General features: G+C 33.6%; 22 protein-coding genes and 4 tRNA genes. 12 read left to right on the top strand and 14 right to left on the bottom strand.

Going from position 1 to position 46158, the window contains the following annotated elements:
• Positions 1-499: 499 nt before the first annotated feature.
• The 4 genes from ACKJXD_RS10705 to ACKJXD_RS10690 form a co-directional block, all read right to left on the bottom strand.
• Positions 500-3334 (bottom strand): filamentous hemagglutinin N-terminal domain-containing protein, encoded by a 2835-nt coding sequence (locus tag ACKJXD_RS10705; RefSeq protein WP_430876276.1) that lies wholly within the window; start codon positions 3332-3334, stop codon positions 500-502.
• A gap of 643 nt (positions 3335-3977) precedes the next feature.
• Positions 3978-6767: a filamentous hemagglutinin N-terminal domain-containing protein gene (locus ACKJXD_RS10700; protein ID WP_430876275.1), complete on the bottom strand. Its 2790-nt coding sequence runs from the start codon at positions 6765-6767 to the stop codon at positions 3978-3980.
• Positions 6768-7834: 1067 nt separating this feature from the next.
• On the bottom strand, positions 7835-10849 hold the full coding sequence (locus ACKJXD_RS10695) for a filamentous hemagglutinin N-terminal domain-containing protein (RefSeq protein WP_430876274.1): 3015 nt from the start codon (positions 10847-10849) through the stop codon (positions 7835-7837).
• A 779-nt stretch (positions 10850-11628) separates the two neighbouring features.
• Positions 11629-13320, bottom strand: coding sequence for a ShlB/FhaC/HecB family hemolysin secretion/activation protein (locus tag ACKJXD_RS10690; protein ID WP_220215709.1), 1692 nt, complete (start codon positions 13318-13320; stop codon positions 11629-11631).
• A gap of 198 nt (positions 13321-13518) precedes the next feature.
• Between ACKJXD_RS10690 and ACKJXD_RS10685 the strand changes: the two genes are divergently transcribed.
• Both ACKJXD_RS10685 and pabB read left to right on the top strand, forming a co-directional pair.
• Positions 13519-14088 (top strand): anthranilate synthase component II, encoded by a 570-nt coding sequence (locus tag ACKJXD_RS10685; protein ID WP_220215710.1) that lies wholly within the window; start codon positions 13519-13521, stop codon positions 14086-14088.
• A gap of 7 nt (positions 14089-14095) precedes the next feature.
• The gene (gene pabB / locus ACKJXD_RS10680) at positions 14096-15853 is read left to right on the top strand and encodes an aminodeoxychorismate synthase component I (RefSeq protein WP_430876273.1); all 1758 of its coding nucleotides are present in this window, start codon (positions 14096-14098) and stop codon (positions 15851-15853) included.
• A gap of 43 nt (positions 15854-15896) precedes the next feature.
• Here pabB and ACKJXD_RS10675 read toward each other — a convergent pair whose 3' ends face one another.
• From ACKJXD_RS10675 to ACKJXD_RS10665, 3 genes are read right to left on the bottom strand one after another with little or no spacing between them, the layout of a single operon-like run.
• Positions 15897-16478 (bottom strand): ABC-type transport auxiliary lipoprotein family protein, encoded by a 582-nt coding sequence (locus ACKJXD_RS10675; RefSeq protein WP_220215712.1) that lies wholly within the window; start codon positions 16476-16478, stop codon positions 15897-15899.
• Positions 16478-18115, bottom strand: a complete 1638-nt coding sequence (gene pqiB, locus ACKJXD_RS10670) for an intermembrane transport protein PqiB (RefSeq protein ID WP_294828760.1) — start codon at positions 18113-18115, stop codon at positions 16478-16480. Before pqiB ends, ACKJXD_RS10675 begins: the two co-directional genes overlap by 1 nt.
• A gap of 15 nt (positions 18116-18130) precedes the next feature.
• Positions 18131-19381, bottom strand: a complete 1251-nt coding sequence (locus ACKJXD_RS10665) for a PqiA/YebS family transporter subunit (protein ID WP_220215714.1) — start codon at positions 19379-19381, stop codon at positions 18131-18133.
• 551 nt (positions 19382-19932) lie between these two features.
• On the opposite strand from ACKJXD_RS10665, the gene recA reads away from it, so the two are divergent.
• From recA to ACKJXD_RS10625, 8 genes are all read left to right on the top strand, one after another.
• Positions 19933-20973: a recombinase RecA gene (gene recA / locus ACKJXD_RS10660; RefSeq protein WP_220215715.1), complete on the top strand. Its 1041-nt coding sequence runs from the start codon at positions 19933-19935 to the stop codon at positions 20971-20973.
• Complete coding sequence (locus ACKJXD_RS10655) at positions 20973-21473, top strand: regulatory protein RecX (protein WP_220215716.1); 501 nt, start codon at positions 20973-20975, stop codon at positions 21471-21473. Before recA ends, ACKJXD_RS10655 begins: the two co-directional genes overlap by 1 nt.
• A 205-nt stretch (positions 21474-21678) precedes the next feature.
• Positions 21679-24312 (top strand): alanine--tRNA ligase, encoded by a 2634-nt coding sequence (gene alaS, locus ACKJXD_RS10650; RefSeq protein WP_220215717.1) that lies wholly within the window; start codon positions 21679-21681, stop codon positions 24310-24312.
• A gap of 131 nt (positions 24313-24443) precedes the next feature.
• The gene (gene csrA / locus ACKJXD_RS10645; protein ID WP_065559044.1) at positions 24444-24644 is read left to right on the top strand and encodes a carbon storage regulator CsrA; all 201 of its coding nucleotides are present in this window, start codon (positions 24444-24446) and stop codon (positions 24642-24644) included.
• A gap of 129 nt (positions 24645-24773) precedes the next feature.
• A tRNA-Ser gene (locus ACKJXD_RS10640) sits at positions 24774-24866 on the top strand.
• Between the two features lie 20 nt (positions 24867-24886).
• Positions 24887-24963, top strand: a tRNA-Arg gene (locus ACKJXD_RS10635).
• Between the two features lie 21 nt (positions 24964-24984).
• Positions 24985-25061: transfer RNA gene (locus tag ACKJXD_RS10630), tRNA-Arg, on the top strand.
• Positions 25062-25078: 17 nt separating this feature from the next.
• A tRNA-Arg gene (locus tag ACKJXD_RS10625) sits at positions 25079-25155 on the top strand.
• A 263-nt stretch (positions 25156-25418) separates the two neighbouring features.
• Here the strand turns inward: ACKJXD_RS10625 and ACKJXD_RS10620 are convergent.
• Positions 25419-25691 carry a DUF4190 domain-containing protein gene (locus tag ACKJXD_RS10620; protein ID WP_430876272.1) on the bottom strand — a complete coding sequence of 91 codons (273 nt, stop codon included), beginning with the start codon at positions 25689-25691 and terminating at the stop codon, positions 25419-25421.
• Between the two features lie 595 nt (positions 25692-26286).
• Here ACKJXD_RS10620 and serS point away from each other — a divergent pair.
• Together serS and rarD are read left to right on the top strand one after the other, a co-directional pair.
• Positions 26287-27579: a serine--tRNA ligase gene (gene serS, locus ACKJXD_RS10615; RefSeq protein WP_220215719.1), complete on the top strand. Its 1293-nt coding sequence runs from the start codon at positions 26287-26289 to the stop codon at positions 27577-27579.
• A gap of 68 nt (positions 27580-27647) precedes the next feature.
• Positions 27648-28544 carry an EamA family transporter RarD gene (rarD, locus tag ACKJXD_RS10610; RefSeq protein WP_294828571.1) on the top strand — a complete coding sequence of 299 codons (897 nt, stop codon included), beginning with the start codon at positions 27648-27650 and terminating at the stop codon, positions 28542-28544.
• A 48-nt stretch (positions 28545-28592) separates the two neighbouring features.
• Here rarD and pflA read toward each other — a convergent pair whose 3' ends face one another.
• From pflA to ACKJXD_RS10580, 6 genes are all read right to left on the bottom strand, one after another.
• Positions 28593-29369, bottom strand: coding sequence for a pyruvate formate lyase 1-activating protein (gene pflA / locus ACKJXD_RS10605; protein ID WP_220215721.1), 777 nt, complete (start codon positions 29367-29369; stop codon positions 28593-28595).
• 160 nt (positions 29370-29529) lie between these two features.
• A complete protein-coding gene (locus tag ACKJXD_RS10600; RefSeq protein WP_430876271.1) occupies positions 29530-30561 on the bottom strand; it encodes a TerC/Alx family metal homeostasis membrane protein in 1032 nt (343 codons plus the stop codon).
• Positions 30562-31231: 670 nt separating this feature from the next.
• On the bottom strand, positions 31232-33514 hold the full coding sequence (gene pflB / locus ACKJXD_RS10595) for a formate C-acetyltransferase (RefSeq protein WP_220215723.1): 2283 nt from the start codon (positions 33512-33514) through the stop codon (positions 31232-31234).
• 69 nt (positions 33515-33583) lie between these two features.
• Entirely contained in the window at positions 33584-34432 is an 849-nt protein-coding gene (gene focA / locus ACKJXD_RS10590) for a formate transporter FocA (RefSeq protein WP_220215724.1), read from the bottom strand.
• Between the two features lie 380 nt (positions 34433-34812).
• The gene (locus ACKJXD_RS10585) at positions 34813-44691 is read right to left on the bottom strand and encodes an SdrD B-like domain-containing protein (RefSeq protein ID WP_430876270.1); all 9879 of its coding nucleotides are present in this window, start codon (positions 44689-44691) and stop codon (positions 34813-34815) included.
• A partial coding sequence (locus ACKJXD_RS10580) for a hypothetical protein (protein WP_430876269.1) occupies positions 44691-46158 on the bottom strand: 1468 nt, incomplete at its 5' end. The genes ACKJXD_RS10585 and ACKJXD_RS10580, both read right to left, overlap by 1 nt.

Genomic DNA, 46158 nt, shown 5'->3' with positions numbered 1-46158 from the left:
ATCTTTTTGTTGATAGCCGTAATTATTCATATCAAGGATTAAACATTAAATTATGTACAGCACATTTTCCAAAATAAATTCAGAATCAGATAATACATTTAAAAATTTAAAACCAATTTAACTAAAACGGCTACGACAGGGTTAGCACTTTTAAAAAACACACAAATTACTTACATAGCGATAAAAACCTTTATTAAGTTATCGATAAAAAATAAAGTTTTTATATAGTTTAGATAACTTAATGTTTATATATTAAACTTTTAATTTTCATTTAGTCAAAGAATTTTGCCCAACGAATTGTAAGTAAAATTTTGTTTTCAAAATGATAAAAATCGAAGACTTGTATTGATATCTTTTAGTAAGATGGATTAGAGGTGAGAAATGAATGTAGATAACATGCAAAATAATTGAATCTTAATAACCTGGTTTATCAAACGATAAATAACGTTTGGTAAACCAGGTGAGTAATTTTTACAATTATACCATGCTGTCATTCATTTTATTGATTAACGAAAATACCATTGATCACGCCAATGTTGTTAATATAGGCTAATTTAGATTCAATATATTTTGCATTAATTATTCCATGGCTATCGTTGGTTAATGTCCTAGCTGTTAACTTGATATAATCATCTGAAGTTATTTTTCCTTCGTTATAGATGAGGTTAGCAAGTATACTGATTGAATTATTGACAGATAGCGTTCCATAATTTTTAAAATTATAATCAATATTTAAATCAATGGTTTCTGATGCTATCCAACCAAACCAATCATTGTGAAAGTTTCTACTGGTTAACTGTATTTTATTTTTAGCCAGTAACTGACCATTATTGTATAAACTACTTACATTTAATTTGAAATCATTATTGGCTTTTACGAAATTTCGGTTATCAATATTTCCACCTTTAATTTCGATTTGGTTAGCATTGATTTCGCCTTTCCAATCATTTTTAAAGTTATCAGTTTTTATTGCCAATTTTTCTGATGCCAAAATTTTCCCTTGGTTATAGCCGTCTTTCACCTTAATCACCGATGAATTTGATGCATTAATTTCATTGTAATTATCCAACTTATTGATATCCATAGAAATTAAATCGGCTTTGATTTCACCTTTCCAGTCATTTTTAACTTCATTGCCTTTTAAAATAATCTGTTTATTGGCAAATAATTTTCCTTGATTATAAAACTGGTTATTGCTATTTACTGACAGTAATTGACCCGCTTTGAGTTCATTATGATTTTCAAAATTACGCGTATTTATATCCACCTCATCAGATTTGATAAGACCTTGCCAACTATTTACAAAGGTATTGTTCACTACAGATAAAGTCTGATTAACTAAAAGTTGACCATAATTATAAACATTATTATTCAAAATATTTAAATTATCAGCATTGATGACACCATAATTAGTGATAGTAGAATCCGATTTCGTTTTGTTGATATTCATATAATTACTGGCTAATTTGCCATTCCAATCATTTTTAAAATCTTTAATAGATAAATTGAAATTGTTATTTAGCGTAATTTGACCTTGGTTATACATATAATCTTGTAATACCATTGATCCATTATCCGCCTTTATCTGTCCAGAATTCTCAAATTGATTAGCTTGAATATCAACTAATTGATTAGCATTTATTTTTGCTCGCCAAGTATTCACAACTTTTCCAACTTCTCCTTCCCCTAAGAATACTGAGTCACTACTGATTGTGCCATCATTGATGATGTTCTTTGCAACTATTGAAACTTTGTCCTCAGCTTTGATCAATCCCGTATCGCTATTAGTAATGTTGGTTCCTTTTAACAACAATTGCTCATCAGAGAGTAATTTATTGATATTATTTAAATTTTCTATCGAAATCACTAGGTTTTCAGCAGAATTAACTTCGCCATAATTTTCAAAATTTTTCCCATTCAAGTTAATATTTTTAGCGTTAATAATCCCTTGCCAATCATTTTTAATATTATCGCTTTTTAGGGTAATTTGTTTGCCTGCCGTTAAGTTGCCATTATTTTCTGCAGTTGAAGCATTAAAGGTGACATTTTCATAGGCTCTCATTTTACCCACATTTTTTGCTTTCTTAGCATTAATCACAATGTTATTTGCTTTTACATCACCTGACCAAATACTAATAAACTCATCACTATTTGTTGAAAGAGAATTTTTTGCAGACAGTTTTCCTTCATTGGTAATTAACGTGTGGGATTGAAGATTAAGGTCATTTTTGGCTGTGATTGTGCCTAAATTTTTAATTTCAGATTGACTCTTTAGGACAGTTCCTTCTGAGGACTGCATCGTTCCTTTATTAATAATTTTGCCATCAGCAGAAAGATTCAATGTACCGGCACTCGCCATCAGTTTCCCATCATTTCGTACCCCTACACCATTTTCTGTACCGACCATTTTAATTTTACCTGCATACATTCCCCCTAGCGCAGAAACGTCCAATCCAAACTCAGGCAAATCAACTTGATTATTAAATCCTTGCTTTTCAATTTTACTCAAATCAGCACTTACTTTAGCTTGTCCGGTGATAACATTAATTTCGTTATTTGCCCATAATTCTGCATTAACATTGACACTACGTGCAATTAAATCGGTGTAGTCTTGCCCTGAGTTTTTTAAACCATAGCCATTAATTTCAATACGCCCGCCATCAACTTGGTAACTCTGTAATTTGCCATTATCCATAATGGGTTTACCCGTCGTTAGTGTGACTCTATCAGCATTAATAAAACCGCAACCATTACAGGTTATACCGGCAGGATTGGCGATAATAACCTGCGCTTTTTGACCTGCAACTTCAATATAACCATTTAACTGACTAATATTGGGAGAATTAACTTCATTTAAAATCACTTTTGCACGATTTTGTAATAATTTATTACTATTAATATCGCCTGCTAATTGGGTACTGGTTCTTCCTGTAGCGTTATTGAGTATGACGCCATTTTTGGATACATCAAATTGGTTATATTTATTGTGAGAGACACCACTATTACTTGGCGCTGCAATATCAATTTGTGTTACACCATTTTGCAAGTTGTGTACATTAGGACGCTGTGATTGGCTAGCAGCTTGATCAACAACGATATTATTAGCATAACTGACGTTAACTACACTTACCAAACCTAATGCAATATAAGATATAAAGACTAAGGGTTTTAATCTGCAAAACTGAACGTGGTGGATTGGATTCGGGCTAACATGAACTGTTTTGATTTGTTTAGCATTGTCGGTTATGACTTGATGCGATTTAGTTATATCTGATACAACAACAAACAATCCACGGACTTTATTGAAAATGATGCGATAAAAATTCTTATTCATAGTATTTACACCTTTCACCTATTATTTTGTTAAAACGTAAAAAATAGAATCATCATATTAAACAAATGATTATTTCAAAAAAATCTACAAAATAGTTAAATACGGTAATACAAATAATATTCAGAAGTTAATGCAACAAAAAGGAAATCGATATGATGATAAATTGTATGAAAACAGACTATTTATTTACTAATTAACCATCATCATCGGTAGAACAGAAAGAAACAGATACACCAAATTAACATTATTTGGATAATTTGATTTGCGTATAATAAACACTAAATTTGTATTTAGTCAAAGTTTTATTTGTGCATCTGTCATTTACATTTCTTTGTTAATTTAAACAATTTTTATGCTAACTAAAAATTTTAGATAACAAGATTTTCTAATTTATTAGTTTATCGCTTAAATTATTTTCCGCTTTATTAAATATAACCATATTATTCATATCGTTGCCACAATTAAGCCAGTTTTAAAAATTTTTACGTTTTTTTGGGGGATTAAAGTGAATAAGAAGGGATTTGAGAAGTAGACAAAGATCAAAAGATTAATTTTTAAGATCCTAGCTTACCTATTGATGATATATTTCAGTAAACTAGGATCTTATCTTTAAAACTAAACCGAATTAAGTGATCAAATTAATCTATTCATCTTTTACATTAGTAGACTTTCCATTAATTAGACCATGATTAATGATTTTATCAGGTAAATTGTCAGTAATAATTTCAGCTTTAATCACACCATGCCAATCATTGACAAAACGATTACCCGATAATTTAATCTCTCTTTTTGAAGTTACATTGCCTTGGTTGTAAGTATTATTAGCATTAATAGTTAACTGATCACCTGCTTCAACTTCACCAAAGTTTTCCATATTTGTTATAACATTTAGATCGATATTTTCAGCTTTAATTGAGCCAAACCAATCATTTTTTAGGTTGTGACTGACTACTTTTACTTGTTTGTTAGCCACTAATTCACCATTATTATAAAAATCATTCAGGTTAATATTCATTATATCATCCGCAATTAATTTATTACGGTTATCAAATTTATTACCTGTGATTTCAATGCTATTTGAATTTATTTCACCAAGCCAATCATTTTTGAAATTGTCGCTATTGATTAATAATTTGCCTTTAGTTAAGAGTTTAGCTTGATTGTAAGCGTTTTTAACATTGATATTCAGCTCAGAATTAGCGATAACTTGATTGTAATTGTCAAATTTTTCGCCTAACAACGCGATATTATTGGCTTGTACTTCGCCTTTCCAATCATTTTTGAAGTTGTCACTCGTTATAGATAAATCATTTTTTGCCAATAATTTACCTTGGTTGTAAACATTCTTAACATCAATATTGAGCAAGTCATTGGCATTCATTTCGTTATAATTAATAAATTCACCCGTTTCGTTAACTTGATCATTGTTGTTTTTAATGTTTACTAGATTTATTTGATCAGCATTAACCCTACCGTTCCAATCGTTTTTAAATGAGTCAAAAGATAGATTAATTTTGAAACTTGGTGTTTCTGAACTTTTAGAATGTGGTGAAGGTTCGGGTGAAATTGATGATAAAATACCTTGATTATAAAGTATCCCATTTACAGCGATATCGATGGATTGTACACCATTAACAGCGCCATAATTTCTAAAATTATTGCCTTTTAAATCAACGATTTTCGATTGCATTGTGCCATTCCAATGATTAAAGACATCATCACTAATAATATTCATATTTTCTATTGATGCTAACACACCGTTATTAGATAAAATTTTAGATTTTATGGATAATTCTTTTTGCGATTGAATCAGACCTGTTGAATGATTTTGAATGTTCTGACTTTCTAGCGTTAATTTATTATCTGATGTTAACGTATTAATATTATTTATATTTCCAACTTTAATCGTCAAGTTGTCAGTTGCGTTAATTTCTTTATAATTTTCTAAATTTGTTCCTTCAAGTTCAATATTTTTTGACTGAATCACACCAAACCAATCATTTTTGATTTGATCACTCGATACAGTAATACTTTCTCCTGCTGATAAATTCCCAGCATTTTCAACACTTGATGCTTTAATTTTCACACTTTCAGCCGCATTAATTTTACCCACATTTTTGGTTTGCGCTGCGTTTAATGTAATATTATTAGCACTCACATTCCCTGTCCAGGTACTCAGAAATTCCTCACTTTCTGCGCTAAGATTATTGCCTGCTAATAATCTATTTTCGTTGGCTACCAATTTTTCAGCTTTTAGATTAATGTCTTCTTTAGCATTAACGATGCCATAATTTTTTACTTCTGTTTTTCCCGTTAAAATGACATTTTTTTGACTAATGACTGTGCCATGATTTTCTATATTGTCACTCTTCAATAAGGTGTCTGTCGCAGAATTAAGATTACCACTTACGGTATTTAAAATTTTGCCATTTGTTGATATATCTATCGTTCCCGCACTGGCCATGAGTATCCCATTATTACGAACACCTACCCCTGCTTCAGTACCCACCATCTTAATTTTTCCAGCATACATTCCACCTAATGCTGAAACATCCAGTGCAAATTCAGGTTGTTCGGTATTGGTGGCTGAGGCGACTTTTTCAATCTTTGTCAGATCTGCACTCACCTTCGCTTTACCTGTCACAATATTAATTTCTTTATTCGCCCATAACTTGGCATTGACATTTACACTGCGTGCGATTAAATCAGTATAATCTTGCCCTGAATTTTTTAATCCATCCCCTGTAATGGCTATCTGACCCTTTTCTACTTGATAACCAGTCAATTTTCCATCTTCAATTATCGGTTTACCGGTGGTTAAGGTTGCCCGGTCTGCATTGATAAAACCACAACCATTACAGGTTATGCCTGCCGGGTTGGCGATGACAACTTGGGCTTTTTGACCCGCCACCTCGATGTAACCATTTAATTGGCTGATATTTTGCGAATTCACTTCGTTTAATATGACTTTGGCACTATTTTGTAGTGATGCATTACCATTAATATTACCCGCTAATTGAGTTTGGCTACCATCAGGAGAGTTATTTAAAATCACACCATTTTTTGATACGTCAAATTGCGTATATTTATTATGTGATACGCCATTACTGCTTGGTGCTGCGATATCAATTTGTGTTGCGCCGTTTGGTAAACCTTGAACTGTTGGACGTTGAGTTTGATTGGCATTTTGATCGACAACGATATTATTTGCGTAGCTTGTATCAATAATACTAACCATACCTAACGCAATATATGACAAGAAAACCAACGATTTTAATGTGTGAGGCTGAACTTGACGAGTTACATTTTTTTCTGCCATTTTAGTTCTTTGGTTATTATTTACCACGACTTGATGTGATTTAACAATTTCAGATACCACAACAGATAATCCACGAACTTTATTAAAAATAATGCGATAAAAATTTTTATTCATAGTATTTTTCACCTTGTATCTATTTGCTAACGTTTTAAAACAAAAGCATATTTAGTTATTAAAAAATTGATTAAATTAAATAAAATGATTAGAACAAAAAATTAATATCAGCTTCTAAACAAAAAAAGAGATACTAATGGGTTACTACAACTTGAAAAAAATAAATTAATTCTATTATTCAGTTAATTATGGAGATTTTCTATTAACCATATTTAGATTAATAGTTTTTGCGATCGATAATTTTATTTCTTAGGAATTAGCTGTTTATTCACTAACTCGGTATTCAAAAATTAAAACGAGTAAGAACGGTATATAAAATGGCTGATTTAAATCAATCAACGAAACAGTTATGTTATTTACAAAATTTTTCATTTTTACTAAATATTGACATTTATCAATTGCTGGAAAAACTAAAAACAAATCAATTATCATCAGGATAAAATATTGAAAATAACGTTTATTTCATTGGTAGAAATGTAAGATGATGATTCAATTTCTAGGCAAAATGTAAATAATGTAAGGCTCACTATATAAACATTAATTTTTCAATTGGTCAAAGACTTTATCAAAGTTTTTTATATATTATTGAAAGTATTTAATTCAATTTTAATTTAAATCAAAAAAAATGATGTTTTATAAAATAAAAAATGAGATGAAAATAAAATTTATGTCTGTTTTATAAATTTACAATTTTCTACCAAAGCGTATTCTTCCACTTCACGGCGGCTAAAAACAGTAAGCATTTTTGAATAATATTCCAAAGAATAAAAAAGATATTTCAACTTGTTATTGGTAAATTTAAAAGTAATACAATAAGTTGAGCATGATGAGTCTGACAAAACATAACTGAATCGATGTTATTCAGTTTTGTATGATAAAAGTGATCATCAAGATCGAGAATAATATATTGAATCAATGAAGGATGAGCGAGTTAAATACTCTATTTTGTTTTGGAACGATAACTTTCTGAATATAGGAATTTAAAGACCCTAGCTAACTTGTATATATAAAGTATAAGAACTAGGGTCTGAATTATTTTAATTGGATAACGATTTTAATACGATGAATTACAATTGATTTTCATCATTAATAATTCCTTTTATTGATCCATAATTTTCAATATTAGTCACTTTCGTTTTAATGTAATTTGCATTCATTACGGCTTTCCAATCATTTCTAAAATAATCAGCGTATAACCAGATGTGCATATCAGAATCAACTCGTCCGTAATTATAAAATTTCTTTGTCACAATATTCATTAAATTACTTGTTTCAAATTTTCCATAATTCGATAACTGAGTTGAAAGAATATCTAGGTTTTCAGCTTTAATTACACCATACCAATCATTTTTAAAATTGGTGCCGCCTATTTCTAGATTTCCAAATGTAAATAAGGATTTGTTATTGTAAAAATCACTAACATTGATAGTAATATATCGATTAGCTTTTATTTCGTTCATGTTGTGCATTTTTCCACCGGCGATATCCAGTTTATCGGCATCAACATGAGCTGCCCAATCATTTTTAAAGTCTGCACTATATATACCAATATGATTATTTGATGTAAACCTACCTTGATTGTAGATGTTGCTAACAATGATTTGTAGATCATTAGTCGCATTAAAGGTACTATGATTGTCCAGTTTATCAGCAAATATTGTCACTAAATCAGCTTTGACAATACTTTCATTTCCTTCATTCGAAAAATATGAAGTATTAATATCTAAATTTTCATCAGATAATAACTTAAATTTATTATATAACTGTTTCACCCCAATATTTAGGGAATCTTGAGCAGTTATTAAACCTTTATTTTCTAATGTTGTACCGGATAGATCAATTTTGTCAGCGCTTATTGAAGCATTCATCTCATTTTTTAGTTTGTCACCCTGAATGCTTAATTCATGTTTCGCCAATATCTTCCCTTGGTTATAAAAATCCTTAGATTTAATTTTAATTTGATCTTTTGACTGTATCGAACCAAAGTTAGAAAAACTTTCATTGACGATCTGTTGGTCGAAATCAATTAAATTAGCGTTGATTGTTCCTTGCCAATCATTTTTAAAATTCTTATTCTGATTTACTTTTAGAGTTTTTATTGCATCAAATTGACCATTATTGTAAAAATCATTACTTTCAACGATTATTTTACTGGATGAGTATACCGAACCTTTATTTTCAAAATAATCATTATTGGCATATAATTCACCGACTTTTATTTTGCCAAAAGCGGTATTAATAAAGTCACTACCCAATTCATAAAAATAGCCTACATCGATAAGACCTTCGTTAACACTTTTATGTGGATTTATTAACTTGAAATAATCAGCTATTATTTTGCCATTGATGCCATTGTTATAGTTTATTTCAGCAGATATATCCAATGCGCCAGTTAAAATTGTACCATCAGAATCGAAATTTTGTGTTATAACTTCCGCATGATAAGCGTTTATTATTCCGTCTTTTTTGTTAGAAAATTCTATACTATTAATCCTGATTTCGTTTCTTCCCACTAATTCATTAAGATTCGTGATACTTTTAACATTCATAGTTAATCTATTGTCGGCAACAAGTTGACCATAATTGACAAATTCGTCACCAAAAATTTTGATATTATTTGATTCAATTTTGCCTTTCCAATCATTTTTGAATTTTCTACTGTTTATAGTGACTTCTTTTTTAGCAGCTAATTTTTTATTATTTTCAAACTGATTTGCGAGCAGATTAATTGTGTCATTTACGTTAATATTGCCTGTATTTTTTGCTATATTCGCATCAATTTTTAGATTTTGCGCTTTTATATTTGCTGAATAACTATTATCAAACTCTTTACTCGTTGTTGTAATCTGTTTACCCGAAGATATTAATCCTTGGTTACCAACCCAACTTTCTGCATTAAGCGTGATATCACCTTGCGCATTTAATCTATCAACATTTTTTATTTCTGCTTTACTGGATAATACAATGTTTTTTGAACTTTCAATTGTTGAATGGTTTTCAATTCCACCATAAGTCGTTTTGAATTCAAGGTTTTGCGCTGAACTGATATAACCAGCATTAATTACTTTGCCATCGTTGGTTACAGTTAATGTTCCTGCATTTGCCAATAACGTACCATTATTTCGTACACCAACGCCATGTTCTGTCCCAACCATTCTAATTTTATCCGCATACATGCCCCCTAATCTTGAGACATCTATGCCAAACTCGGGTTGTCCAACGTTATTATCAATGCCTTGTTTATCGATATGTTTTAAATCAGCGCTAACTTTTGCTTTACCCGTGATAACATTGATTTCCTTATTTGCCCATAATTTAGCATTGATATTGACACTTCGAGCGATCAGATCGCTATAATCTTGTCCAGTATTATTTAGACCATTACCTGTAATTTGAATTTGACCTTTTTCGACTAAATAACCTTCTAGATTACCATTTGTTACAATCGGTTTACCGGTTGTTAACGTCGCTCTATCAGCATTGATAAACCCACAACCATCACAGGTGATCCCGGCTGGATTGGCGATGATCACCTGTGCTTTTTGCCCAGCGACTTCTATGTAACCATTCAATTGACTGATATTATTAGAATTAACTTCATTTAAAATAACTTTTGCACTGTTTTGTAATAATGGATTACCATTTACAATTCCCGCTAGCTGTGTATTTGTGCCACCGGTAGCATTATTAAGAATCACACCCTTTTTTGATACATCAAATTGAGTATATTTATTATGAGACACGCCGTTTTTACTCGGTGCAGTAATATTTATTTGTGTTGTACCATTCTGCAACTCTTTAACGATAGGACGTTGATTTTGATTAGCCGACTGATCAACCACAATACTTTTTGCATAGCTTGTACCAACAATACTTATCATACCTAATGCAACATAGGATAAAAATACAAGTGGTTTTAATGTGCTAAATTTTGTATTGTTATCTAAATTTTGGTTAATATCAGCTTTTTTAGCTTTTCGATTGCAACTTGTTGTCGCTTGATGTGATTTTACAATTTCAGATACCACAACGAACAATCCACGAGTTTTATTAAAAACAATGCGATAAAAATTTTTATTCATAGTATGTCTCACCTTTCATATACCCACTCTTTTTTATTCAAAAAGGATCGGAATTTCTCTCAAAAACCAGTCATTTCATAAAAAATCAATTTACTCAATAACTAGAACATAAATTAATACTACAGGTTTACAAATTTTCTAATATCAATTAGTTACTACAATCAAATAATGACTACTGAACTATTAACAAATAGTTAATATTTTTTGGAACATTGTTGCATGAAACTTAGCCCGTATTTATCTATGATAGTTTCCATAAATTAATGCTAGCTAACTTACTTAAAATATGATTAAACAAACAGGAATAATTCAAGTTTTAAAAAGGTAATTTAATAGAATCTCACGACCAACTCGTAAAATTAAATATAGCTATTAATTTGTTGACTGAATCAACAAAATAGAAACCTTTTTAATATTAACTTTCTCATAAACGTTATGACTTTACCGCTATTAATAAATACTAAAAAAACAACAACGAATTTACCAATATTGATAGAATTATCAGCACTTTATAAAGCAATGATAAAAATAACTTCCATACGGTTTAGATAACATAACTTATATATAATAATCTTTAAATAAACTTTCAGTCAAAGGTTTATTCAAAATATCTTCATTACATTTTTAAGCGTGATTAATTTTTCAGAGAATAATTAAAATAGTGAATTGATTATATTGAATATTTATTGTGATTTGTTTGATATGGTTATTATTACTTTAATATTGCCTTTTTAAAACAATATTAAAGTAATAATTTATTTTGTATTAAAAGATAAAATTTAATAAGTCCAATTAAAGTAGAATCCTAGCGTTAGGTGATTAGTGTCAAACTTTTTGGGTTTATAGATAGGCACGCCAGCAAACATGTCATAATAAATACCAAATTGACGTCCTCTTACACCAACAACGGAACCAATTAACCTTTTACCTGATAATTTTTCTGAATTCCCGCCAGAAACACCGCCGGTATCTATTCCTAAATACCATTGTTGATTAATCGGGGCAATCCATGTAAGTTCATTTCGTACATACCATCCATTATCAGCACTCAACATTTCTTCACCATCAAACCCTCGCACAGTCCAACGGCTACCTATAGAAAAGCGATCTGGAGGAGTTAATTTATTACGTCTGGTCATTTGTCCATTATAATCAAAACTATAACCAAAGTTTTGGTTGGCTAATTTAAAAGGAACATATACAGAAAGATTAACTTTGAAAATATCTGTTAAAGCACTACCAATTTTCGCATATTCTTCTGGTGCCTCTTGGGCGCCAAACCAGCGCACACCTTTTTGATACCAAGCGCCAGCATAAAGTACTATATTGTCAATATAGTGACTATGCTGTAACCCCAATTGCCAGTTACTGGTTTTGCGATGTTGAATCTCTATTTCAATATCATTTAAATAGTTACTTGATTCTCGCATGTTAACGCCATAACTCAGTATCGTTTTTTGAGATTCATTGCGATGTAAAACTCGGCTAAGTTGTAAATTATAATATTTGCTTCGTCCTTTATATTCATAATCTACAATTCCCGAAATCTTTTGGTGATAAGTGTTACCATATATCGATGCATCTAAAAGCCAATAGCCATAGGGTACTGAATAAGAAAAAATATAATTTTTAGAACCGTATTTACTTCTTCCTTCCAGATCATGTCCGCCTGAAACATAAAAACTATCACTAAGACCTAAAGGATTATCGAGATAAAATGTCAGCCCACCTTGATTTCGTCCGGTATCTTTTGTACCCGAGTTATCGAATGATAAGCCTAATCGCCAATATTTAGATTGTTTACGTTTAATAATTATATTGCTTTCACCTTGACCAGAACCGGGTACCAATTCAATTTGAGCGCTTGCAGTTGGAATTCGTTGTAGGTTTTCAAGACCTTGCTCTATAGCACGGAGATTTAATAGATCGCCTCTTTTTAAAGGCATTGTGGTCATTAAACTTGCATACTGATCACTATCAGATGTATAAATAATATCTTGTACAGTCCCTTTGAGTAATAATAATTTAAATATGCCTGTGTTTAAATCTTGTTGAGGAGCGAGAACTCGTGTTGTTATATAACCATAGCCAATTAATTGATTTTGTAATTCCGTCATAAGTAAATTGAGTCCCTTCCCTCCTAAACAACGCCCCTCTGCTTGCTTAGCTAAAGAATTAAGTGGGATAGTAAAGGGTAGATTATCTCTTTCTAATAACTCAACATGTTGAATAGGAAAACAAAATTGTTCTTCTGGAAAATCGATAGTTTTTACATTTTTTATTGGGGATGACAAACTTACTTTTGGCGCTCTAGAAGATAAAGCTTCTTCTGTTGCTTTTTGCCTTTCTTGTTGGTAAATAAGCTGCTGATTACTTATTTTTTGTTCTTCCGGCGTAGGTAATTGTCTTGCACTCGTATTGGAGGAAATGATAAAGCTTACAATTATAATTGATAACGTTCTGATTTTCATCGTTTTTTTCCATTACTAATTTTTGGCTCGCCGTTATGTTAATTCGATTATCTAAATAAGTCCATTAAAAATTCATTAACAAACAAAAATTTAAGAAAATTAACATTTAAAAACATTTTCTTATTATAAGAAGATATATTAGGATATATCTCTTAATAGGATTTTAAAGTTATGTTATAGAAAGAAACAGGCAATATTTTGATAGTATTAATTGATAATTATGACTCTTTTACTTTTAATATTTACGATTATCTATGTCGAGCAGGTGCCAACGTTAAAGTTATCAAAAATGATGAATTAACCATTGAAGAACTAAAAAAAATCAACTTTTCTAAACTTGTCATTTCACCTGGTCCAGGCACCCCTGATAATGCAGGTATTTCACTGACAGCATTGCACGAATTTATTAATCGTTGTCCAATTTTAGGCATCTGTTTGGGGCATCAAGCTATAGCTCAATATTTTGGGTATTCCATTATTAAAGCCCCAATACCTATGCATGGTAAAATGGATGATATCACTCATGATGGTAGCGGACTTTTTTATGGTATTAAAAATCCCTTGTCAGTAGTACGTTATCATTCATTAATCGCTTGCGATAATGTAATATCACACCAATCACCATTGATGGTAACTGCTCGAAATAAACAAGGATTAATTATGGGACTACGCCATAAAGAATTACCTATCGAATCAGTTCAATTTCATCCTGAAGCGATCAAAACCGAATGCGGTTTACAAATAATTCAAAATTTTGTTTCTAAATAGGAATTTCATGAAAGTTTATATTGATTTTGAAGGGCAACATAAGTGTTTTAGTAATCCCATTAAAATTTTCAAATCTACAAATATTGAGTCTATAAAACAACAATTAGACGAAATAGAAAAATTAGTTCACCAAGGCTATTATGCAGTTGGTTATCTTGCCTATGAATGTGCCAGTGCTTTTACTTCGTCAAATAAAACCCAATCTCTTGATCAGCAAAATACAGATTTGCCTTTACTACTTTTTGGTATTTTCAATAATTTCACTCTGACCGACGTACCAAATACAAATAATTTTGTACCCAAACCATCTGATTTAAATTACGATACTTCTCTAGAAGAATATCATAAAAAGATCGATTATATTCGGTCTCAGATTGAACTTGGTAATACGTATCAAACTAATTATACTATTCGAATAAATGCATCTTTTAATGAAAATCCCATTGATTATTACTTTTTCCTTCAGAAAAATAATCAAGCAAATTATTGCGCATATTTAGAATATAATGACAATTATATTCTATCCATATCACCTGAATTATTTTTTAAAATAGACAATTCAACGATAACGACAAAACCGATGAAAGGGACTGTCGCTCGAGGATTAACAACACAACAAGATCAAGAGCAATTAAAACGACTCTTGTCTGAAAAAAATCTAGCTGAAAATATGATGATTGTGGATTTGCTACGCAATGATTTAAGTCGAATTTCAAAATCTGGCTCTGTCACTGTGCCAAAATTGTTTACAACAGAAAAATATCCAACGTTGTGGCAACTAACCTCAACAATTGAAGGGCAATTACAAAAAGACGTGAGTCTATATCAGATCTTTCAAGCACTATTTCCTTGCGGTTCAATTACCGGTGCTCCTAAAACGAGTACGATGCAAATCATTTCTGATATTGAAAATTCGCCACGCGGTGTCTATTGTGGAACAATTGGTTATATCCAACCATTTATGGAAAAAGCGTTATTTAATATTCCTATCCGCACCTTAACGATTAATAATCAACAGATGTCCTATGGTGTTGGAGGAGGAATTACTTGGGATTCGACATCACAAGATGAATATAACGAAATCTTGACTAAAGCTGCAATATTAAACCGTAAGCTACCTATACCTGAATATATCATAGAATCGCTTTTGCTTGAGGACGGACAATTTTTTTTGTTTGATGCGCATTTGACAAGACTAGCTGATTCAGCTAATTATTTTAGCTTTGTGTGTGATATACATGCTATTAAACGTAATCTTATCGAATTAGCAAATTCATTACCTAAACTTAGGTATAAAATTAGAATTTCACTACCCAAAGATGGTAAGTATAACATTAGCTTTAGTGCCATCATTGAGCCGTTTAAAATAAGCGAACTCGCATTTGCTCCTAATTGCGTTAATAGTAATAATGTTTATCTTTATCATAAAACATCAATTCGAGAACATTTTCCTCAATTGACCGAAGATAAGGAATGTATCAACTTCAATCAAAATGATGAAATCACCGAATTTGTTAATGGAAACATTGCATTATTTATCAACCATCAATGGGTGACGCCTAAAATATCTTCAGGATTACTATCAGGAACTATGCGACAATTTTATTTATCGCATCGGCAATTATTAGAAAAAACAATCACCAAAGCAGATATATTAAAAGCTGAAAAGATAGCATTTATCAATAGTGTTCGTAAATGGATTGACATCGATATGCAGGTATTAAATCGTTTTAAACAGCAACTACAAGATTCTACAAAGAAGTAATAAGCATTTCATCATCTAACGATGATGAAATGTCTCATTGTCATTAATCCTTAATAGAATTTGCAAAATCTGACTCTTCGTCCTGCCAACCTTTAGATAAGGCTTCGACTAATGCGTCGTAACCATTGTTAGTCAATGGTACATGACGTTCAAAAGATTTTGTTTTAATCCTATCTTGACTATCTTTCACTACCCACCGCCCTTTTACTATAGCATCCCCGGTATGACTACCATGAAATCCATCAATAAATAATTTTACAGTCAAATTTGGAGTGGTAATTGATTTGGTTGATACTAAATAATTGGGTAAATAAACGGTAAGATCTTGCTCCAAACGATCACCTAACTGTTGTGAAAGCGTTGATACCCATAAATTATTTTTTGCTGTAACATATTTGATATCTTCTGTTTGCAACACGATACCCGGTTTATTCAAAAAACTGGCAACATCTATCGATTCAATCCATATAAAACCGTTCGTTGTTTTTATTTTTTGTAAATTATGAGATGGCAAACCACTCGCTAACTGATAATAGCTTTTATCAGGTGAGCTGGATGAGCATCCCGTTAATATCATGAACAACGATAAAACAGCGATCGTTGAAAATTTTGTTATTTTTCTCATTATTTTTTACCTTTTGCTTTCGGTTCAAGATCTTGTTTATCTGGAGCTGAAAATATCAGCGCATTACTTTTATCATTTAACGTATTTAATAATGGTGTCAATTCATCCATCATCTGCTGAATTTTCTGCAAGTTCTCTTTCATTTGATTGTTCATTTCTGAACCCGGTTGGAATTCTTTTAATGTTTCAGACAATGAACGTAAAGTTTTTTGCAGATCCTTAGGCATATTCTGCATCTCTTTACTACTCATCATTCGATTTAATGATTTTATCAAACTTTCTGTTGATGCAAGTGATTGATTAAACTGATCCATCGTTTTATTTAAAGGAAGATTATTAAAGTTATCAAGCAGTTGCAATATTTTAGCCTGTATTTGAGCAATACCTGTTGATGTAGTTTCTATTGTGTCATAACCAAACTGTTTAGCATTTTCCTCACTATATTGATCTTTCAAATCAGGATAAAAATCAAGATCAATGTAAAGTGCGCCTGTAAACAAATTAGATGTTTTTAATGAGGCTCTTAATCCATTTTTTTGCTCATCGATAATGAGTTTTGCAATATCAATTTTTTCTTCTACCAATTCAGATAAACGTTCTGGTTCAATCTTAATTAACACAGGTACTTTTTGATTCAATATTGGTGATGCTTTTAACATTTCTGGCGTATAGAATGGCACTTTACTTACGCTACCTAGTCTAATACCACGATACTCCACAGGCGATCCTACATTGAGTCCAGATATAGAATCTGAAATCATGATCAGAAACTCTTTATAGTCTGTATATTGGGATTCTTGTATTGATTTTCTATCATCATATAATTTATATAAATCATATTGTTTAGCTGGGGCACCCAATTTAGAACCATCTGGTAAATCAAAGCTAATTCCACCTGACATTAATACATCAAGCGATGGAAAATTTAAACTAGCCCCCATGGAAGAAAGGGTAAGATTGACCCCTCCTTCTTTCCAAAATCTGACATTTTGTGTGACTAAAACATCATAAGGCTCTTTAATGAAAACTTGGTATTTCATTTTTCGGGCATCAACATCAAATGATGAAGTCTCAACATTACCAACACGATAACCTCTAAACATAACCGATGCGCCACGAGGAATCATGCCACTTTGATCGCTTTCTAAATTTAATCGTATTCCTCTAATACTCGGATCAGATAATGGTGGGTTATCCGATAAGACAAAAGGATCATTTCGGAAACTATGCGTATCGTTTCCAGATACTAATTCAATATAAATTCCAGATAGAATTGTGCCTAAGCCAGTAACACCATCACGACCTATCTCTGGTTTTACCACCCAAAATATAGAATCATTTTTAAGTAAAGGATCCATTCCATTATAGATACGTCCTTTAATGACTACTTGTTTGTAATCATTAGATAATGTCACTTCATCAATGATCCCCACATCAACACTGCGGTTTTTAATCACTGTTTTTCCAGCAACAATACCATTAGCATCTCTTGCTAAGAGTGTGAAAGAAGTGCCTCTATCAGCAAAATGTGAATAAATTATCCAAAGCCCTACAATAGCTGTAACAATAGGAATAATCCATATTGCCGAGATAGCTCTGATTTTAATTATTTTTGCTAATCTATTTGAAGTTGTCATAATTTTCCTATAATGCTAATTTCTAATTGCTCGATGATCCCAAATTAAGCGAGGATCAAATTTTTGAGATGCAATCATTGTCACAATAACTACAGTAGCAAAAAAAACTACACCAATATCAGGGTATACACCCATCATTTGTTGATTTCTGACTAATGAACAGACTACTGAAACAACAAAGATATCTATCATTGACCATTTACCAATAAATTCTACTGCACTATATAATTTTTTCATTTTTAAACAGCTTTGTTTTGTTTTTCGCTTAATCGCTATTGCGAAATAACAAAGCCAACTAAGAGAAATGATTTTTAATATTGGGATAACGACACTCGCTGTAAAAATAACAAGTGCAACAGGGACATCACCGGCTTGCCACATATAAATTACACCATCCATAATAGTTGAAGTGGACGATGATCCAAGTACAACTGTTATCATAATTCCATATAAATTAGCTGGAATGTAGATAAGTAATGACGTCACTAATAAAGCAATAGTCCATTGGATTTTATTTCGGTTTCTAATCTGACTTTTTTGTTTACATCTTGGGCATTTAACATATTCGAAAGGTAAAATAGCATGACAACAACCACACAACTTTAATTTTTGGCTGATTGCCGTTTTTCCTGTTTTTAGTTCATTTTTGGCAAAATTATTAGTTTTAATTTCATTCCAAATGGTTTCGGGTGAAAAAATGACTAACGCTTTGATATAAAAAAAAGCGAACAAACAAAAAGCCCAGAAAGAACTCGTAACGCCAATATTGCCATAACTCATCAATTTAACAAAACTGACCAAAACCCCAGTAAGAAATATTTCAGGCATACACCAATGTTGAAATTTTTCATAAACGACAAGTAGATCTCTTTTTCGGTATTTAGAAAGTGTTAATTTCGAACAAAGCAACGCAATAATAGATAAATTTATTATTGGAAATAACAATACGAAAAGTACGAATAGTGCCGAAATATAGCTGTAATTATCAAAAAATAGCGTTTTAGGAATATCAATAACACTGACACCATTAAAATTGCCAATCAAACGTATATCGATAAATACAAACCTGCTAGCCGCTATCATCATAACGATTGAACATATCGCATACATCATCGATTTAAACTTCATATTTACATCGTTTTTAGCCAATGTAGTATTACAACGCGGACATACAGCTTTATGCTCTAAAAGAATATCACTTACTTCGACAACCAGATCGCAATTAGGGCACAATTCATAATCATTATGTTGTTTTTCAATGGTCATTATGTTCCTTTACTCGCACTTTACTCTGGTATGTAAAAATAGTTAAGTTTAGCATAACATTTAAGTCTAAAGCTTCAAACTATTTGATTATCAAAAATTGCTAACTTAGTAATCAATTTAATTTTAAACTCAATACTAAACACCTTTACGTAATATAATAACACATGTAATTTTTACCGAAAAATTAATTTGTTACCAATTTTTTTCGTGTCAAAAGACGAATATTAAATTCGTGATTTTAGATAAAAAATATTACACTAAATTACAGCTTTACCGATTATTACATTTACTTACAAATAATGTTAAGTACAATTGATTTCATCATCGACAGTTAAAAGTGATCTCTTTTTTTTATTCATACTTATATTTCATTATTTCCCCCCCCCATTTTGGTAGCCTGAATATAATTGAGAATTTCAATGAGTATTAATAAAAAATCTATTTATTACGTATGGTTAACAAACTATTCCGTTCTCGTAAAAAAAGCTTGATACTGTATAACAATACAGTATAATAGCGTTCAATATGCTAACTCATTGGAATTTTATTATATGAACGAAAACAAACAACGCGCACTTTCAGCAGCACTAAGTCAAATCGAAAAACAATTTGGTAAAGGTTCTATTATGCGTTTAGGTGATACCCAAACGTTAGATGTTGATGCAGTTTCTACAGGTTCATTAGGGCTTGATATTGCATTAGGGATTGGTGGTTTACCAATGGGGCGAATTGTTGAAATTTTTGGACCAGAATCTTCTGGTAAAACAACGCTTACATTATCAGTTATTGCACAAGCACAAAAAGAAGGTAAAACCTGTGCATTTATTGATGCTGAACACGCTTTAGATCCAATTTATGCTGCAAAATTAGGGGTACAAGTTGATGACTTATTAGTTTCACAACCCGACACAGGTGAACAAGCACTTGAAATCTGTGATGCACTTGTTCGTTCAGGCGCAGTTGATGTGATTATCGTTGACTCGGTTGCGGCATTAACACCAAAAGCTGAAATTGAAGGTGAAATGGGCGATTCTCACATGGGATTACAAGCTCGTTTAATGTCTCAAGCACTGCGAAAATTAACTGCAAATATCAAAAATGCTAATTGTTTAGTGGTATTTATTAACCAAATTCGGATGAAGATTGGTGTGATGTTTGGTAACCCAGAAACAACAACTGGTGGTAACGCACTTAAATTTTATGCTTCTGTTCGTTTAGATATTCGTCGTACTGGTGCAGTTAAAGAAGGCGAAGATGTTATTGGTAGTGATACTCGCGTTAAAGTGGTTAAAAATAAAGTTGCTGCACCATTTAGACAGGCTGAATTTCAAATTTTATATGGTTGTGGTATCTCTAAAGATGGTGAACTCATTGATTTGGGGGTAAAACATAAATTAGTTGATAAAGCAGGAGCATGGTATAGCTACAACGGTGAAAAAGTGGGTCAAGGTAAAGCTAACTCAATTAAATTTTTACAAGAACACCCTGAAATTGCGAATGAGCTTGAAACAAAATTACGCGAACTATTATTAAATAGCCCTGCTGTTTTTTCTGATGAAGACACATCACCAGAAGATGAAAGTTTTGAGTAATGAATAAAAAGCTCAATAAACCCATTTTAAATAAAGCTGTGCAATTACTTGCACAGCGTGACCACTCATCATACGAATTAACGCAAAAGATAACGCTTTATTTTGCAAATAAATTGAAAAAAACAGATGACGATTACCACGAGCAATTAAACCAAATTAAAAGTGATATCAATAATGTTATTGACTATTGTACTACACAAAATTGGATAAACGACATTCAATATATTGAGAAATACATTATTATGCGTGCCAACAAAGGGTACGGGAAGTATCGTATAGCATTAGAGCTGAAACAACGTGGTTTGCCAACACATTTGAGCCAAGATCTCCTTTACCAATGTGATATTGATTGGTCTGATCTCGCTTATAAGCAATTGATCAAAAAATTTAAAATCATTGATCCTAAGAACAAACTACAATGGCACAAAAATGTACAATTTTTAATAACAAGAGGTTATACACAAGATGATGTAAAAAATATGTACGGTTTGTTGACTTAAATTGGTAAAATATCTAAAATGTATCACATCGAAGTTAGAACGATACCCTTTACGAATAAAGCTCACTAGGTCATTTTGTTTTTCCTTATTTACTTGTAATATTAGCTAGATTCACTGCAGTATAAAGAATATCTACTATTCAACTTTAGTTGTAACGGGTATGTTACTATGTTTAAAAATTAATCATTTTTATATGGAAGCCTAAATGAAAAGCACTGCAGAAATTCGTCAAAGTTTTCTTGACTTTTTCAATAGCAAAGGACACGAAATTGTAGCCAGTAGTTCCCTTGTACCACATAATGATCCAACATTATTATTTACTAATGCAGGAATGAATCAATTTAAAGATGTCTTTCTTGGCATTGATAAACGTCCATATAGTAGAGCGACAACCGCACAACGTTGTGTGCGAGCAGGCGGTAAACATAACGATCTTGATAACGTTGGTTATACTGCAAGACACCATACTTTTTTTGAAATGTTAGGAAACTTTAGTTTTGGTGATTACTTCAAACGTGACGCCATTCATTTTGCTTGGGAATTATTAACCAGTAAAGAATGGTTTAATCTACCGAAAGAAAAGTTAACAGTTACTGTTTATGAAACAGATGATGAAGCATTCGCAATTTGGGAAAAAGAAATCGGTATTCCTAAAGAACGCATCATTCGAATTGGCGATAACAAAGGTGCGCCTTATGCATCTGATAACTTTTGGCAAATGGGTGATACTGGCCCTTGTGGACCTTGTACTGAAATATTTTATGATCATGGTGAACACCTATGGGGTGGGCCACCAGGTAGTCCTGAAGAAGACGGCGACCGATTTATCGAAATTTGGAACATTGTCTTTATGCAATTTAACCGCCATGCTGATGGTACTATGGAGCCTTTACCTAAGCCGTCAGTAGATACGGGTATGGGACTTGAGCGTATTGCTGCGGTTCTGCAACATGTTAATTCCAATTATGATATCGATTTATTCAGCAAATTAATTAAAGATGCAGCAAAAATTATTCAGACGAATGATTTGGAAAGCAAATCCCTGCGAGTGATTGCCGATCATATTCGCTCTTGTGCATTTTTAATTTCAGATGGGGTAATGCCTTCTAACGAAGGTCGCGGTTATGTATTACGTCGAATCATACGTCGAGCCGTGCGTCATGGTCATATGCTTGGAGCTAAAGGAATCTTTTTCTACAAACTCGTTAAACCATTAATTGAGGTAATGGAAAATGCAGCGATTGAATTAAATAAAAATCGTGAACATGTAGAAAATACACTGAAATTAGAAGAAGAGCAGTTCCTAAAAACATTAGAACGAGGCTTATTCTTACTTGATCAGGAATTAACTAAGCTCACAAGCAATGTTTTACCAGGCGATATTGCATTTAAATTATATGATACATATGGTTTCCCATTGGATTTGACTGCTGATGTCTGCCGTGAAAAAAATATTACTATTGACGAAGTCGGTTTTAATAACTGTATGGAAGAGCAACGAAAACGTGCTCGCGAATCAAGTTCATTTAGTGTCGATTATAGTAACGTAATTAAACTTGATGATATAACTGAATTTTTAGGTTATCAAGCAACGGAATCTTCAGCAAAAGTTATTGCAATATTTAAAAATGGCCAGAAAGTTGACAGTATTCATGCTGGTGAAGAAGCTATTGTTATATTGGACAAAACACCGTTTTATGGCGAATCTGGTGGTCAGATAGGCGATAAAGGTGTATTAACCAGTGCAAACCTTGAGTATACGGTTTTTGATAGTCAAAAATACGGAAAAAGTATTGGTCATTTAGGACAAATCGCTAAAGGTTCATTAAGCGTTGGCGATAGTGTCACAGCTGCTATAGACGTAGAGTTACGTGAACGTATACGACGTAACCACTCAGCAACGCATCTATTACAAGCAGCATTACAGCAGATTTTAGGAAGTCATGTTCATCAAAAAGGTTCGCTAGTTAACGATAACTATCTGCGTTTTGACTTTTCACACAATCAAGCCATAACGCCAGAACAAGTGATTGAAATCGAAAACTTAGTCAATCAACAAATACGTCGTAATTTACCCGTTGATGTTGAACTGATGCCAATTGACGAGGCTAAAAATCGAGGTGCAATGGCATTATTTGGTGAAAAATACGAAGATATTGTTAGAGTTTTAACAATGGGAGATTTTTCAATTGAGTTGTGTGGAGGAACTCACGTAGATAAAACCGGCGATATTGGCTTATTTAAAATTACTTCTGAGTCCAGTATAGCTTCGGGAGTACGTCGTATTGAAGCGACAACAGGACAAAATGCAATTGACTTTATACATCATGAATCTAATTTGCTTGCTCAAATTGGACAACTGATTAAAAGCGATAAATCTACTGTTTTAGTTCGTATTGAGCAATTGCTTGATCAAACTAAACAATTAGAGAAAACCATTGAGCAATTGAATGCACAAAAAGCTAGCCAACAAAGTGCACAACTTCTCAATCAATGTGAAAACATTAATAATAAAAATTTGCTAATTGCTAAAATTGATAACGTCGAAGCTAAGCAATTACGAACGATGATTGATGATTTAAAAAATCAGTTGAAATCGGGCGTAATTATTCTAGCTGCTGTCAACGATGGCAAAATCAATTTAGCAGCTGGCGTAACAAGTGATTTGATCAATATTGTTAAAGCTGGCGAATTAGTATCTCAATTAGCATTAATGGTAGGTGGTAAAGGCGGTGGGCGGCCTGATTTTGCCCAAGCAGGTGGAATGGATCTTTCGGCGTTACCAGGAGCGTTATCTTCTGTGAAAAAGGAAATCAGTAATAAATTACAAGCGAGTTAGCTAGATGAACTCTATGGTTTAATCATGCAAGAGTTCATCTGTTAAATCCGTCGTGCTGTTATGATGATGGGCTAACAAAGCTACTTTTTATAACAGTTTGGATATATAAATAACTGAGAGTAGGAGATCTAATGTTAATTTTAACTAGGAGAGTAGGTGAAACACTAATAATTGGTGACGATGTCGTTATTACCATTTTAGGCGTGAAAGGCAATCAGGTCAGAATTGGTATTAATGCACCTAAAGAAGTTTCTATTCATCGAGAAGAAATCTATAACAGAATCCATCAGGCGCAAAACAAGGCTGATGAGGTTTCTGAGCCTAAAGAATAGCAATTTTTTGGGCACGAATTAGACAACTAGAACGCGTAAGCAAAAAAATGTTTGACTTATTTTTTGTAAACCGTAATATGTGCGCCACACATAATGATTTTGTTGTTCAGATAAAATCATAGTTGTTTTGGTGAGATGGCCGAGAGGCTGAAGGCGCTCCCCTGCTAAGGGAGTATGCGGTCAAAAGCTGCATCGAGGGTTCGAATCCCTCTCTCACCGCCATTTTTAAAAATTTAAAATATGCATCCGTAGCTCAGCTGGATAGAGTACCCGGCTACGAACCGGGCGGTCAGGGGTTCGAATCCCTTCGGATGCACCATTTTAACAGAATTCAAAATATGCATCCGTAGCTCAGCTGGATAGAGTACCCGGCTACGAACCGGGCGGTCAGGGGTTCGAATCCCTTCGGATGCACCATTTTAACGAACTTACAAGCATCCGTAGCTCAGCTGGATAGAGCACTCGGCTTCGAACCGAGCGGTCAGGGGTTCGAATCCCTTCGGGTGCGCCATTTAAGCATCCCTAAAAATTCTTCGATTTATACCAATCAATCAAAGGTTATGATCTATAAAACCACCTGAAAAATTATTCCATACGCATATATTAATCATCTGCTCTACTCTACACTTTAGCATGTTTACCAATACCCTAAAAATGCTAATATAAAACGCTCTACAACGCTTTTTATATTTCTCAAGTGTCTTTTATTCTCCATTCCTATTCAAGCCTTAGAAAGTGATTTAAGGAAGATTTGATGTCAAAGTTCGTATTCTTTTAGCAACGCAATAAATTTACTATCAAAATGTAAAATAAACACCATAATAAAAGCGTTATGCTCCCACAAATTATCCCTGTTATTGCAAAACCAGAACCGCTTTTATTATTATTTTTTATCTCAATCATAGCAACAGCACTCAAAACTATAGCGACAATAGCGACAACAATACTTAAAATATTGATGACCACTATAGTAACGAGTGATGTAATTCCACAAATCATTCCCGCTATAGCTAAACTACTTGTTGCTTTATATTGTTGTTGATCCATTTATCTTTTGCCCTTAATATTTTTGAAAAATAAAATAAATAGCAGTTAAGTATAAGATTATCGTTTTAGCATATCAATATAAGATATATTTCACTTTATCAATCATAAATCACCACTATTCAAATTATTTTTTATAGATGCAAATAAGATCGATATCAGTAGAAATCAACATGCAATAATAACTAAATGATTTAGAAGATGTTTAAATGCTATATAAAAACAGACAAATAGATTTTAAACGAACATGGAACATCGGTATGATAAAATTTACTAAAAAATAATTGTTAATAACTTGTATTTGTTTTTTCTTTTATGAATAATAGTCAAGATAAAATATTCAGCAGTATAAGCAAGAAAAATAGATTATAAAAATAATTGCTTTTATCCAATTGAACTACATTGATTGACGAATATCAGTTAGATTTCTTCGGGTGTACCACTTCGGTTGAATCCCGATATAAATCGAGTATACTAAGCTCAAACTTTAAATATTTATAATCAGTCTGCTTTTTTTATTTTAAATATGGTCGTCGCTATAATAAAATAATCATTAAAGTAGATAGATATCTTTAATTAATCATAATGGACTTTTTTTATGTTGGACCCGAATTTACTCCGAAATGAATTGGATCTTGTCGCTACTAAATTAGCGCGCCGTGGATTTAAATTAGATGTTGATAGTATTCGTCAACTAGAAGAAAAACGTAAAGTACTACAAGTTGAAACCGAAAGCTTACAGGCAGAGCGTAATGCACGTTCTAAAGCAATTGGTGAAGCTAAAGCTCGTGGTGAAGATATCACGTCCGTACGTGAAGAAGTCAATAAGCTTGGTGAAAGACTCAACAGTGCTAAAGCTGAGCTTGAAATCTTACTGAATCAAATTAAAGATATTGCATCAAATATTCCAAATATACCGGATGATTCTGTGCCTGACGGTAAAGACGAAAATGATAATGTTGAAATATCGCGTTTTGGTACGCCAAGAACATTTGATTTTCCGGTACAAGATCATGTTGCTTTAGGTGAACGATTTGGTGGGCTTGACTTTGCTGCGGGTGTAAAACTCACTGGGGCTCGTTTTGTGGTGATGAAATCACAAATTGCGCGTTTACACCGAGCTATCACTCAATTCATGTTAGACCTTCATACCGAGCAACATGGCTATGCTGAAATTTACGTACCTTATTTAGTTAATAAGGCTACTTTATTTGGAACAGGTCAATTACCAAAATTTGCAGGTGACCTATTTCACACAAAACCGCTTGATGAAGAAGCAGAAAGCAGTAATTATGCATTAATCCCAACCGCTGAAGTTCCGGTGACAAACTTAGTGCGTGATGAAATTTTAGATGAAAATGAGCTTCCATTAAAAATGACTGCTCATACACCTTGTTTCCGTTCTGAAGCAGGATCTTATGGTAAAGATACACGTGGTTTAATTCGTATGCACCAATTTGATAAAGTTGAGTTAGTGCAAATAGTGAAACCTGAAGAATCCATGCAAGCATTAGAAGAGCTGACTGCACATGCTGAAAAAGTGTTGCAGTTATTAGAACTGCCTTATCGAAAAATTGTGCTATGTACCGGTGATATGGGCTTTGGTTCTTGTAAGACCTATGATCTTGAAGTTTGGGTTCCTGCTCAAAACACTTATCGAGAAATCTCTTCTTGCTCTAATATGTGGGATTTCCAAGCACGCCGTATGCAAGCGCGTTATCGTAGCAAAGCAGACAATAAAACTTATTTAGTTCATACTTTAAATGGTTCAGGATTAGCGGTAGGTCGTACATTGGTTGCCATTATGGAAAACTATCAGCAAGCTGATGGAAGTATTAAAATTCCATCCGTTTTAGTTCCATACATGAATGGTGTCGAAGTGATAGGCTAAAAAACGTTTTTTAACTCTATAATAGCGCTATCCATTAGCGCTATTTTTTTATTAAATAAGGTGAAATCATGATAAAAGGTGTTGTCCTGTCAATACTCGCATCATGCCTTTTTGGCTTACTTTATTATTATCCCGTGTTATTGCATCCCTTGTCAGTTATTGATATCTTTTGCTGGCGATTGTTAACTTCTTTTCCTGCGATTGTAATATTAATTTTAATCGAAAAACAGTGGTCTGCCATTCATCTACTTTTTGTCCGTATAAAAACACATCCCCTTCTCTTAATTGGGTTATTGTGTTCTTCACTATTATTAACAATCCAGATGATGATCTTTATTTGGGCGCCTATCAACGGACATGGCTTGTCGGCTTCCTTAGGCTATTTTCTACTACCGTTAACCATGGTTATTTCAGGACAGCTTTTTTATCAAGAAAAGCTCAGTTTATTACAAAAAATAGCGGTGGGACTTGCAGCATTAGGCGTCGCTATTGAAATTGTTAATACAGGTGCATTTTCGTGGGAAACTGCCGTCATTGCCCTCGGATACCCCGTTTATTTTATGACACGCCGAAAATTACAAATAGAAGGCATTGCAGGCACATTTTCAGACTTCTTCTTTATTTTTATTGGTTGTTTGTTTTATTTTATTCTTAACTACAGTTGGGATGAGATTATTGATGACATTACCCATTTTCCTATTTTTATCCCTATGCTAGGAATCATTACCGCTATTGCTTTTGCAATGTATTTTGTTGCAAGACGATTACTACCGATGGGATTATTTGGATTACTAGGTTATGTAGAACCGGTTCTGCTTTCTATGGTATCGGTACTATTTTTGCATGAATCAGTATCATCAGAGCATATCATCTCATATGGACTCATTTGGTTGTCTGTCTGCGTATTAGCGCTAGAAGGGAGTATATTTGTTTTACGAGCGATAAAACGTAAAAGAATTCGGTAAATAACAAAAAAGCACATTTCAATGTGCTTTTATTTGATATAGCGGAATTTATTTACTAAACGTGACCGGCTGACCATAACTTTCAATAATCGCTTGGATTCTATCTAAAGTTTCTCTTGGCGGCGCCTCAACACCTTCCAATTGATATTTATCCCCTATCGTATCCCATTTATAAGCCCCCATTTTATGGTAAGGCAATAATTCAACACGCTCAATATTATCCATTCCTTGAATAAATTGACCTAGTAGATGCGCAGAATTATCATCATCCGTCCAGCCTGGCACAACGACATAGCGGATCCATGTTTTTTTATTAATTTTTTGAAGATATTTAGCAAACTCAAGTACCCGTTTATTCGAAACACCAACCAGTTTTTGATGTATTTCATCATTCATCTGTTTTAAATCAAGCATCACTAAATCCGTTACTTCCATTAACGCATCAACAGTCTGATCAAGTTGTCTGGCATAACCGTTCGTATCTAGACAGGTGCTTATACCCTCTTCATGACAGGCCTTAAACCATTCTGTAATAAATTCAGATTGCAACGTTGCTTCACCACCGGATGCGGTCACACCACCACCATTAGGCATGATAAAACTTTTGTAAGAAACAATTTCTTTCATTAATTCATCAACTGTGACTTCTCGTCCTGCTTTCAAATCCCAAGTGTCACGATTATGACAGTATAAACAACGCATTAAACAACCTTGAAAAAAGACAATGAAACGAATTCCAGGCCCATCAACAGTACCAAAAGATTCGAAAGAGTGAATACGACCTTTAATCGGTTGCTTGGTTGTCATAATAATATTTTGTTCCATAAAAATTCTCTAATCATTGCTCACATTATTTTATATAGCTTATTTTAACTCAGATAAGGGTTAGCTTTCACCAATTGCATTAATCAATTAATATCTTAGTCTTTCGGTGATTATACAGGTTAACTGTCAACAATATTGAATTATTATTAATGTACTAAAGTCATAAAGATTCATTTTGTTGTTTCGGAAATAAAAAACTAGCAATGATAGCAACACTCAATGCGATTAACACAACGAGTAAACTCATTGTCGCCGAAATATTGTATCCATGATGCCAAATATGATCGGTTGCATTTAAAAGTAATTTGAACGCAATAAAAAACAATATGGCTATTACTGATTTTTCCAAATAAATTAGATATTTCTTCAATGCTTCAAGTACAAAAAATAAACTACGCAAACCTAAGATTGCAAACATCATAGCACTATAAATAATTAATGGGTCACGACTTACCGCAATAATAGCGGGAACTGAGTCAAAAGCGAACATCACATCTGATAATTCAATAACAGATAAACATAAAAACAATGGTGTGACAAAAAAATAAGCTTTAACATTGCGCTTTATTGCCAAATCATTATTTTCTTGTTTAGTTAACTCTTCGTTAACCTGTGTCTTACTTAAGAAAAATTTATTCCCATATAATTTAGGCCAAACAGGAAAAAATTTTTTTACTAAACGATAGGCAAGATGCTGAGAATAGTCTTCAACTTTCTTATCAGCACCATCGTTTTTTAGCATCATAAATGCAGTCCAACCAACGACTAAAGAAAAAACGATTTCTGCATAAGAGCTTAATCCAAATAATTTGGTACCAATAATTACAAATATCGCCCTAAAAATAATCGCACCAATAATTCCCCAATATAAGATTCTATGCCAATATTTTGTGGGTATTGAAAACCAAGAAAATATTGCCATCATGACAAAAAGATTATCAACAGACAGCACTTTTTCCAATGCATAACCGGTAATAAATAAATTACCCGTTTCCCAACCATAATAAAAATAAAGGTAACCTGCAAATAGTAGGGATACAGCCAACCAGAAAATTGACCATATTGAAGCGCTTTTTAATGTCACTTCACTATCTTTTCGATGCATAAAAAGATCAATGATTAAAGCGCCAATTAAGATTCCCAAAAAAATAAGTATTGTATGGATTGGATAACCCCAAAAAGTTTCGTTCATTTTCATCCTAATTATTTATTGTGTTTTCTGAATATTAGTTGTGTATGCTAATTAACCTAAATATTAATCACTACCATATTTTTTGACTCTTCTGTGATGATAGAGCATTATTTAATGTTTAATGATGAAGGACAGCCCGATTATTTAATGCTATTTTGGAGACATCCATCATTTTGTTAGCCATATCATACCACATAAACTTTTCGTATTAATTATCTTAGGTTAAATCAACTTTTTTAAGAAGTTTATTTGACATTTAATTATATTAAAAAGCACGGTTTAACTAATTTCATTTATACTTGATCCAAACAAAAGCAAGTATCAATTTTGTTTTTATTCACTTTAACAATACTCAATTCAAAAAATTAATTATATAAACTCGATAGAATCACTTTATCAATCTACCGTCGTCTTTAATAATGGTATTTAGTAAAATATTTCTTATTCAACACAGTGTATATTCACTAAAATGCGAAAAACTCATAGTTGAAAAGAATGATTCAGTTCTTATTGGTTGAAAAAATTTTTTCAATAAAAGTTGATGATTAATAATAAACATCATTTACTATTAATTCTGCGTGAGGATAATAATGAGTTTTGAGAAATTTACTAATTCCTTGGTCTTTATAATTTACTCATAAAGACCAAGGTAACTAGAACCTAGAACAAATTACATTGATTGTGTAAAAGTACGTGTAATGACGTCTTTTTGTTGTTCTTTAGTTAATGAGTTGAAACGTACTGCATATCCAGAAACACGAATGGTTAATTGTGGATATTTTTCAGGGTGTTCCATCGCATCTAATAATGTTTCACGATTTAATACGTTAACATTTAAGTGCTGACCACCTTCAACTGACGCTTCGTGGTGGAAGTAACCATCCATTAAACCAGCTAAGTTACGTTTACGTGCATTATCATCTTTACCTAATGCATTTGGTACGATAGAGAAAGTATAAGAAATACCGTCTTTAGCGTAAGCAAATGGTAATTTAGCGACAGATGTTAAAGAAGCAACCGCACCTTTTTGGTCACGTCCGTGCATTGGGTTAGCACCTGGTCCAAATGGCGCACCGGCACGACGACCGTCTGGCGTATTACCTGTTTTCTTACCATATACAACATTTGAAGTAATGGTTAATACAGATTGTGTAGGAATTGCATTACGATAAGTTTTCAGTTTTTGAATTTTCTTCATGAAACGTTCAACTAAATCGACAGCGATATCATCTACACGTGGATCATTGTTACCGAATTGTGGATATTCACCTTCGATTTCAAAATCAACCGCAAGACCGTCTTCATCACGGATGGTTTTTACTTTTGCATATTTAATTGCAGATAATGAGTCAGCAGCAACAGAAAGACCAGCAATACCACATGCCATAGTACGAATAATATCACGATCGTGAAGAGCCATTAATGATGCTTCATAGCTGTATTTATCGTGCATATAGTGAATTGCGTTTAATGCTGTCACATATTGTTTTGCTAACCAATCCATAAAGTGATCTAAACGAGCAAAGACTTTGTCGAAATCAAGATATTCATCAGTGATTGGATCTTCTTTCGGGCCAACTTGCATTTTTAATTTCTCATCCACACCGCCATTGATTGCGTATAGAAGAGTTTTAGCAAGGTTTGCACGCGCACCAAAGAATTGCATTTGTTTACCAACAATCATTGGGCTTACACAACATGCGATTGCATAGTCATCGTTGTTAAAGTCTGGACGCATTAAATCATCATTTTCATATTGTAAAGATGACGTATCAATCGATACTTTTGATGCGAACTCTTTAAATCCACTTGGTAACTGTTCAGACCAAAGAATAGTCATATTTGGTTCTGGTGATGGTCCCATTGTATATAAAGTATTTAAGAAACGGAAAGAAGTCTTAGTAACTAATGTACGACCATCAACACCCATACCAGCGATAGATTCTGTTGCCCAAATAGGGTCACCAGAGAATAATTCATCATATTCTGGAGTACGTAAGAAACGAACCATACGTAATTTCATTACGAAGTGGTCAACAATTTCTTGAGCATCTTTTTCAGTAATTAATCCAGCTTCAAGATCACGTTGGAAATAAATATCAAAGAATGTTGAAGTACGGCCTAAAGACATAGCGGCACCGTTTTGAGATTTAACCGCAGCTAAATAACCGAAGTAAGTCCATTGAACAGCTTCTTGTGCCGTTTTCGCTGGTCCAGAAATGTCGTAACCATATTTAGCAGCCATTTCTTTAATTTGACCAAGCGCACGATGTTGTTCAGCGATTTCTTCACGACGTTGCATTGTCATGGCTAAATCAACACCATTTTCAAAATCCGCTTGTAATGAATTGAATTGTGCAAATTTGTCTTGCATCAAATAGTCGATACCGTAAAGTGCTACACGACGGTAATCCCCAATGATACGACCACGGCCATACGCATCAGGAAGACCAGTGATAACACCTGATTTACGACAACGAAGAATATCTGGCGTATAGATATCGAAAACACCTTGGTTATGGGTTTTACGATAATCAGTAAAGATTTTTTTGACTAAAGGATCAAGAGTTCTGTTGTAAGCTTTACAAGAGTTCTCGATCATTTTGATACCACCAAACGGGATAATCGCACGTTTTAATGGTTTCTCAGTTTGTAGGCCAACAATTTTTTCTAAATCTTTTTCAATGTAACCTGCATCATGAGCAGTAATTGTCGAAATAACACTTGTATCAAAATCTACAGGGGCATGGGTAGCATTTTCAATTTTGATGCCTTCCATAACTTTATCCCATAATTTAGTTGTCGCATCAGTTGCGCCAGCTAAAAAAGACTCATCACCCTCATATGGTGTGTAGTTTTTTTGAATGAAGTCGCGGACATTGACATTATTTTGCCAATCACCATCTTTAAATCCTTTCCAAGCGACCGCTTGTACTTCGTTTAAATTACTCATAGTTTTTCACCTCAGGTTTACTAAAATTTCTATCTACTCTTTTATATATAAGGGTAAATATCATAAAAATCAATGTGGCTTACGTAAATATAATGCCCAATAAGGCAGCGCAACGGCTAAACCACCCAAAATATTCCCGATTGTTACAGGAATCAAATTCTTTAACACAAAATGCTCTACGGTTAATTCTTTGAATGCATCCGGAGATGCACCAATTGCGTGCCAAAATTCTGGGGAAGCAAAATTGTTGATCACAATTCCCATTGGGATCATAAACATATTAGCAATGCTATGTTCAAAACCACTAGCAACAAACATTGCTACCGGTAAAATCATAATTAGCATTTTATCAAGTAAACTACGACCAGCATAACTCATCCAAGCAGCCAAACATACCATCAGATTCGCTAAGAAACCAAGAAAAATAGCCTCAATAAATGTATGATGCAATTTATGATCTGCTGTTTGCAGAACATTAAGTCCCCACATCCCATTGGCTACCATATATTGACCAGAAAACCAAATCACACAAACGAATAGTATAGCACCAATAAAATTACCAATATAGACCAAAATCCAGTTACGAAACATTTTTGCCCAAGTAATTCTATGAGTCATTTTGGGTAAAATAGTCAATATTGTTGAAGTAAAAAGATCTGTTCCACAACAAACAACAAGCATAAGACCTAATGAGAAACAGATACCACCGACTAATTTAGCAAGTCCAAAAGCAACGGTTGCCGTTCCTGTTGTTACGGTAATATAAAATACAAAAGCAATAGAAATATACAAACCTGCAAGAATAGCAGATAAAATAGTACTGCTAGGGTGCTTATTTACTTTATAATTGCCAAGATCTTCGGCGATTTGGGTCATTTGTGCGGGGGATAATGAGTCCACAAGCTTTTCATTACTCAATGTTAACATCCTCAAAAAAACTAGGGTTTTATGAGGCGGATAGTATACTCTTAATTTATGTCAAATCATCAATTTTTTTAGTTAAAAATTTCAAAAATAAATAACTTTATGTTTTAATTAAATATTATTAAAATTCAATCTTGGATGTTTCGGATTTATTTAAATTTATCGAAAGATTTTCGTCAATAAAATTAAAAGAGCAATTTGAAATAGGCATTGTTTTTTAATGGCAAATAACTCTTTAAAAAAACATTTCCATCCCTTCCCTATTATTGAAAAGGGATGAAAACAAAGCAGAACAAGTCTGAAATAAATATGTAAATGTAACTTGACGTTACAATTTGGATATCCATATCCAAATTTTGCTTGTTATCCATATGTTATGGATTACTTTCCTCAGAAACCATGAAGTCAACTTTGCTTGGAAGTCCTGGTGACACTCGTATCACTTTAGGATTTCGTCCAATAACTTCATAGCCTTTAGGTAATGTTCTTGTATCTAATTTAATGACAAAATTGGCTCCTCTTTCCCAACGACCGCCCGATACGCCAACTAAGTGGTAACGACCATTGGTATCAGTAGTAATAATTTCCCCTCGAGTTGTAACCAGTTTTACACCACTCAAACCTTCTTCACCTTCATCTTGAACGCCGTTACCATTTCTATCTACATACACTTTTCCGAAAATAAGTGCATCATCAAATAATGGATCAGCGGTGACGGTTACCGTTGCTTGAGAGGTATTAGATACTACTCGTCCAGTTAATGAATTAATCGCTTTAGCTGTATTGATATATTCGCCCTGAGTGACCCCTGAACCCACAACCAACATATAAGTTAGTGTAGTTTTACCGTTAGATTTTAATTTTATTACCTGAGAAGTAACTGTTCTTCCACCACTGAGGTCTGCAACTTTCTTCCCATCTAAACGTGTAGAACCTTTAACAAACTTAAAGCCTGCTGGTAAGATGTCTTTTATCTTAATAGTTGAAGTCCGGGCACTATTATTGATAATTTGAATTGAGTAAGGCACGATATCACCGACAACCACATTATCTTTTAATGCTGTTTTAATGATTGTTACGTCCGCATCAGTACTACGATAACCTAATAACATTCCACTCGCCAATCGAGTAAAGGTTGTTGCCGGATCTTTTAAAACAACCGGTACTGTATGCGCTCCACCCACACCATTGAATGTAACCGAAGCTGGTGGGTTGGATAAGTTAATTAAATCATGTTCAACCACATTGCCATTATTATCTGTATATTGCTCAAATGACGGTATCAAATCAAATAATGGATTACTACGATTGACACTTACACTACCATCATTGTAATCCCCATACAGAACTCTAACGAAGTATCGTATACCACCATTATTATCAATAATCAGATTACGGAAACTAAATTTACCATTTTCACTACTTACAGATGTAATTGGTTTACCACTATTATCTAAGATATGCTTTTTATCACTATCTAATAAGTAAACATTTACACCTTTTAAGCCTTTGTAATTGGCAGCACCACTTAATCCTTTACCTTGATTATCGTCAAGAATTCTTCCTTCGATGAATCCTCCATTAATATAACCAAAGTTTTGATCAACTAAACTACCAGAGATATCTAATGTGGCTACATTCTCTGTTTTAGGCGTTTTTAACGTACCATTACTATCATGATGAGCATCATCTGGGTCAAAGCTTGCTTTCAAAGTCGTCGGTATACCCGTAACTTCAATTTTCCACTTACCAGGTATGATATTCTTTATTTCATAGTCAATAGCGTTAGCTGCTAGTGAGTGTGTAAAGTGAATAGCTGGGTTATTGACATTTTCAAATAGTAATGTGATAGGTGCATTAACTGAGCTATCAATTGATGGATTGTATTCTCCATCATCATTATTATCTAAGAACACCTTACCTTTAATACCACTAATACCACTCCAAGCAAAAATCACTCCTTGAGCTTGATCAGTTGCACTTGCAAATTGGTAAATTTCCTCCATTTCGTTATCTGTCTTATTTGTTGTCGCAGTAATACGACTATCTGTTAGCATAAAGCTACTAATATAATTAGAATCTTGAATAGACACTTTTACTTTGTAGTTAACACCAGACACTAAGTTTTCAAACTTATATTGACCAAGATCGTCAATATTCGTTCCTGTGCTTATTGCTTCGGCGGTATCAACTAGATCATTTTCGACAAACAATTCAACAGTATAATGAGGGAACAGTAAATCAATACCAATATCTTGTGCAGTAATTGCATTACCATCATTGGTATCGATATCAATTACAACTTGACCACTAATACTTGCTTGACCTTTTAGACCAAAATCAACATTAGTAACTAATGGCGATGATGTAGAATTAATATCAAGTTTGATTCCATTTGTAACCGTTGTAGAAGTTATATTCTGTGGTTTAACTACATAGCTATAACTATAGCCTGAACCTGCTACTGGTTGAATAGTAATAATCCATTCGCCTTCTGCAATATTATTGATTTCATATTGACCACTAGCATCACTAACCGCAGTTAGACGGATATTAGGATTATTTACGTCTCTTGCTTCAACAGTAACACCCGCTAAAGTACTATGATATGTCTGATGTATACCTTTTCCTGAATAATCCTTGTAAATTGTCCCTTTTAACGTTTTTTGGCTTTTATAACCATAATCAATATTGTCAACTAATTGATTAACACTCGTTACCGCTAACGTGTCATGATTACTTGCACTTCCACCATTAACCATGGCTGGACTGAAACTGATTTCATATCCAGACTGAATTAACGTATTATCATCAACACTCACTTCATATTGATTATATGCCGTTAAATTATCGAACTGGTAATGACCATTGTTATCCGTTGACGTTCTGATTTCAGGCGCACCACTTAATCCATTACTTTTGAGGGTAACAGGGATGCCATTTAAAGGTCTATCAATAGCTGCCGCATGGTAATTTAAACCGGCATTATCATTGACATCCATATCGACAACCACTTGCCCAGCAATTTTAGCACTACCCTTCAAGCCATAATCGATAGTTTTACCTGCAGTATCTGTGGCAGAAATGGTTAGCTTCAACTCGCCAGGATTGACCTGATCAATAGACAAATAATTTACAGCGTATTTGACGTAACTATAATTCCAATCTTGAGGATAGCCTGTAATTTTAACAATCCACACACCCGACGTTAGGTTGTTTATTGCATAACTACCATCGGCAAGTGATACGCTCGAAACTTTTGCGTTATTACTTTGATTGATAGCACTCACCTCTACCCCTGATAATGTAGGATAATTAGCATTATGAACAGCATTACCCATAATATCTTGATAGATATGACCACTAATACCTATGTTACCTTTATAACCAAAATTATTACTGACTTTTTGATCGTTGTCCGCCGAAACAACTATCGTAGCAATATCGAATGCATTATTCGTCGATGCCTTACCTGTCGGACTAAAGCTAATGACATAACCACTTAAAGCGTTTGTAGGGTCAGTCACTCGAATTCGATAATTACCACTCGATAGATCATTAAATTCAAAATAGCCATTACTGCCAGTGTTCGTTTGTTTATAGATAACAGTATCATTAGTTGGATCAATTAGGTTTATGGTTAAATTAGCAATACCGGTATCACCTTGTGACAATTGTTCATCGACATCGTTGTCCAGAACAACCATACCTGTAATTATGCTTTGACCTTTCATACCTAGATCAAGTTTGATCTCTTGACCGGTATTTGAATCAACCTGATAACTAATACTATTAGTACTGTTCCCACTTGAACTTACTGATTTTTCAACAAAATAGCTATAAACTAAACTTGAACGTGTTGGATGTGAAACAGAAACTGTCCATTTACCTTCTGTTATATTGTTAAATAAGAAGTTGCCATCGCTACCAACCGTTTGGGTATAAGTCACTTTTTTGTTTTTAAACTCACCTTCAATTTTTACAACAGCACCCTCTAATTTTGTATGGAATGTTTGATAAGAACCATTTCCGGTTGCGTCCAAATAAACTGTTCCTGATAAGTTGCGTTTAATTTGATAACCGAAAGCACGTTTTTCTGGATTAAGTTCATATCGACTGTCATTCGGACCATTAATATCAAACGTTGCTATCGCCGATGGCGTTGCTGGATTTCCGGGACTAAAGACAAGTTTATAATCATTATGATTTACTGTGCTTGTAATTTCATAATTATGTTGACTTAATCCTTCTATTTCAAAAGCACCTGTAGATGGGTCAACCGATATATCTTTAGGTGTGAAGCCCGATTTATTGTTTGCTGAATTTAAGGTTATTACTGGGGTTATTGGTGTAGATAGCTGACCAAATGCCATATCGTTTTGACTATATTGATCATCGTTATCTCGGTCAATTACCACATAACCTTTGATTTTACTGCTACCACGATAACCAATGTTTATATCGTCAACAGTCGATTGATTTGCAGATATTTTGATATCTAATGAAAAACTATTATTTTTAGCAACAACCTTTATATTATTTATTGAAGTATAGTTTAAAACATAGCTATTCCAATCAGGCACATTTTGAGAACTATTAGCTGTAAGAATCCAATGTCCCGGTGATAAATTTTCGAATTTAAAATTTCCCGAACTGTCAGTTATTACAGATAAAGTTGCTTGATTATTAGTCGCATTAGGATTTGAGCCTGACACTTTTGTCAATTTAAGTTCAACATTAGCAAAACCAGTATCAACATCTGTTTTACTTTGACTATTATCCACATCAATCGTTACTTGTCCTGTGATAATACCGCCATAATTAAATCCAGTACTACTACTGAAATCATCATTAGTTAGCGGCATAAAATCAATGATATTTTTATTATTTGCTATCTCTGATGCAGGAATAAGTTTAGCGCCATCTGGTGTAATGACTTCCACTTGATAATAATAATTGATAGGTAGCTTTTCGAAAAGATATTGACCATTTTTCGACGAATTACCATTTAAAGAAATATTATTCGTGGTAATTGTTTTAAGCGTTTTATATTGATTTGAACCTGGCACCTTGTAATTTAGATTTACTGTCACATCATTAGCAAGTTCATCATCTGCCTTCATTTTATTGTTGTTGTAATCAATCCAAACATCACCACCAATTTTTTGCTTACCTAAAACAAGATAATGATTATCAAGTGATCCTTCTAAAGGTAATCCACTGACAGGAATAACAATATTTTGTGCTTGATTGCCTGATTTACTTTGTTTGAAATCATAATCATTAATGGAATTCATTATGATTTTAACAGAATAATTAACACCCGTTCCGTATAAAAGATTAGCAAAATGGTAATGACCATTGGTCGTTTTTTGAGTCATCAACGGCTGTCCACTAGCATTTAACCCTGAATATAATTCAACAGTTGCCTGTACCGAGCCATCAAGTGGATGCGCAAATTGATTTGTATGATTCAAATCTTGGTTAGAATCGTTAAAATCGATATACACATTACCTTGGATTCCGTCGTAGCTAGCTTGACTATAATAGAATATCTTACCGTCAATACCTCGATTATTAATAGCGATATTTGATATGGTATCAATTGGTTGTACTGAGTTTTCGCTATTCCCAACAATAACATAATTTTGTGGGGCCAAAATAACACTGACTTTATAGTTACCATCTGGCAAATTATAGAAATGATATTCTCCATTAGCATCACTGTACTGGCGAACCATCTCTTTATTCGTCGTAGCATCGTATAAACTGAGTAATACCCCACCTAATGGATTACCTGTTGCAGCAGCAGGATCACCAATTAATGTTTTGCCCGAAATACCACTATTTGTTGCGGTAGTACTGGTAATACCTGCCGATGGATTAGCATTTGTTTTCCCTGCTAATAAGAAGTATTTACCTTTCTGACTACCACCTTTAGTATTAAAAGATATCGGATTTAAAGTTTTCTTCGTATTGTTATCCGCATTCGCTATCACGCCATAACCGCTTGGCGGTTCAATTTCAACAGTATAAAGGCTAGCTTTCGAATCTTCTTTACTTAAACTAAAACTATAATAGCCAATTTCATTGGTTTTAAGCGTACTAAATGGCGTTCCTGTTGCGTCACTTCCTTTATATAAATTAATAGTTACATTTGAAACAGGAAGATCACCTGTTCTATTAAAACTGATATCGGGTTGACCATTATTATTGATATCGATCATGACATAACCCGATATCGATGCATCCCCCTCTTTTTTATAAATGAAGTCTAAACCACCACCTGATAAAATTGGCGTCGATGCAGTGATTTGAACATCGTTTACGGTATCAGAAGGACTTTTCAATTCATAGCGATTATCTAAGCCTGTATCCGTTACTTTTATCGTGTAATTATCATTTAAAAGATGACTGAAACGATATTTACCGTTATTGTCCGTTTTGGTATAAGAATATAATTTATTACTACCTTTACGATAAATTTCGACACGTACACCTGTAATTGGCACATCACCTTTAGACGAATCAAAACTACCATTATCATCATAATCGTAATAAAGCTGACCGCTAATTTCAGTATTATTATTGGCTCTAATTAACCAATATTGATTCGGTACGCCTCTTGGTAATAAATAAACCTGCATATATTCCAAATTCGTTTTTATTTCATCTGGAAGATAATTTTTTTCTGTTTTAGACGCACTGCTATTACCAACTAATTTGAAAGTACTTTTATCCAATCCATTTAATCGCAGTAACATGCTCGTTATATATAAATTATTATAACGAGTTGAGTTTTGTTTATTATAAACAAATCGCCCATTTTGTTTTACCTTGTTATCAACAAAATCAGGATCAGCTAAGATTGAATCGATACTTTTCGTTCTATCATAGTAATTAGGATAAATTCTTGGTGTAAAGACCCCTTCTACAGATAAATCTGATAGATTATACCGTTGTAATTCATCTGATGTTAATAAAACGGATTGTTCATTTTTTTCAGTTGATCCAATGATGTCTAAATAAATGTTACCAGACAAAGCTTCACTTAGTCCTGAAGGCGCTATCCTTGCTTGCATAAACCATTGATTATTCTTATCCATATTAACTAATGTACCATCAGCTAAAACTTCAAAGTTTACTGTACCAGGAGGTGAAGAAGGATCCTTATCGGCAATATCTAAATATTTATTTTTATCTGCTTGGTGGACAATACGGTATTTGCCTTCTGGTAATGATTTTAGGTTGATTGTTCGATAGTAATCACCAATAACACTCCATTTTTCATATGCGCTACCATTCCAGAAATAGAGATCAAAATATCCATCGCCTTTTTCTAATGTTTGCTCACCTGCATAATCCATATCGCCATTTAAATCATTAACCGGTGCTCCCGAAAATTCTCCTTTACCTTGCATTAAAAAGTTTTTCGTCATCGGGACATCAAGTTGTTTAAATTTTACTTTATAACTTGGCGCTAACTCTTTAGCGGTATTAGTAACAGAAGTTGTCCCTGGGTATATAGCTTTAACGATGTAAGTGACATTACGATTGATACCATCTTGTTGCCCTTGAAAACTATAATCTCCTTTGGCATTGGTTAGTTTTTTACCAATAAAATTACTTCCGTTTTCAGTACAATCATTAGAACTGTTATCTTCGCAAAGTAAAACGACCGCATTTCTTAATGGTAGGTCATTAGCATTGTACATTTGCCCGGTTTGTATCTCACCATCGCCTAACCATGTATCTAAAAATACTGTGCCACGAAGAACATCTTCGTTAATTTTCAATTTATACCAGATGTTAGTGCCTGTGTTATATCTGTTACCACCACTCGCATTAACAACAATGCTTGATATCGTTTTCTTGTTATCATTAGGATCGATACTTGCTCCCCTATTCTGATCATTATTTTCGAAATCAACATCGCCAGCCTTGATATTACTATCACCACCATACTCCTGTTTAGCAGTAACACGATACTCTCCGTTAGGCAAATTGGTGAAATTGTAATAACCATTGTTATCGGTTGCAAATTCAGTGATAACTGTCCATTTTCCAGACACTTTGCGTTCCAGAATAACCCGATTTTGTTTAATAGGTGTATCTTGATTTGGATTATAAGATCCTAAAGCCCCTCGATGGCTATTATTTAAATAAACATATCCAGAAATCGTATTGGGTCTTTTTGGTGTAAAATAGATGGTGTCTTCCCAAGTTTTATTTGGAGTGACATTAATCGAATATTCGCCATTATATGATTCGGGATAATTTAAATTATCCGTATCATATTCAACAACAGAATAATAAAACAAACCGGCATGATCGATAGGATAATCTTGTGAGCCTCTTACTCCATAAAACCCTGGTTTTTGATAGCTAACTTCTAATTTATTACCTTGTAAATCGGTTGCTTGAGTCACACCATCTTCTTCAAAAAAGGCTATTTTAGTATAAGTACTGGCGGTAATTGCTTCAAGCCCATTAATCGTTGAACTCCAACTCCAATTCCCATTAGCTGTTTTCAAATAATTGACGACTAATAAATTACCTAAATTTTTACGTATTGGTGAATACCAAAAATTTTGGTTAGTTTTTCTGTCATTAAGTTTAGGTACAATAATCTCTTTAGCCGCAATGTTAGCTTGTGTACCATTACTTAATGTGACCTTACCTTTATGAATACTTTTTGATTTAGAGGAGGTACTGGTTGACTTACCGTCTGTATCATTAACAAAAACAGTATTATTTAAATTTATATTTGACTCTGTGACAACAACTTTATAATCTTTATTTTTTACTAATCCGACAAATTTATAAGCGCCCAAATTACCAGTGAATTGAGAAGCAATTTTTTCCCAATCGGTTCCATTATGTTGGTAAAGATCAACAGTGGTATTAAGTCCTGTACTACCTTGAGCCGCAAGTGGAAGATTATTGTCCGTTTTACCTGAATCCGGACCGGCTAGAATATATTGCTGAGGTCCTAATACAAACACATTTCCGGATATACTTGATAAAGATGTATCGTAAGGATCTAATTGAAACAGGAAATTAGGACCACTAGGTACCCCTGTTGAGTCAGGTATTGTTAATTGTGCTTTTGCCCTGTTTTTACTATCAGTAGTAAAAGGCGGAGAAGTGACATTTGTTACCTGAATATCATAAGTGGCAACAGCTAGATCACGAAAGCTGTATTTACCATCACCGCCCGTAATAACTGTATCGGTTCCCATTACTTTGGTTGTTGTACCAGAATAATACAGCTCGACCCTCATGTTTTGTAGACCAGTATCAATATCAGCTTCATAGGTATTGTTGTTATTTCTATCAACCACAACAACACCATCAACAGAATTGGTATTACGATGTTTAAGATTAAACTGTCCGCTTTGATCTGAACCTACCATCTTAAAAGAAATGAGTTTAGCATATTGATGACTATTATCTGGTAGTGTTACATCCCATAATTTATAATTTTGAGTTTTTAAAAAGAGATCAACATCTTCATCAAAATAGGCCTCATATTTAACGTTTAATAAGGTGTTTTTTATCTCTATTTCGCCATTATTATTTGTCTTTAATACGATATTATTATCCGTATTGGTTACCATTCCAAACGTTGATTGAGTACGTATTTTTACTGGAATATCTTTAATACCTGCATCTGTTCCATTTTTAACTTTTAGACGAATAGTTCCCCCTTTTCCTTTTAAAAAGAGGTTTTGACTTAACTCACCTGTTGCCCCTCTAACAGTTACGTTTTTGGAAACTTTTTCACCATTATTGGTTGCTATTTCAACGACATAATTCCCTAATGTATTAACTTCAAAGTTATACTGACCATCATCATTTGTTTGTTGATTTGCTATTAAGACATTTTCATCGTTTTTTAATGTAACGGATAGACCTTGTAACGGAAATGTTACTTTAGCTGCGGTATCATCGTAGTCTAAAAATACTCTTCCCGATATTGGAATTGCATTAGCTATCGATACTACTGCAAATGACATAAAGATAGATAGCCACATCCATTTTAGACATTGTAATAACACTTTATAGCCTAGAGCATCAACCCACGATCTTTTTTTAGCATTCATTTTCACTGTTGCATTATGCGCAGTTCGCATTATCTTTTCTCCTGATATGCGTAAATTCTCTTCTTTTTGATTTTCAACTTTTTGGTCTGAATTGATTTGCATGGGTAAATGCATTTGACCACTGTTAACTTTTTGCCAACTGTTCATTAGAAACTCCCTACTACATTGACAAACCAACCATGTGAACGGTAGTTCAGGTGCGTTAAGTTGTCGTTATAATCCGTAAAGTTATAACCCACTCCCATCTTGATATTGTCACCGACATTTCGGTAAATACTGGTCACAATCCCGTCTTTATGGTCATCTGCCAGATCGGTACGTAACGTTCGACCTTCTATCTGGTATTCCCAGTCACCTGTCTTGTAATTGAGGCGTATTGCATACAAGCTTGCCCCTGAGGAGTACCATGAGCTTTCACCTTTGTAACGTAAATGCCCTTGTCGGTGCGCCGCTTTAAACGCTGTTTCCCAGTTCGCATTCCACTCATATACACCTTCTAATGACCACACCCAGCTCTTTTGGTCATACAGACTTGAGGTATAACTTTTGCTATTTGACGACGTCGAGTTCGCTATCAGCTGATCATCCGGATCTAAACCATACACATACGTCAGCTTACCGAATAAATTCAGGTTATTGATGGATAACGGGCGATAAGCAAAGCCTATTGTCGATTCTGTGTAGTTACTCAAAACATCGTTCGAATTATTTTGTTTACCAAGTGTTTTCGCAAAATCAAACTGCGCCATCCAGCTGAGGTTCTCGCTCACGGTCGTTTTTGCCCGGTTGGTCGTTACCCATTGGCGGATACGCTCACTACCTTCATCTATCCGGTATTCCACCCGGTTACGCACCTGAACGGTATCATTTTTATAACCGTATCCTACTGCATACACATCCCGACGAGTTTCATCATTTCCGGTTAAACTAGTACGGTTTCGGTTACGGTTATTCACCCGTCCTACCGAGTAAGACCCTTCAACAAACTGAGATTCAGTCGGTTTATAAGTCACCCCGTAAACATCAGAGGTGGTTCGGTCAATTTTAGTGGTTTTAAATTGTCGCTCTGAGTAAAGCTCCATCTGGCTGGTCGCTTTGCTACGTCCCCCGACAACCGTCGTAATGCCCCGACCCGAGGTCGAGTCCACATCATTTAAGACTTTGGTATATAAACTGGTGCGGTCATTCACATCCCAGCTACCCTGAACGCCACCACCGGCACCCCGATTTGATGCAAAAACTTCTGCACCCAAATTGATGCTTTCGGTAATTTGTGAGCTGTACCCTAAGGTAGTGCGATTGTCATCAGACACATCACCCGATTTAGTCATCGTCATTTGCTGGATGAAATAACCTTTATCCCGTCCACCAAAAAACGAACGCTCTATTTTCGCTGCCACTAAGGTTTCACGGGTAGAAGCATCACCATAATTATGGGTATTGCGTTGTTGTAACTCTAACGCCGTTTTATATAAGTCTCCGAGTGTCGTGTAGTATTGTGCGCGGGCTATTTTTTCAACATAATTTGCCTTGTCTTTTTCACTGCTGTAACCCAGTAAGACCCCTTTTTTATCCGCCTCAAAGTCATAACGTAATTCGCCACCCCACTCTTCT

It is taken from the genome of Gilliamella sp. G0441 (assembly GCF_050589305.1).
Taxonomy (GTDB): Bacteria; Pseudomonadota; Gammaproteobacteria; order Enterobacterales; family Orbaceae; genus Gilliamella.
The sequence above is the reverse complement of the archived record's forward strand: the minus strand, read 5'-3'. Positions and strand labels throughout refer to the sequence as shown.

Excerpts from the sequence above, each read along its gene's own strand:
- ACKJXD_RS10705 (WP_430876276.1), bottom strand. The coding sequence starts at position 3,334 with ATGAATAAGAATTTTTATCGCATCATTTTCAATAAAGTCCGTGGATTG.
- ACKJXD_RS10700 (WP_430876275.1), bottom strand. The coding sequence starts at position 6,767 with ATGAATAAAAATTTTTATCGCATTATTTTTAATAAAGTTCGTGGATTA.
- ACKJXD_RS10695 (WP_430876274.1), bottom strand. The coding sequence starts at position 10,849 with ATGAATAAAAATTTTTATCGCATTGTTTTTAATAAAACTCGTGGATTG.
- ACKJXD_RS10690 (WP_220215709.1), bottom strand. The coding sequence starts at position 13,320 with ATGAAAATCAGAACGTTATCAATTATAATTGTAAGCTTTATCATTTCC.
- pabB (WP_430876273.1), top strand. The coding sequence starts at position 14,096 with ATGAAAGTTTATATTGATTTTGAAGGGCAACATAAGTGTTTTAGTAAT.
- ACKJXD_RS10675 (WP_220215712.1), bottom strand. The coding sequence starts at position 16,478 with ATGAGAAAAATAACAAAATTTTCAACGATCGCTGTTTTATCGTTGTTC.
- pqiB (WP_294828760.1), bottom strand. The coding sequence starts at position 18,115 with ATGACAACTTCAAATAGATTAGCAAAAATAATTAAAATCAGAGCTATC.
- ACKJXD_RS10665 (WP_220215714.1), bottom strand. The coding sequence starts at position 19,381 with ATGACCATTGAAAAACAACATAATGATTATGAATTGTGCCCTAATTGC.
- recA (WP_220215715.1), top strand. The coding sequence starts at position 19,933 with ATGAACGAAAACAAACAACGCGCACTTTCAGCAGCACTAAGTCAAATC.
- ACKJXD_RS10655 (WP_220215716.1), top strand. The coding sequence starts at position 20,973 with ATGAATAAAAAGCTCAATAAACCCATTTTAAATAAAGCTGTGCAATTA.
- alaS (WP_220215717.1), top strand. The coding sequence starts at position 21,679 with ATGAAAAGCACTGCAGAAATTCGTCAAAGTTTTCTTGACTTTTTCAAT.
- csrA (WP_065559044.1), top strand. The coding sequence starts at position 24,444 with ATGTTAATTTTAACTAGGAGAGTAGGTGAAACACTAATAATTGGTGAC.
- ACKJXD_RS10620 (WP_430876272.1), bottom strand. The coding sequence starts at position 25,691 with ATGGATCAACAACAATATAAAGCAACAAGTAGTTTAGCTATAGCGGGA.
- serS (WP_220215719.1), top strand. The coding sequence starts at position 26,287 with ATGTTGGACCCGAATTTACTCCGAAATGAATTGGATCTTGTCGCTACT.
- rarD (WP_294828571.1), top strand. The coding sequence starts at position 27,648 with ATGATAAAAGGTGTTGTCCTGTCAATACTCGCATCATGCCTTTTTGGC.
- pflA (WP_220215721.1), bottom strand. The coding sequence starts at position 29,369 with ATGGAACAAAATATTATTATGACAACCAAGCAACCGATTAAAGGTCGT.
- ACKJXD_RS10600 (WP_430876271.1), bottom strand. The coding sequence starts at position 30,561 with ATGAACGAAACTTTTTGGGGTTATCCAATCCATACAATACTTATTTTT.
- pflB (WP_220215723.1), bottom strand. The coding sequence starts at position 33,514 with ATGAGTAATTTAAACGAAGTACAAGCGGTCGCTTGGAAAGGATTTAAA.
- ACKJXD_RS10585 (WP_430876270.1), bottom strand. The coding sequence starts at position 44,691 with ATGAACAGTTGGCAAAAAGTTAACAGTGGTCAAATGCATTTACCCATG.